This is a genomic window from Amycolatopsis sp. CB00013 (assembly GCF_001905755.1).
GTDB classification, from domain to species: domain Bacteria; phylum Actinomycetota; class Actinomycetes; order Mycobacteriales; family Pseudonocardiaceae; genus Amycolatopsis; species Amycolatopsis japonica.
The window spans coordinates 394,585-452,255 of sequence record NZ_LIWC01000007.1; the positions used below are offsets into that span (position 1 = coordinate 394,585).

Sequence of the window (57,671 nt, forward strand, 5' to 3'; positions counted from 1 at the left end):
GCACGTCGATGCCATCGAACAGGACGTCCTGACCGCGCTCGACGGGATCGAGCCGCGTGTTCCGGAGATCCCGTTCTACTCGACGGTGGCTGGCGAGCCGCTCGATCCGGTGGTGGACGCGGCGTACTGGTTCCGGAACCTGCGCGGGACCGTCCACTTCGGACAGGCCGTCCGGCGGCTGCTCGACGACGGGTTCCGGTTCTTCGTCGAGGCGAGCCCGCATCCGGTCCTGGTCACCGGGATCGCCGACACCGCCGAGGACGCGGGAGAACGCGCCGTCGCGGTCGGCAGCCTGCGCCGGGACGAGGGAGGGCCGCTCCGGTTCCTCACCTCGCTGGCCGAAGCCCATGTCCACGGCCTCAGCCCGGATTGGGCGGCGCTGGCCCCCGGATCCCGCGTCGACCTGCCGACCTACGCCTTCCAGCACGAGCACTACTGGCTGCGGACGCGGTCTTCCGCCGACCCCGGACAGGCCGGTCTGGACGACGGCGGGCATCCGCTGCTCGGGGCCGTCGTCCCGCTGGCCGGCAGCGACGGCCTGGTGGCCACCGGCCGGATCTCGGCGCGGAACCAGACCTGGCTGCCCGATCACGCCGTCGGAGGCGCGCTGCTGCTGCCCGGCGCGGCGCTCGTGGATCTGGCGCTCACGGTCGGGGAGCGCACCGGCTGCGGCCGGATCGCCGAACTGACCATCGAGGCGCCGCTCGTCCTCGGGGAGTCCGGGAGCGCGCGGCTGCAGGTGACCGTCGGAGCGTCCGCTGACGACGGCACCCGCGAGGTCGCCGTGTACTCCCGGGACGAAACCGGTGGTACGGACTGGATTCGGCACGCGACCGGCCTGCTCGCCGCGGACGGGGAGACGTCCGTGGCGGACCTGACCCAGTGGCCGCCCGCGGGAGCCGAACCGATCTCCCTCGACGGCCATTACGAAGGCCTCGCGGAACTGGGTTACGGCTACGGTCCGGCGTTCCGCGGGCTGCGTGCCGCGTGGCGCCGGGGCGACGACGTGTTCGCCGAGATCGCCCTCCCGGAGGACCGGATCGCCGAGGCCGCCGCGTTCGGCCTGCACCCCGCGCTCCTCGACGCCGCCTTGCACGCACTGGGCTTCGGGCTGCTCCCCGACGATGGGCAACTGCGGCTTCCGTTCGCGTGGAACGAGGTCTCGCTGTCGGCCGTCGGCGCGCCGAGCCTGCGCGTCCGGCTTTCCCCCGCCGGGGAGGACGCGGTGACGGTGGACCTCGCCGACACCGCCGGGGCGCCGGTCGCCTCGATCGGCTCCGTGGTGTTCCGGCCGGTGGCCGAGGCGCAGCTCGCCGGTGCCCGGCGGGATCCGGCGGATTCGCTGTTCCAGGTCCAATGGACGGATCTGTCCACAAAGGACGTCCTCGCGCCGTCGATCGTCGTGCTCGGTGAAGACTGCGCAGACCTGGCGGAGCTCGCGGCGGATCTCGACGCGGGCCGGCCGGAACCCGATGTGGTCGTCACGACCTGCGCACCCGTCACCGGCGACCTCGCCGAGGGCGCGCACGTCGCCGCGAGGGAAGCGCTGGCGCTCGTCCAAAACTGGCTGGCGGACGACCGGTTCTCCGGCGCCAGGCTGGTGTTCCGGACTTCGGGCGCGGTCTCGGTGACCGCGGACGAACCGATGTCCGACCCGGCCACCGCGACGGTCTGGGGTCTCGTGCGCACGGCGCAGGCGGAGAACCCCGGCCGGTTCGGTCTTCTCGACACCGACGGCTCCGAGACTGGGTTGGCTGAGGCGCTCGCGCTCGACGAGCCCCAGCTCGCGGTGCGGGCCGGAACGGTGCTCGGCGCCCGGCTGGTCAAAGCGTCCGCCGACACCGCGCTCGTCCCGCCCCCAGGCAGCCGCGCGTGGACCGTCGACACCCTCGGCGGCGGCACCCTGGAGAACCTGGTGTTGCGGGACCGGCCCGACCTCCTGGCTCCGCTCGCCGAGGGGCAGGTCCGTATCGCCGTGCAGTCGGCCGGGCTCAACTTCCGGGACGTCGTGGTGGCCCTCGGGCTCGTCCCGGGGCAGGAAGGCATCGGCGGGGAAGGCGCGGGCGTGGTCACCGAGACCGGCCCCGGCGTCACCGATCTGGCGCCGGGCGACCGCGTGCTGGGCATGTTCGACGCGTCGTTCGGCCCGGTCGCCGTCGCCGACCGGAAGCTGATCGCGCCCGTCCCGGACGACTGGTCGTTCACCGAGGCCGCGTCGGCGCCCGTCGCGTTCCTCACCGCGTATGTCGGCCTGGCCGACCTCGGTGAGCTGCGGCCGGGACAGACCGTGCTGATCCACGCCGCCGCCGGTGGCGTGGGGATGGCCGCGGTCCAGCTGGCCCGGCACTTCGGCGCCGAGATCTACGTGACCGCGAGCCCCGCGAAATGGGACACGCTGCGGGCGATGGGCTTCGACGACGACCACATCGCTTCCAGCCGGACCCTCGATTTCGAGGACAAGATCCGCGAAGCCACCGGCGGCCGAGGGGTCGACCTGGTGCTGGACTCGCTGGCAAGGGAGTTCGTCGACGCGTCGCTGCGCCTGGTGCGCGAAGGTGGCCGGTTCGTCGAGATGGGCAAGACCGACATCCGTGACGCGGACGAGGTCGCGGCCGCGCATCCCGGCGTCACCTACCGCGCGTTCGACCTGATCGACTCCGGGCACGACCGGATCCAGGAGATCCTCGGCGAACTCCTGGCGCTGGCGGACAAGGACGTGGTGCGGCCGCTGCCGACCACCGCGTGGGACGTCCGGCGCGCCCCCGAGGCGTTCCGGTTCCTCAGCCAGGCCAAGCACACGGGCAAGATCGTGCTGGAACCGCCCGCCGTCCTCGACCCCGAGGGCACGGTGCTGATCACCGGTGGCACCGGCGTGCTGGGCGGTCTGTTCGCCCGGCATCTGGTGGCCACGCGCGGCGTCCGGCGGCTGCTGCTCACGAGCAGGCGCGGGCTCGACGCCGAGGGCGCGCGGGAACTGGTCGCGGACCTGACCGGGCTCGGGGCCACGGTGACCGTCGTGGCCTGCGACGTCGCCGATCGCGCCGCCGTCGCCGGACTGCTCGGCTCGGTACCGCCGGAGCATCCGCTGACCGCCGTGGTGCACACCGCCGGTGTGCTCGACGACGGGCTGATCCCGGCGCTGACCCCGGACCGGCTCGGCACCGTCTTCCGTCCGAAGGTCGACGCCGCGGTCCACCTGCACGAACTGACCCGCGACCTCGGACTGGCCGCGTTCGTGCTGTTCTCCTCGTCCGCGGCGACGTTCGGTGCCGCCGGACAGGGGAACTACGCGGCGGCCAACGCCTTCCTCGACGCACTGGCCCAGCACCGCCGGGCCGACGGCCTCGCCGGGCAGGCACTGGCGTGGGGCTTCTGGGCCGAGCGAAGCGCGATGACCGGCCACCTCGACGAGGCGGACGTGGCCAGGATGAAGCGATCCGGGGTCAGCCCACTGTCCTCTGTGGACGGTCTCGCGCTGTTCGACGCGGCGGGGGAACGGGACGTCGCGGCGCTGGTGCCCGTGCATCTGGACACCGCCGCGCTCCGAGGCCAGACCGAAGTGCCCGCCCTGCTGCGGGTTCTCGCGGGCGCTCCGGCCAAACGGGTCGCGGGAGCGGCCGCCACGAGCGGGCCGTCGCTCGCCCAGCGGCTGGCTGCATTGCCCGCCGCGGACCGGGAGCCGTTCCTGCTGGATCTGGTGCGCTCGCACGCCGCGGCCGCGCTCGGCCACGCGTCGGTCGCCAAGGTCGGCCCGGAGCTGGCCTTCCGCGACCTCGGCTTCGACTCGCTGACCGCGGTCGAGCTGCGCAACCGGCTCGGCGCGGCGACCGGGCTGCGGCTGCCGTCCACGCTGGTCTTCGATCAGCCGAGCCCGGCCGCGCTGGCCCGGCATCTGCTGGTGGAACTGGGCGAACCGGCGGGCGCAGAGCCCGAGGTGGCGGTGCTGGCCGACCTCGACCGGCTGGAGACCGCGCTGGCCGCGGCGGTCACCGACGACGAGACCGCGGACCGGATCACCGACCGGCTGCGCGCGGTACTCGCCCGGTGGACCGAGACCCGAGGCCCGGCCGCGGACGAGGGTGACGGCGACCTGGCCGACGCCAGCGCCGACGAGCTGTTCGACATCTTGCACAAGGAATTCGGAAGGTCGTGACCCGTGTCGGGCGATGAGAAACTGCTGGAGAACCTGAAGTGGGCGACCGGTGAGCTGCGGCGCGCGCGGCGCAGGCTGGTCGAGCTGGAGGAGGCCGGGCACGAGCCGATCGCCGTCGTCGGGATGAGCTGCCGCTTCCCCGGCGGGGTCCGCTCGCCCGAACAGCTGTGGGACCTGGTCGCCTCGGGGACCGACGCGTTGTCGGAGTTCCCCGGCGACCGTGGCTGGGATCTGGGCGGGCTCTTCGATCCCGACCCCGACACCCCGGGCAAGACCTACGTCTCCGAAGGCGGATTCCTCTACGACGCCGGGGATTTCGACGCCGCGTTCTTCGGGATCTCACCACGTGAGGCCCAGGCGATGGATCCGCAGCAGCGGCTGCTGCTGGAAGCGGCTTGGGAGGTGCTGGAACGCGCCGGGATCGATCCGGCGACCCTGCGTGGCAGCCGCACCGGCGTCTTCGCCGGCGTCATCCACAACGACTACACCGGCGTGCTCACCGACATCCCGCCGGAGCTGGAGCCCTATCTCGGCAACGGGAACTTCAGCAGCGTCGCCTCCGGCCGGATCGCCTACACCCTCGGCCTCGAGGGACCGGCGGTCTCGGTCGACACGGCGTGCTCGTCGTCGCTGGTCGCGCTGCACCTCGCCGCGCAGTCTTTACGTCGCGAGGAATGCACGCTCGCCCTCGTCGGCGGGGTGAACGTGATGACCCATCCCGCCGCGTTCGTCGACTTCAGCCGTCAGCGCGGGCTCGCCGCCGACGGCCGCTGCAAGGCCTTCGCCGACGCGGCCGACGGCACCGGCTGGGGAGAAGGCGTCGGAATGCTGCTGGTGGAACGGCTTTCCGACGCCCAGCGCAACGGCCACCAGATCCTCGCCGTACTGCGGGGCAGCGCCATCAACCAGGACGGCGCGTCGAACGGGCTCACCGCACCGAACGGTCCCGCTCAGCAACGGGTCATCCGCCAGGCGCTCGCCGACGCCCGGCTCGCGCCGGGGCAGGTGGACGTCGTCGAGGGACACGGCACCGGCACCACCCTCGGCGACCCGATCGAGGCGCAGGCGCTGCTGGCGACCTATGGTCAGGATCGGGAACGCCCGCTGCTGCTGGGTTCCCTCAAATCGAACCTCGGGCACACGCAGGCCGCGGCCGGGGTCGGCGGGGTGATCAAGATGGTGCAGGCCATCCGGCACGGGATCGCGCCACGCACTCTGCACGTCGATGCTCCTTCGTCGCATGTGGACTGGTCGGCGGGCGAGGTTTCGCTGCTGACCGGCGAACAGCCATGGCCGGAGACCGGGGAACCCCGCCGGGCCGGGGTCTCGTCGTTCGGGATCAGCGGCACCAACGCGCACGTGATCCTGGAGCAGGCGCCTGCCGTCGAAGCAGAGTCTCTTGTGGACACTCGTGTGCTCGACTCCGCGGCTTTGCCGTTCGTGCTTTCCGGTCGCAGTGAAGAGGCTTTGGCCGCCCAGGCTTCGAAGCTGGCTGGATATCTGACAGGCGAGCCGTCGCCGAAGGCCATCGCGCGAGCCCTCGCCGACACACGGTCGGCGTTGCAGCACCGGGCGGTCGTGCTCGCCGAAGATCTCGGCGAACTGCTCGGCGGCCTGCGTTCCCTCGCCGAGGGCGAACCCGCCGCGCGGGTCCTGACCGGTACCGCCGAGGCGGGTAAGGCTGTTTTCGTGTTTCCGGGTCAGGGTTCGCAGTGGGTGGGGATGGCGGAGGAGTTGTTGTTGGCTGCTCCGGTGTTCGCGGAGTCGATGGCTGAGTGTGAGGTGGCGCTTTCGTCCTTTGTGGATTGGAAGTTGTCTGATGTGTTGTCGGATGCGGCTGCGTTGGAGCGGGTTGATGTGGTGCAGCCTGTGTTGTTCGCGGTGATGGTGTCGTTGGCGCGGTTGTGGCGGGCGTGTGGTGTTGAGCCTGCTGCGGTGGTGGGTCATTCGCAGGGTGAGATCGCGGCGGCGTGTGTGGCGGGTGCGTTGTCGTTGGATGATGCTGCGCGGGTTGTGTGTTTGCGGAGTAAGGCGATTCTGGCGTTGTCGGGGCTTGGTGGCATGGTGTCGGTTGCTGCCTCGGAGGATCGTGTTCGGGAGTTGCAGCCTGAGGGTGTGTCGGTGGCTGCGGTGAACGGTCCCGCGGCGGTGGTGGTGTCCGGCGACGTTGCGGGTCTGGATGCGTTGGTCAAGCGGTGTGAGCTGCTGGACGTGCGGGCGAAGCGGATCCCGGTGGATTACGCGTCGCATTCGGCGCATGTTGATGCGATCGAGCGGGAGGTCTTGTCGGCGTTGGCGGGTATTTCGCCGCAGGCGCCGGTGATCCCGTTTTATTCGACGGTGACCGATGAGCTTCTGGAATTGGATGCTGGGTATTGGTTCCGGAATCTGCGGGGGACGGTGCAGTTCGCGGCGACGGTGGATCGGTTGCTGGAGGATGGTTTCCGGTTCTTCGTGGAGACGAGTCCGCATCCGGTGCTGGTTCCTGGGATCAGCGAAGACGCCGTCGCTCTGGGGAGTTTGCGGCGGGGCGAGGGTGGTGCGGAGCGGTTCGTCGCGTCGCTCGCCGAAGCCCACACGCAGGGCCTGAGTCCCTCGTGGTCGGCCGTGCTGCCGCCGGCCGAACGGGTCGACCTGCCGACGTATGCCTTCCAGCGCAAGCGGTTCTGGCTCGAAGTGGGCACCACGAGCGGGGACGCGTCGGCGTTCGGGCAGACGGTGGTGGACCACCCGCTGCTCGGCGCCGCCCTGCCGCTCGCGGACGGCGACGGCCTCGTCCTCACCGGCCGGATCTCGCCGGAAACGCAGCCCTGGCTCGCCGACCACGCCGTCCTGGACACCGTGTTGCTGCCGGGTACGGCGTTCGTCGAACTCGTCCTGCGCGCGGGACGGGAGACCGGCTGCGACGGCGTCGACGAGCTGACCTTGGAAGCCCCGCTCGTCCTCGACGGGCCCGTGGCGCTGCAGGTCGTGCTCGGGGAGCCCGACGAGCGCGGCCGCCGTGCCGTGTCCGTGCACTCACGGCCGGAGGACTCCGACGAACCCTGGACCCGCAACGCCCAAGGCACGCTGTTCGCGGGCACGCCCTCGACGGTGTCGTTCGCTGAGTGGCCGCCTCCCGGCGCCTCCGAGGTGCCGGTGTCCGATCTCTACGACCGTTTCGCCGAACTCGGCCTCGCCTACGGCCCGGTGTTCCAGGGGCTGCGCGCGGCTTGGCGCCAGGGCGACGATGTGTTCGCCGAAGTCGACCTGCCCGCGGGTGAGGCGGCGGACCGCTTCGGTGTGCACCCGGCCCTCCTCGACGCGGCCCTGCACACCCTCGGCCTCGGCGCCCGGGACGAAACCGTGCGTCTGCCGTTCACCTGGTCCGGCGTGACCCTCCACGCCACGGGTGCGTCGAAACTCCGGGTCCGGCTCACCCCGACAGCCGACGGCGGCTCGCTCACCGTGGCCGACGACAGCGGTACGCCCGTGCTGACCGTCGGGGAACTGGGCCTGCGCCCGATCTCCCCGGCCCAGCTCGGACGCCACCGGGATTCGCTGTTCCGGCTCGACTGGGTCCCCGCTCCGGTGGGGTCGCCGTCGCCGGAAGAGCCGGTGGTGTGGCGCTGTCCCGAAGGCGAACTGCGGCCGGTCCTGGAGGAGGTCCTGAAGCGGATCCAGGCGGATTCGACGGCCACGACCGTCGTGCTCACGTCGGGTGCGGTGGCGAGCGCGTCGCCGGATCCGGTGACGGCCGCGGTCTGGGGTCTGGTGCGGTCGGCCCAGGCCGAGCATCCGGGCCGGTTCGTGCTGATCGACGCGCGGACGGACGACGAGGTCCGGACCGCGCTGGCGACCGGGGAAGCGCAGGTCGCCGTCCACGACGGCAAACCGCTGGTACCGCGGCTCGCGCGGGTCGCGGCCGCCGACGCGGGTGAACCGGACTGGACGCCCGACGACGTCGTGCTGATCACCGGTGGCACCGGACGGCTCGGGCAGGCGCTGGCCCGGCATCTCGCCGTCCGGCACGGTGTACGCGGACTGGTGCTGACCGGGCGGACGGGCACCGGCGCGGAAGACCTGATCGCGGACCTGGCGGAGCGGGGCACCCAGGTCACCGTCGCGGCCTGCGACGTCGCGGACCCGGCGGCGGTGCGCGCCCTGCTGGCCGCCCATCCGGTGACCGCGGTGGTGCACGCCGCGGCCGTGCTCGACGACGGGCTCGTCGACGGCCTGACCCCGGATCGGCTCGGCACCGTGCTGGCCCCGAAGGCCGATGGCGCCCGCGTGCTGCACGAACTCGCCGGGCCGGTCCGCAAGTTCGTCGTGTTCTCCTCGGCGGCCGGCGTGTTCGGCAACCCGGGGCAAGCGGGCTACGCCGCGGCGAACGCCTACGCCGACGCCCTCATGCTCCAGCGTCGCGCCGAGGGGCTGCCGGGTGTGTCCCTCGCTTGGGGTTTCTGGGCGGAACGCAGCAAGCTGACCGGTGAACTCGACGACACCGACGTCCGTCGGATGGCCCGCGCGGGTGTCACCGCGCTGTCCACGGAGGAAGGCTTGGCGCTGTTCGACGCCGCCGTGGCCGGCGCGGACGGGCTGCTCCTCCCCGCCAAAATCGACCTGACCGCCTTCCGGGGCCGCCCGGCCACCGAGATCCCGGCCCTGCTGCGCGGCCTGGTGCGCGTCCCCGCGCGACGGTCGGGGGAGGCGTCGGGCACGGCCGAGGCGCTGAAACGCGACCTCGCCGGGAAACCGGAGGCCGAACGCGTCCGGCTGCTGCTGGAGGTGGTGCGGGTCCGGGTGGCGGCCGTGCTCGGGCACGAATCGGCCGACGCGATCGCCGAAGACCGCGGGTTCCTCGAACTGGGCTTCGACTCGCTGACCGCCGTGGAACTGCGCAACCGGCTCGCCGAGGCGACCGGGCTGCGGTTGCCGCCCACGCTCGTCTTCGACCGGCCCAACGCCGGAGCGCTCGCGGCCCACCTGGCGGCCGAACTGGCCACCGAGACCGCCGGACCGGGCCTCGACGCCGAACTCGACCGGTTCGCCGCCGCGCTGACCGCGGCCGACCCCGGAGAGGCCGAACGAGCCCGGCTCACCGCCCGGCTGCGGGCCCTTCTGGGCACGCTTCAAGGCGGGGAAGACGCGGCCGAGGAAATCGACGGAAAACTCGAATCGGCGAACGACGAGGAAATGTTCGCTTTCATCGATAATGTGCTTAAGCCTTCTTGATTCGGTAAGAATGTTTTCGGCATGTCGTTCCCGGGTGTTGCGAAAGCCACTTTCGCAACCTCCAACGTTGCGAAAGTGGCTTTCGCAACCCGCCCGAGGCGGTTGGGGCTCACCAAGCCGCGTCGGCGGGGTAGCGAAGGCCTCCTTCCCTACCTTCAGGGCAGGCAAGGAGGCCCTCGCCACCATCTGGGGCGACCGGCTCGCCTCGGGCATGTCGCGAAAGCCACTTTCGGGACGTCACATGTCTCGAAAGTGGCTTTCGCGACACCCGCCCCGGCGGTGGCTCGACCGGAGGCACGTGGGCTGAAGGCTCCCTTCACCGCGTCTGATGTGGCGAAAGGAGCCTTCGTCCCGGCCGGAGACGGGTCTCGAAAGTGGCTTTCGTGAGGCCCTGTTCGTCGCCTATTCCCTAAGGGGACGTAGGGGCGGCTAGGGGTTGTCCGCCTCTTCGCAGCTCACCTAGCTTTTCCTCGAGTGGCATTTCGTTTTTCCCGGCGCGAAGAGGTTGGCTACTGATGCTGAACGAGGAGAAGCTGCGCGACTACCTCAAGCGGGTGTCGGCCGACCTGCATCGGACCCGGGCCCGGCTACGGGAGGCCGAGGCGCGGGAGCACGAGCCGATCGCGATCATCGGGATGGCCTGCCGGTACCCGGGCGGCGTCCGCGGCCCGGAGCAGCTGTGGGACCTCGTGGCCGCGGGCACCGACGCGGTGGGCGGTTTCCCCGCCGACCGGGGCTGGGACGTCGAGGCGCTCTACGACCCCGACCCCGCGCGGCACGGCAAGACCTACACGCGCGAGGGCGGTTTCCTCTACGACGCCCACGAGTTCGACGCCGCGTTCTTCGGTATCAGCCCGCGCGAGGCGCTCACCGTCGACCCGCAGCAGCGCCTCCTGCTGGAGACCGCCTGGGAGGTCTTCGAACGCGCCGGGATCGACCCGCTTTCCGTGCGCGGCAGCCGGACCGGCGTGTTCGCCGGGGTGATGTACAACGACTACGGCTCCAGGCTCGACCCCCGCGCCGAAGAACTGCGCGAGTTCGAGGGCTACCTCGGCAACGGCAGCGCCGGGAGCGTCGCCTCCGGCCGCGTCGCCTACACCTTCGGTCTCGAAGGCCCCGCCGTCACCATCGACACCGCGTGCTCGTCTTCGCTGGTCGCGCTGCACCTCGCCGCCGAGTCGCTCCGACGCGGGGAATCCACGCTCGCGCTGGCGGGTGGGGTGACCGTGATGGCCTCGCCCGAGACCTTCGTGGAGTTCAGCCGTCAGCGCGGGATGGCGCCCGACGGCCGTTGCAAACCCTTCGCTGACGCGGCCGACGGCACCGGCTGGGCCGAGGGTGCCGGGATCCTGCTGCTCGAACGGCTTTCCGACGCCCGTCGCCACGGGCATCCGGTCCTCGCCGTGGTACGCGGCACCGCGGTCAACCAGGACGGCGCGAGCAGCGGGCTCACCGCGCCGAACGGCCCGTCGCAGCAGCGGGTGATCCGGCAGGCGCTCGACAGCGCCGGCCTCGCGCCGCACCAGGTCGACGTCGTCGAGGCGCACGGCACGGGGACGACGCTCGGCGACCCGATCGAAGCACAGGCCCTGCTCGCCGCCTACGGGCAAGAACGCGTCCGTCCACTGTGGCTCGGGTCGCTGAAGTCGAACGTCGGGCACACCCAGGCGGCCGCCGGGGTCGGCGGCGTGATCAAGATGGTCCAGGCGATCCGGCACGGGATCGCCCCGATGACTCTGCACATCGACACCCCGTCGTCCAAAGTGGACTGGGAAGCGGGCGCGGTCGAACTGCTCACCGAGGCTCGCCCGTGGCCGGAGACCGGGGAGGCGCGCCGCGCCGGGATCTCCTCGTTCGGGGTCAGCGGCACCAATGCGCACGTCATCGTCGAACAGGCGCCGGAGGCCGAACCCGCCGAGCGTCAAGGCGAATCACCGCTCGGCGACGGGGCGACGCCGTTGCTCCTGTCCGCCCGGAGCGCCGAGGCTCTGCGCGCGCAGTCCGCCCGGCTGCGTGAGCACCTTCGCCAGACGGAATCCCTGACCGACGCCGCTTTCTCGCTCGCGACGTCCCGTGCCGCGCTGGAGCATCGCGCCGTCGTGGTGGCCGATGCGGAAGCGTCGCTCGACGCCTTGGCTGCCGGGGCGCCTGCGGCAGGACTGGTCGAAGGCATCGCTCTGCCGCCGGGCAAGGTCGCGTTCGTCTTTCCCGGGCAGGGCTCGCAATGGGCCGGGATGGCGCTGGAACTCAAGGATTCCTCACCGGTGTTCCGGGCCGCGCTGCTCGACTGCGAGCGTGCTCTGTCGTCCTTTGTGGACTGGAAGCTCACCGACGTACTCGGCGACGCGACGGCGCTGGAGCGCGTCGACGTCGTGCAGCCCGCCCTCTTCGCGGTCAACGTGTCGCTGGCGGCGCTGTGGCGGGCGTGCGGGGTCGAACCCGACGCCGTGACCGGGCACAGCCAGGGCGAGATCGCCGCCGCGTACGTGTCCGGCGCCCTGTCGCTGGCCGACGCCGCCAAGGTCGTCGCCTTGCGGGCCAAAGCCATCCTCGCGCTTTCGGGCGCCGGGGGCATGGTCGCGGTCGCCCTCGGCCGCGACGACGTGCTCCCTCGGCTGACGAAGTGGGGCGACCGGGTCGCCGTGGCCGCGGTCAACGGACCCGCGTCGGTCGTGGTCTCCGGCGACCCCGAAGCGCTCGACGGGCTCGTCGCCGCCTGCGCGGCGGACGGCGTTCGTGCCCGCCGGATCCCGGTGGACTACGCCTCGCATTCACCGCAGGTGGACGTGCTGCGCGAGGAACTGCTCGGCCTGCTCGCCGACGTCGAACACCGAGCGTCCACCGTGCCGTTCTACTCGGCGGTGACCGGGGAACCCCTCGACACGGCCGGCCTGACCCCCGAGTACTGGTTCCGGAACCTGCGGGCCACCGTCCGGTTCGACCGGTCCGTCCAGCGGCTGCTCGACGACGGTCACCGGTTCTTCGTCGAGGCCAGCGCGCATCCGGTGCTGACCGGCAGCGTCACCGAAACCATCGAGGAACGAGGCGTCCAGGCGGTCGCGCTCGGTTCACTGCGCCGCGACGAGGGCGGGCTTCGCCGGTTCCTGACGTCGCTGGCCGAGGCGCACGTGCGCGGCCTTCGCCCGAATTGGGCCGCGTTGTGGCCCACTGCGACCAGGGTCGACCTGCCCACCTACGCCTTCCAGCGGGTGCCGTACTGGCTCGACGCCGCCGTTGCCCGACAGGGCGGGACGGATGCCGAACTGCGCTTCTGGGCGGCCGTCGACCAGGCCGACACCGGCGCGCTCGACGCCGCCGTGCCCGCCGGGGAGGGAGCCTGGGACGCGGTGCTTCCCGCGCTCTCGGCCTGGCGTCGCTCCGGCCTCGAAAAGTCCACAGTGGACGGCTGGCGGTACCGGATCGACTGGGGCCCCGCGACCGGGACATCCGCGGCCACCCTCGACGGGACGTGGTTGCTGGTCGTCCCGCCCGGGCCGGTGCCGCCCGTCGCGGAGGCGCTCACCCGACTCGGTGCCCGTGTCCTGCTCGCGAGCCCCGATGATGAACTGCCGCACGAGCCGGTCGACGGCGTGCTGTCCTTGCTGGCACTCGACGAACGGCCGCATCCGGACCAACCCGTGGTACCCGCTGGGCTCGCCGCGACCACGGACCTTGTCCGAAAGCTCGACGGATTCGACGCTCCACTGTGGATAGTCACCACCGGCGCGGTCGCCGTCGGCCGCTCGGAGAGCCCGAACACGCAGGCCGCGGCGTGGGGCCTCGGCCGGGCGATCGGTCTCGAACACCCCGAACGCTGGGGCGGCCTCGTCGACCTTCCTGAGGAACTCGACGAACGCGCCGCGGCCCGGCTCGCCGGGGTGCTCGCCAGTGGCCCCGAGGACCAGGTCGCCGTGCGGTCGTCCGGGGTCTACCTGCGGCGGCTCGTGCGGGCGCCGCTCGGGGACGCCGTCGCGCCGGAATGGCGGCCGCGCGGAACCGTCCTGGTCACCGGCGGCACCGGTGCGGTGGCCGCCCATGTGGCGCGGTGGCTCGCCGGGAACGGCACCGAACACCTGGTGCTCACCAGCAGGCGCGGGGCGGCGGCCGAGGGTGCGGCGGAATTGCGCGAAGAACTCGCCGGACTCGGTGCGCGGGTGACGTTCGCCGCCTGCGACGTCGGCGATCGCGAGGCACTGGCCGCGGTGCTGGCCGAGTATCCGCCGAACGCCGTCGTGCACACGGCGGGGGTCGGGACCACCGCGTCGCTCGCCGAGACCGGCCCGGCGGAACTCGCCGACGCGCTCGCCGCCAAGGCGGGCGGTGCCGCTCACCTCGACGAACTCCTCGAAGGCACCGAACTGGACGCCTTCGTGCTCTTCTCCTCCAACGCGGGTGTCTGGGGTGGCGCCGGGCAGGGTGCCTACGGCGCCGCGAACGCCGCCTTGGACGCGCTCGCCGAACGCCGTCGTGCCCGTGGCCTGCCCGCCACCTCGGTGGCTTGGGGACTGTGGGGCGGCGGCAGCGGGCTGGCCGGTCAGGACGACGTCGACCGCTTGCGCCGCCTCGGGCTGGCCGCGATGGACCCGGCGCTCGCCGTCTCCGCGCTCGTCCAAGCCGTTTCGCACGACGAGACCTTCGTCGCGGTCGCCGACGTCGACTGGGCGCGGTTCGCCCCCGGATTCGCCCTCGCCCGGCCCCGGCCGCTGCTGGACGCGTTACCCGAGGTCCGCGAGGCGCTATCCGCCGACACCACCGGACAAGGTGGCTCCGAATTCGCCGCCGGACTGCTGGCCGCCCCCGAGGCAGACCGGGCCCGCATCGTGCTCGACCTGGTCCGCGCGCAGGCGGCCGCCGTCCTCGGCCACGGTGGTGCCGCCGCCGTCGAGCCGGACCGGGCCTTCCGCGACCTCGGTTTCGATTCCCTGACCGCGGTCGAGGTCCGCGACCGGCTGGCCGCCGCCACCGGGCTGCGGCTGCCCGCGACCCTGGTCTTCGACCATCCGTCGGCCTCGGCGCTCGCCGGTCATCTCGTCGCCGAACTGACCGGCGACGTCACCGGGACCCAGGCCGCCCCCGCCGTGGTGGTGACCGACGACGAGCCGATCGCGATCGTCGCGATGAGCTGCCGGTTCCCCGGCGGGATCACGGATCCGGAGAAGTTCTGGGACTTCGTCGCGGACGGCGGGGACGCGATGGCCGCGTTCCCCGGCGACCGCGGCTGGGACCTCGACGCGCTCTACGACCCGGACCCCGCGCACCTCGGCACCACCTACGCCCGTGAAGGCGGCTTCCTCGACGACGCGGGCGGTTTCGACGCGGCGTTCTTCGGGATCTCGCCGCGTGAGGCGCTGGCGATGGATCCGCAGCAGCGGTTGCTGCTGGAGACGTCGTGGGAGGCGTTCGAACGCGCCGGGATCGACCCGGCGACCCTGCGGGGGAGCGCGACCGGCGTCTTCGTCGGCGCTTCCTTCCAGAACTACGGCTTGGACGCCACCGACGCGCCCGAAGGCACCGAGGGCTACTTCCTCACCGGAACCGCCACCGCGGTCGTCTCCGGGCGCCTCTCCTACACGTTCGGGCTGGAAGGCCCGGCGGTGACGATCGACACCGCGTGCTCATCGTCGCTGGTGGCACTGCATCTCGCGGCGCAGGCCCTGCGGCGCGGCGAATGTTCGCTGGCGCTGGCGGGCGGGGTGACCGTGATGGCCAACCCTGCCGCGTTCGTGGAGTTCAGCCGTCAGCGCGGGCTCGCGCCGGACGGGCGCTGCAAGGCGTTCGCCGACGCCGCCGACGGCACCGCGTGGTCCGAGGGCGCCGGGATCCTTCTGGTGGAACGGCTTTCCGACGCGCGCCGCCTCGGCCACCCCGTTCTGGCGCTGGTGCGCGGTTCGGCGGTGAACCAGGACGGAGCGTCCAACGGGCTGAGCGCGCCGAACGGGCCGTCTCAGCAACGGGTGATCCGCCAGGCACTGGCGAACGCCGGTTTCGCACCGTCCGATGTGGACGCCGTCGAGGCACACGGCACCGGAACCAGCCTCGGCGACCCGATCGAGGCGCAGGCCTTGCTCGCCGCGTACGGCGGGGAACGCGAGCACCCGCTGTGGCTCGGTTCGGTCAAGTCGAACCTGGGGCACACGCAGTCGGCGTCGGGTGTGGCGGGCGTGATCAAGATGGTGCAGGCGATCCGGCACGGTGTCCTGCCGCGGACGTTGCACGTCGACGCGCCGACCACGGAGGTGGACTGGACCGCGGGTGACGTCCGGTTGCTCTCCGAACCGGTGGACTGGCCGGACACCGGCCGTCCGCGCCGGGCGGGCGTCTCCTCCTTCGGGGTCAGCGGGACCAACGTGCACACGCTGATCGAAGAGGTCCCCGAGAGCGCGGCACCTCCCGCCGCCGGGGACACGTGGGTGCCGTGGGTGCTTTCGGCCAAGACCGAGGAAGCGTTGCGGGCACAGGCTTCTCGGCTGCACGCGCGCCTGGAAGAGCACCCCGGGGACGACTCCGACATCGCGTACACGCTGGCGACCGTCCGTGCGGGGCTGGAAGTCCGGGCCGCCGTGACCGGGCCGGATCGTCTGCGCGAACTCGCTCTCCTCGCCGAGGGGACGCCGAGCGCGGCTGTGCTGCGCGGCGCGCTCACCGCCGGGGCGCCGGGGTTCCTGTTCACCGGGCAGGGCAGCCAGAAACCCGGGATGGGCGCCGAACTCGCGGCCCGCTTCCCGGTGTTCGCCGCCGCGTTCGACGAAGTGTGCGCCCATCTGGATCCGCGCCTCGGGCTCTCGCTGCGCGAAGTCCTCGAAACCGAGCGAGTGCACGAAACGGCGTTCGCGCAATGCGCACTGTTCGCCGTCGAGGTCGCGCTGTTCCGGCTGCTGGAGAGCTGGGGTGTCCGGCCCGCGCTGCTGCTCGGGCATTCGGTCGGCGAGATCGCGGCCGCGCATGTCGCCGGGGTCCTGTCGCTCGCGGACGCGGCCACGATGGTCGAGGCGCGCGGCAGGCTCATGGGTGCCCTGCCGTCCCGCGGCGTGATGATCGCCTTGCAGGCCAACGAAGACGAGGTGACTCCGCTGCTCACCGAGCACGTGTCGCTCGCCGCGGTCAACGGTCCGGAAGCGGTGGTGCTGTCCGGGGCCGAGGACGCCGTCACCGCCGTGCTGGACCGGTTCGCGGACCGCAAGAGCAAGCGGCTCGTGGTCAGTCACGCGTTCCACTCGCCGCTGATGGAACCGATGCTCGCGGACTTCCGCCGGGTCGTGTCGGCGCTTTCCTTCAGCGAGCCGCGGATCCCGATCGTGTCCACGGTGACCGGCCGTCCCGATCCCGAAATCGCCTCACCCGGGTACTGGGTGCGGCACGTGCGCGAGGCGGTGCGGTTCCACGACGCGATCCGGTTCGCCGAAGCCGAGGGTGTGCGCGCCTTCGTCGAACTCGGCCCGGAGGGCGTCCTTTCCGCCATGGCGAAGGACTTCCTCGAAGACACTGTGCTGATCCCGACTCTGCGCGGGGAACATCCGGAGGTCGCCGCGCTGGCCGCGACGCTCGGCCGCCTTTACGTCCACGGCGTCGGAATCGACTGGACAGGCGTGTTCGACGGTGTCCAGGCGAACCGGGTCACGCTGCCCACGTATCCCTTCGAGCACCGGCACTTCTGGCTGGCGAGCACCGGCACGACCACGGGCGACGCGGCCGCGTTCGGACTCGGCGAGGCCGGGCACGCGCTCCTCGGTGCGGCCGTCCCGGTGCCCGGCGGGAGTGGGATCTCGTTCACCGGAAGGCTTTCCCTGCGGACTCAGCCGTGGCTCGCGGAGCACGTCGTACTCGGTACGGCTCTGCTTCCCGGCACCGCGTTCGTCGACCTCGCACTGCATGCCGGTGACCGCGCCGGCTGCGGGACCGTCGCCGAGCTGACCTTGGAGGCCCCGCTGGCGCTGCCGGAGAGCGGCGACGTCCGGCTGCACGTCACCGTCGGCGAGCCCGGCGAGGACGGCGAGCGCACGATCGAGATCCATTCCCGCGCCGGAGCCGCCGCCGACGACGAACCGTGGACGCGGCACGCCATCGGCCTCCTGTCCACCGGAACCCCGGCTGCCAGCGGGAACCTGGTCAGCTGGCCGCCGGAGGGCATCGAGATCCCGGTCGGGGATTTCTACGACCGGCTCGACGGCACCGGTTTCGAGTACGGGCCGTTGTTCCAGGGCCTGCGCGCGGCGTGGAAGGCCGGGGACGACGTCTACGCGGAGGTTTCGCTGCCCGAGGACCGCTTCCGTGACGCCGAAGGCTTCGGCGTCCACCCCGCGCTGCTGGACGCCGCGCTGCACGCGTCGAAGCTCCGGCTGGAGGGCGAGAGCGAAGGACCTTTCCTGCCGTTCACGTGGAAGGGTGTCTCGCTGGCCGCGACCGGTGCGCGGACGTTGCGGGTGCGGCTGTCCTCGCCCGCTCCGGACACGATCTCGCTGCTGCTCACCGATGGCGAAGGCGCTCCGGTGGCCACGGTCGATTCCCTGATCTTCCGCCGGATTTCGCCGGAGCAGCTGGGAAACCGGCAGGGGAGCAGCTCGCTGTTCCACGTCGAGTGGACCGAGGTGCCCGCCGAGGAAGTGTCCACAGAGGACGTCAGAGTCGGCACTGGAGAGTCCTATGTGGACGTCGCCGCCTTGCTTGCCGCCAAGACGCCGGAAGTCGCGCTGCTGGTCTGCCCGTCCGGGGAGACCGCCGAGGCGGTGCACGACGCGACCGTGTGGGCGCTGCGCCAGGTGCGGGACTGGCTCGCCGACGAGCGGCTGGACACGCACCGGCTCGTCCTGGTGACCGACGGAACCGATCTGGCCCAGGCCGCGGTACGGGGACTGTTCCGCTCTGCCTCGTCCGAGCACCCCGGCCGGTTCGGCATCGCCGAGACCACCGCGGATCCGGTCCGGGTGTCGGCCGACGATCCCGAACTGCGGCTGGAGAACGGTGCCGCGTACGCGCCGAGGCTGGTCCGCAAGACCGCCGCGGCCGCTCCGGTCGCGCTCGATCCCGGCAAGACGGTGCTGGTCACCGGCGGTACGGGAGCGCTCGGCGCGCTGGTGGCCCGGCATCTGGTGACCGCACGCGGCGTGACCCGGCTGCTGCTGGTCTCCCGTCGTGGACTGGAAGCCGAGGGAGCCAAGGATCTGGTGGCCGACCTGACGGCCGCGGGTGCCGACGTCACCGTCGAGGCCTGCGACGTCGCCGACCGCGCGGCGCTGGAGGCGGCCCTCGCCGGGCACGAGCTGACCGCTGTCGTGCACACGGCCGGCGTACTCGACGACGGTCTGGTCGATGCGCTGACCCCGGAGCGGCTGGCGAAGGTGCTGCGGCCGAAGGTCGACGCGGCGCTGAACCTGCACGAACTCGCGGGCGACGTCGACGAGTTCGTGCTGTTCTCGTCGGCGTCGGCCACGTTCGGCAATCCCGGGCAGGCGAACTACGCGGCGGCCAACGCGTTCCTCGACGCGCTCGCCCGCCACCGTCACGCCCAAGGGCTCCCGGCCACGTCGCTCGCCTGGGGACTGTGGGCGACCGACGGTGGCATGACGGGCGAACTGAGCGACACCGACCTGGCCAGGATGGGCCGCACCGGTATCGCCGCGCTGACCCCGGAAGCCGGGCTCGCCCTGTTCGACGCGGCCTCCGGCGCCGGACCGGTGGTGCTGCCGATGGCGCTGACGCCGTCCTCGCTCCGCGATGTGGATCCCGCGGTGCTGCCCCCGTTGCTGCGCGGAATGGTGCGGACGTCGTCCCGGCGCGCCGCGTCCGTCCCCACCGATCCGGCGTTGCAGGACAGGCTTTCGGGCCTGACCGGCGCCGAACGCGACGACGCGGTGCTGGAGGTGGTGCGCGAGCAGGTCGCGGCCGCGCTCGGTCACGCGGGCGCCGGGGCGATCGATCCGGCCAAGGGCTTCGTCGAACTCGGGATGGATTCGCTCAGCGCGGTCGAACTGCGCAACCAGCTGTGCGCGCTGAGCGGGCTGAAACTCTCGACGACGGTGGTGTTCGACCACCCCAACCCGGCCGCGCTGGCCGGGCACCTCGCGGCCGAACTGCCCGCCGAAGGGGTGGCCACCACCGCGTCGGTGCACGCCGGGCTCGACCGGCTCGAAGCGCTGCTGGCCACCGCCGCCCCGGCGAACGGGGACCGCGCCGGGGTCACCGCGCGCCTGCGCACGCTGCTGGCGGCGTGGACCGGCGAGCCCGCCGCCGAGGCCGACGACTCGCTGGAGTCGGCCACCGCGGACGAACTGTTCGACCTGCTCGATCACGAACTCGGCGCGTCCTGAACCGCCTGACCTGGGAGACCCTTCCGTGGCGAACGAAGACAAGTACCTCGACTACCTCAAGCGCGCGACCGCCGACCTGCGGGAGACCCGGCGACGGCTGAAGGAGGCCGAGGACCGCGGCCACGAGCCGATCGCCATCATCGGGATGGCCTGCCGGTTCCCCGGGGGCGTGCGGTCGCCGGAGGATCTGTGGGAGCTGGTCGCCGAGGGCCGCGACGGGATCTCCGGGTTCCCCGCCGACCGCGGCTGGGACCTGTCCGCGCTGTACGACCCGACGGGGGAGAAGCCCGGTACGTCGTACTGCCGCGAGGGCGGTTTCCTCGACGGCGCGGGCGAATTCGACCCTGCCTTCTTCGGGATCTCGCCGAGGGAAGCGCTCGCCATGGACCCCCAGCAGCGGCTGCTGCTGGAGATCTCCTGGGAGACCTTCGAACGCGCGGGGATCGACCCGGGCTCCCTGCGGGGCAGCCGGACCGGGGTGTTCGCCGGGGTGATGTACCACGACTACGTCTCCCGCCTCGCCGCGATCCCGGAGGAACTCGAGGGCTACCTCGGCACCGGGAACTCGGGCAGCGTCGTTTCCGGGCGCGTCGCCTACACCTTCGGGCTGGAAGGCCCGGCGGTGACGATCGACACCGCGTGCTCGTCCTCGCTCGTCGCACTGCATCTGGCCGCGCAGGCGTTGCGGCAGGGCGAATGCACGATGGCGCTCGCCGGCGGCGTCGCGGTGATGTCCACACCGGACACGTTCGTCGACTTCAGCCGTCAGCGCGGGCTCGCCGCGGACGGCCGCTGCAAGTCCTATTCGGACGGAGCGGACGGCACGTCGTGGGCCGAAGGTGTCGGGATGCTGCTGGTGGAGAAGCTCTCCGACGCGCAGCGGCTCGGCCACGAGGTGCTCGCCGTCGTCAGCGGCAGCGCGGTCAACCAGGACGGGGCGAGCAGCGGTCTCAGCGTGCCGAACGGCCCGTCACAACAGCGGGTCATCCGGCAGGCCCTGGAGAACGCCCGCCTTTCGGCCGGACAGGTCGACGTCGTGGAGGGCCACGGCACCGGGACCACCCTGGGCGACCCGATCGAGGCGCAGGCGCTGCTGGCCACCTATGGCCGCGAGAAGTCCGCGGACCGGCCGTTGTGGCTGGGCTCGCTGAAATCGAACATCGGGCACTCCCAGTCCGCCGCGGGGGTCGGCGGCGTGATCAAGATGGTGCAGGCGATCCGGCATGGTGTCCTCCCGCGCACCCTGCACGCGGACGACCCGTCGTCCAAAGTGGACTGGTCGGCCGGTGCCGTCGAACTGCTCACCGAAGCACGCGAGTGGCCGGAGACCGGGCAGCCCCGCCGCGCGGGCGTGTCCTCGTTCGGCGTCAGCGGCACCAACGCGCACACCATCATCGAGCAAGCCCCTGAGAGCGAAGAAGTCGCAGGTGTGCCGCCCACCGGCGCCGTACCCGCGGTCCTGTCCGGCAAGACCGCGGACGCGTTGCGCGATCAGGTCGTGCGGCTGCGCTCGCACGTCCTCGCCAGGCCCGAGCTGAGCGTCGCCGATGTCGCCGCGTCGCTCGCCACGACCCGCGTCCTGCACGAGCACCGGGGCGCGATCGTCGCGGCCGACCGGGACCAGCTGCTCGCGGGGCTGGACATCCTCGCCGCCGGCGCCGTGACCTCCGGGGTCGCCCACGGCGTCGCCGCCGACGGCCGGACGGCGTTCCTGTTCACCGGCCAGGGCAGCCAGCGCCGAGGGATGGGCCGGGAGCTCGCCGAGCGGTTCCCGGTGTTCGCCGAGACCTTCGACGACGTCTGCGCCCGGTTCGAGCGGCCGATCAAGGAACTGTCCACAGAGGAACTGAACCAGACGGCGAACACCCAGTGCGCGTTGTTCGCCTTCGAGGTGGCGCTGTTCCGGCTGGTGGAGAGCTGGGGCGTCACACCCGATTTCCTGGCGGGCCACTCGATCGGCGAGATCGCGGCCGCTCATGTCGCGGGCGTGTTCAGCCTCGATGACGCCGTGAAACTGGTGTCGGCGCGAGGCCGGTTGATGCAGGCGTTGCCCACCGGCGGTGCCATGGTGGCCTTGCAGGCGACCGAGGCCGAGGTCGTCCCGCTGCTGACGGACCGGGTGTCGCTGGCCGCGATCAACGGTCCAGAGTCGGTGGTCCTTTCCGGTGACGAAGACGCCGTGGCCGCTGTGGTGTCCCGCTTCGACGGCCGCAAACACAAACGGCTCGCCGTGAGCCACGCGTTCCACTCGCCGCTGATGGAGCCGATGCTCGGCGACTTCCGCGCGGTCGCGGAGAGCCTGTCGTATGAGGCGCCGCGGATTCCGATCGTCTCCGGCGGTCTGGCCGAAGTGTCCACTGCGGACTATTGGGTCCGGCATGTCCGTGACGCGGTGCGGTTCCACGATTCGGTGCGCTTCCTGGAAGCCGAGGGTGTCACGCGGTTCCTGGAGATCGGCCCGGACGCGGTCCTCACCGCCATGGCCCAGGAAAGCACCGAGGACGCGGTCGTCGTCGCGGCCACGCGCCGCAATCGCGCGGAGGACGTCACCCTGCTCGCCGCGGTCTCCACCCTGCACGTCCACGGGGCGGCCGTCGACTGGACGCCGCTGCTCGCCGGCGCCCGCCGCGTCGACCTGCCCACCTATGCTTTCCAGCACCGCCGTTTCTGGCTGGACGGCCCGCTGAACGCCGAGGGCGACGCGGCGAGCCTGGGCCTGGGCGCCACCGACCATCCGCTGCTCGGCGCCGTCGTCACGATGGCCGACGCGCATGGCGTCCTGCTCACCGGGCGGCTTTCCCTCGCGGCGCAGCCGTGGCTGGCCGGGCACGTGGTCGCGGGGCATGTCCTGCTGCCGGGTACCGCCTTCGTCGATCTCGTGCTGCACGCCGGGGACAAGGTCGACTGCGGGATCGTGGAGGAACTGACCCTGCGGGAACCCCTCGCCCTGCCCGAACACGACGCGCTCAGCCTTCAGCTGGTCGTCGGCGCGCCGGACGAGACCGGCAGGCGCACCGTCGGTGTCCATTCCCGCCCCGAGGCCGCCGACGCCGAATGGTCGTGCCACGCGACCGGTGTCCTCGCCCCCGGCTTCCCCGACACCGACTTCAGCCTCGCCGTTTGGCCCCCCGAAGGCGCCGAGCCGGTCGCGATCGACGGCTTGTACGGCGCGCTCGCCGAGGTCGGCCTCGACTACGGGCCCGCCTTCCAGTGCGTCCGTGCCGCCTGGACCCACGAATCGGCCGTCTACGCCGAAATCGAGCTCGCCGACGCCGAGAAGGCCGACGCGGCCCGGTTCGGGATCCATCCGGCCCTGCTCGACTCGGCCCTGCACGCCGCCGGCCTCGGCGCGCTGGACGCCACCGAGGCGCGGCTCCCGTTCTCGTGGTCCGGCGTGAGCCTGAGGGCTTTCGGGGCGACCACGATCCGCGTGCGCCTGACCCCGGCGGGGCCGGACACGATCGCGTTGGCCGTCGCGGATCCGGAGGGACGGCCGGTGTTCACCGCCGACGGCCTCCTCGTCCGCGCGGTCCCGTCCGGCGCCCTCACCTCGCGAAACCCGGTGCGCGACGCGTTGTTCCGGGTGGACTGGCAGCCGCTCACAATCCCCGCCGAGGCCGCCGCGGAGCACGTCGTCGCCTCGTTCACCGGGTACACCGGCGACCTGCTCGGCGACGCCCACGCGGCCGCGGTCCGCGCACTCGAACTGGTGCGCGCCGACGACGGCGGGCCGAAACTCGTCTTCCTGACCAGCGGTGCCGTCGGGGACGCCGTGCCGCATCCGGCGCAGGCCACCGTCTGGGGTCTCGTCCGCACCGCTCAGGCGGAGTTCCCGGACCGGTTCGTCCTCCTCGACACCGACACGGAGCCCGCGCCCGAACTCGTCGCGGCCGCCGTCGCCACCGGCGAACCCGAACTCATGCTCCGCGAGGGCGTCCTGTCCGGTGCCCGGCTCGTCCGCGCCTCGCGTGCCTCCACCGAGCCCGGTGACCTCTCCGGGACGGTGCTCGTCACCGGTGGCACCGGCGCGCTCGGCGCGGATCTCGCCCGGCACCTCGTCCGGTCGCGCGGTGTCCGGCGGCTGCTGCTCACCAGCCGTCGCGGCGCGGCGGCCCCCGGCGCGGACACCCTCACCCGCGAGCTGACCGCGCTCGGCGCCGACGTCCGGATCGAAGCCTGCGACGCCGCCGACCGCGACGCGCTCGCCGCTCTGCTGGCCGATCAGCCGATCACCCTCGCCGTGCACGCGGCGGGTGTGCTGGACGACGGACTCCTCGGTGACCTGTCCCCGGAGCGCCTCACCGCCGTGCTGAGGTCCAAAGTGGATGCCGCCGTGCATCTGCACGAACTGCTCGTTGACACCGAACTCGTCCTGTTCTCCTCGGCCGCCGGGGTGTTCGGCAACGAAGGGCAGGCGAACTACGCCGCCGCGAACGCCTTCCTCGACGCCCTCGCCCGGCATCGCCAGGCGAACGGGCAGCCCGGCACGGCGCTGGCCTGGGGGATGTGGGCCGCCGGAATGGGCGACGCGCTCACCGCCCGCCCCGGCTTCCCCGCACTGTCCACAGAGGACGGCATAGCGCTCTTCGACGCCGCGACGGCGCTCGACGACGCCGCACTCGTCCCGATCCGGCTCGACCTGCCCGCGTTGCGCGCGCGGCTCGGCGGCGACGTGCCGCCGTTGTTCCGCGGCCTGATCCGGCCTGCCCGCCGCGCCGCCGTCACCGGTTCGGCGGGTGCGCTCGCCGACCGGCTGGCCGCGCTCACCCCGGCCGAACGGAGCCGGGAACTCCTGGAGATCGTGCGGACGCACGTCGCCATCGTGCTGGGCCACCTCGGTTCGGAGGCGATCGACGCCGGGAAACCGTTCCAGGAACTCGGTTTCGACTCGCTGGCGGCGGTCGAACTGCGCAACCGGCTGACCGAGGTCACCGGCCTGCGGCTGGCCGCGACCCTCGTCTTCGACTACCCGACCCCGCTCGTGCTCGCCGAACACCTGCTGGAGGGGCTCGCCGGGGGCGGGCTCGCGGAGGCGCCGGACGTGCCGGTGCGCACCGGTCCGGTCGACGAGCCGATCGCGATCATCGGTATGGCCTGCCGCTACCCGGGCGGCGTCACCTCCCCGGAAGAACTGTGGGACCTGGTCGCATCCGGCCGAGACGGGGTCTCGGAGTTCCCGGTCAACCGGGGCTGGGAAGACGTCTACGACGCGGACCCCGGCAAGGCGGGCAAGAGCTACGCCCGCGAGGGCGGATTCCTGCACGACGCGGGCGAATTCGACGCGGCGTTCTTCGGGATCTCGCCGCGTGAGGCGCTGGCGATGGATCCGCAACAGCGGTTGCTGCTGGAGACTTCGTGGGAGGTCTTCGAACGCGCCGGGATCGATCCGCACGCGGTGCGGGGCAGCAAGACCGGCGTCTTCGCCGGCGTGATGTACCACGACTACGCGGCGCGGCTGAACTCCGTGCCGGAGGACGTCGAGGGCTACCTCGGCACGGGGAACTCGGGCAGTGTGATCTCGGGACGCCTGGCCTACACCTTCGGGCTGGAAGGCCCCGCGGTCAGCATCGACACGGCCTGCTCGTCGTCGCTGGTCGCGATGCACCTCGCCGGACAGGCGTTGCGGCAGGGCGAATGTTCGCTCGCGCTCGCGGGCGGTGTGACCGTGATGGCGACGCCCAACACCTTCGTCGAGTTCAGCCGCCAGCGTGGGATGGCCGCCGACGGCCGGTGCAAATCCTTCGCCGAGGCCGCGGACGGCACCGGCTGGGGCGAGGGCGTCGGCATGCTCCTGCTGGAGCGCCTTTCGGACGCCCGCCGCAATGGTCACCGGGTACTGGCCGTGGTTCGCGGCTCGGCGGTGAACCAGGACGGCGCGTCGAACGGGCTCACAGCGCCGAACGGGCCGTCGCAGCAGCGGGTGATCCGTCAGGCTTTGGCGCAGGCCGGTCTTCGTCCGTCCGATGTGGACGCTGTCGAAGCGCACGGAACCGGGACGACACTCGGTGACCCGATCGAGGCGCAAGCTCTGCTCGCCACATATGGGCAGGATCGGGAAGAGCCGTTGTGGCTGGGTTCGGTGAAGTCGAACCTCGGTCACACCCAGGCCGCCGCCGGTGTCGCGGGCGTGATCAAGATGGTCGAGGCGATGCGGCACGGCGTGCTGCCCAAGACGCTGCACGTCGACGGGCCGTCGTCCCATGTGGACTGGTCCGATGGCGCGGTGTCCCTGGTGACGGAATCGCGGGAGTGGCCGGACACCGGTCGTCTGCGGCGCGCCGGGGTGTCGTCGTTCGGGATCAGCGGGACCAACGCGCACACCATCATCGAGGCCGTCGAGCCGGAGGCCGCCGAGCCGCCCGGAAGCCCGGATGTTCCGCCGTGGCCGCTGTCCGGCAAGACCGAGGAAGCGTTGCGCGCGCAGGCGGCTCGCCTTCACGACCACCTGCTTGCCACTCCCGACGTGACCGCGGCGGACGTCGCGCTCGCTCTCACGGCGCGGGCGGACCTGGAGCATCGTGCCGTGCTCGTGGCCGGTGACCGTGATGGTCTCCTCGCCACGCTGGATGCGCTCGCGCACGGCGAGACCACCGAGGGGATCGTCCGGGGAATCGCCCGGCACACCGGCCGGACGGCGTTCCTGTTCACCGGTCAGGGCAGTCAGCGGCTCGGGATGGGGCGTGAGCTGGCCGAGCGTTTCCCGGTGTTCGCCGAGGCTTATGACGAGGTGTGTTCCCGGTTCGAGCAGCCGCTCAGGGACTTGTCGGCCGAGGAGCTGAATCAGACGGCGAATACGCAGTGTGCGTTGTTCGCTCTTGAGGTGGCGCTGTTCCGGTTGGTGGAGAGCTGGGGTGTTCGGCCGGACTTCTTGGCCGGGCATTCGGTCGGTGAGATCGCGGCCGCCCACGTCGCGGGTGTGCTTTCCCTCGACGATGCGGTGACGCTGGTGTCGGCGCGCGGCCGGTTGATGCAGGCGCTGCCCACGGGTGGCGCGATGGTGGCACTGCGGGCGACCGAAGCGGAGGTGACCCCGCTGCTGACGGAGCGGGTGTCGATCGCCGCCATCAACGGCCCGGAGTCGGTGGTCGTCTCGGGTGACGAAGACGCCGTCGCCGCTGTGGTCGAGGGCCGCAAACACAAGCGACTTACCGTGAGTCACGCGTTCCACTCGCCGTTGATGGAGCCGATGCTGGACGGCTTCCGCACCGTGGTGGAGGGCCTGACGTTCGCGGCGCCGCGGATCCCGATCGTGTCGGGTGGTCTAGCTGAAGTGTCCACTTCGGACTACTGGGTCCGGCATGTCCGTGACGCGGTGCGGTTCCACGATTCGGTCAAGTTCCTGGAGGCCGAGGGCGTCACGCGGTTCCTGGAGATCGGGCCGGACGGCGTGCTGACCGCGATGGCCCAGGACAGCCTCGAGGACGCGGTCGTCGTCCCCGCCCTGCGGCGCGACAAGCCCGAGGTCACGACCCTGCTGACAGCGGTCGCCGGACTGCACGTCCACGGCGCCGACGTCGACTGGAGCCCGTTGTCCGCCGGGGCCCGGCGGGTGGATCTGCCGACGTATGCCTTCCAGCGCACGGAGTTCTGGCTCGACGCGGGCGCCGCGGCCGGCGATCTGACCGCGGCGGGACTGGCCGACGCCGGGCACCCGCTGCTCGGTGGCGCGGTGACCCTGCCGGACTCCGGTGGGACCGTGTTCACCGGCAGGCTGTCGCTTTCGGCCCAGCCCTGGCTCACCGACCACGCCGTCGGGGAGACCGTGCTCCTGCCCGGCACCGCGTTCGTCGATCTGGCGCTCGCCGCCGGACGACGGCACGGCGCCGTCGTCCTCGACGAACTCACCCTGGAGAGCCCGCTGGTCCTGCCGGAGCACGGCGGTGTCGATCTGCGCGTGTGGGTCCGCGAACCGGACGACATCGGTGTGTGCGCGGTCAGCGTGCATTCCCGCGCCGACGACGAGCCCTGGATCCGCCATGCGGTCGGGACGCTGACCGAGGACACCGGTGTCACGCCCGCCGACCTCACGTCGTGGCCGCCCGCCGCCGAGGAGACCGACGTCGACGGGCTGTACGACGCGCTCGCCGACGCGGGCCTGAACTACGGCCCGGTCTTCCAAGGCGTCCGCGCCGCGTGGCTCGACGGCACCACGGTGTACGCCGAGATCGACCTCGACGAACGTCACCACGGCGACGCCGCGCGCTTCGGCCTGCACCCGGCCCTGCTGGACGCGGCCCTGCACACCGCCGGACTCGGCGCGCTGAACACCGAAGGCGGGGCCCGGCTGCCCTTCCTATGGTCGGGTGTCTCGCTCACCGGCCTCGGCGCCACGAGCCTGCGCGTCCGGCTCACCGGGATCGGCGACACGCTCTCCCTGACGATCGCGGATGGATCAGGCGGGCCGGTGGCGACCGTCGCCGGGTTGACCGTCCGCCAGGTCGACCCCGCCGCGTTCGGGGGTGGCGGCGACTCGCTGTTCCGGGTGGAGTGGGTCCCGGTCCGCCTCCGTGCCGCGGAGGCCGCACCCGTCATGGTTATCCGGTCCGAAGTGGACAGTGTGGCGAATGTGCACGACGCGACCGCGCAAACGCTTGCGGCGCTCCAATCCTGGCTCGCCGACGAAGACAACGCCGACACCATCCTGGTCGTGCAGACCAGCGGCGCCGTGTCGGTGGCGGGGGAGGACACGCGTGATCTCGCCCGCGCCGCCGTCTGGGGGCTGGTGCGGTCGGCGCAGTCCGAGCACCCGGGCCGGTTCGTGCTCATCGACACCGACGGCGAAACAGTGGACCTGGCCGGAGCCGTCGCCACTGGCGAAGCGCAACTCGCCATCCGCGACGGGAAGCTTTGGGCGCCACGTCTGGTGAAGAGCGTGCCCTCCGGCACGGCACCGCGGTTCGATCCGGAAGGGACCGTCCTGCTCACCGGGGCCACCGGCGCGCTGGGCCGATCACTGGCCCGTCACCTGGTCTCCGGACACGGCGTGCGGCACCTGCTGCTGGTCAGCCGCAGCGGTGCCGCCGCCCCCGGTGCCACGGACCTGTTGGCGGAACTGACCGGGCTCGGTGCCTCCGCGGTCCTGGAGTCCTGCGACGTCGCCGACCGGGAAGCCCTCGCGGAACTGCTGGCCGGGATCGACCCCGAGCATCCGCTCACCGCGGTGGTGCACGCGGCCGGCGTCCTCGACGACGGTCTGATCGACAGCTTGACCCCCGAACGGTTCGACGCCGTCCTGCGGCCCAAGGCCGACGCGGCGCTGAACCTGCACGAACTGGCGGGCGACGTCGACGAGTTCGTGCTGTTCTCCTCGGCGGCGGGCACGTTCGGCAACGCCGGACAGGCGAACTACGCCGCGGCGAACGCCTTCTTGGACGCCCTGGCACAGCACCGGCTGGCCAACGGGCTCCCGGCCCGGTCACTGGCCTGGGGTCTCTGGGACACCGACGACGGGATGGACGCCTCCGCCGCCGTCGCCAGGCTCACCGGGTCCGGGCTCACCACCGAGGAGGGGCTGCGCCTGTTCGACACCGCGGGTGACGGCGTCGTCCTGCCGATGAAGCTCGACCTCGCCGCGCTCCGCGCCGAACTCGGCTCCGACGTGCCGTCCCTGCTGCGCGGTCTGATCAAGGCTCCCGCGCGGCGCTCCGCCGGCGCGTCGGCGTGGAAACGTCAGCTCGCGGGACTGTCCGAAGAGGACCGTGACGCACGTCTGCTCGAACTCGTGCGGACACAGGTCGCCGCGGTGCTGGGTTACTCCGGCCCGGAGGACGTGCCGTCGGACCGAGCGTTCACCGAACTCGGCTTCGATTCGCTCACGTCGGTGGACCTGCGGAACCGGCTGAACTCCGCGACCGGTCTGCGCCTGCCCGCCACCCTCGTGTTCGACCACCCGAACTCCGACGCGGTCGTCTCCCGGCTGCGGGAGGAACTGTCCGGCACCACGGTCGCGGCCGCCGTCGTCACCACGGCACCGGTGGACGAACCGATCGCCATCGTCGGCATGGCCTGCCGGTTCCCCGGCGGTGTCCGCTCACCGGAAGACCTCTGGCGGCTGGTCAGCGAAGGCCGCGACGGCATCACCCCGTTCCCGGCGGACCGGGGCTGGGACGTCGAAGGTCTGTACGACCCCGAGGCGTCCAGGCCCGGCACCTCTTGCACCCGCTACGGCGGATTCCTGCACGACGCCGGGGACTTCGACCCAGGGTTCTTCGGGATTTCGCCGCGTGAGGCGCTGGCGATGGACCCGCAGCAGCGGTTGCTCCTGGAGACGTCCTGGGAAGCCTTCGAACGGGCCGGGATCGACCCGGCCACCTTGCGCGGTTCCGCGACCGGCGTCTTCGCCGGGGCGATGTACCACGACTACGTTTCGCGGCTCACCGAGATCCCGGCGGATCTGGAGGGGTACCTCGGCACGGGGAACTCGGGCAGCGTGATCTCGGGGCGCCTCGCCTACGCCTTCGGGCTGGAAGGCCCGGCGGTCAGCATCGACACGGCGTGTTCGTCTTCGCTGGTCGCGATGCACCTCGCGGCGCAGGCGCTGCGGCAAGGCGAATGCGGCCTGGCGCTGGCCGGTGGTGTCGCGGTGATGTCCACTCCGGACACTTTCATCGAGTTCAGCCGCCAGCGCGGGATGGCGCCCGACGGCCGGATCAAGGCGTTCTCCGAGACCGCGGACGGCACGGCGTGGGGCGAGGGCGTCGGCATGCTGCTGCTGGAGCGCCTTTCGGATGCCCGTCGCAACGGCCACCAGGTGCTGGCTGTCCTGCGTGGTACGGCGGTGAACCAGGACGGCGCGTCGAACGGGCTGACGGCGCCGAACGGTCCGTCGCAGCAACGAGTGATCCGTCAGGCTTTGGCACAGGCCGGATTGCAACCGTCCGATGTGGACGCCGTCGAGGCGCACGGCACGGGAACGACTCTTGGCGACCCGATCGAGGCACAAGCCCTGCTCGCCACATACGGGCAGGATCGGGAAGAGCCGTTGTGGCTTGGCTCGGTGAAGTCCAACCTCGGCCACACCCAGGCCGCCGCGGGGGTGGCGAGCGTGATCAAGATGGTCGAGGCGATGCGGCACGGCGTGCTGCCCAAGACCCTGCACGTCGATGAGCCTTCGTCCCATGTGGACTGGACGGAAGGCGCCGTCGCCCTGCTCACCGAATCGCGGGAGTGGCCGGACACCGGTCGTCCGCGGCGGGCCGGGGTGTCGTCGTTCGGGATCAGCGGGACCAACTCGCATGTCGTCCTGGAAGCGGACGGCGCCGGGGACGTGGCACCGGTCGACCAGCCGGATGTACTCGCCTTCCCGTTGTCCGCCAAGACTCAGGACGCTCTGCGTGGGCAGGCCGCCAGGTTGCGTGCCCGGTTGCTGACCGGATCCGCGCCCGAGTTCGCCGACGTCGCGCAAACGCTTGCCACGCGGGGACTTTTCGAGCACCGGGCGGTCGTCACCGCGGGCGACCGCGATGGACTGCTCGACGCGCTCGCCGCACTGGCCGGGGGAGAACCGGGCGACTTCGTCACCGGTCTCGCGAAACCGGGCGGGAAGCTCGCGTTCCTCTTCACCGGTCAGGGCAGCCAGCGTGCCGGGATGGCCGACGAACTGTCGGCCGCGTTCCCCGTCTTCGCTCAAGCCTTCGACGAGATCTGCGCTCGTTTCGACGCTCTGCTGGACCGTCCGCTGCGCGAGGCGCTCACCAGTGACCTGATCGACCGCACCGAGTACACCCAGTGCGCGATGTTCGCCGTCGAGGTCGCGCTGTTCCGGCTCGTCGAGAGCCGCGGCGTCCGGCCGGACTTCCTGGCCGGGCATTCGATCGGGGAACTGGCGGCGGCCCACGTCGCCGGGGTCTGGTCGCTGGAGGACGCCTGCACCGTGGTCGCCGCGCGCGGCAGGCTCATGCAGGCGCTGCCCCCGGGCGGCGCGATGATCGCCGTCCAGGCCACCGAAGAGGAGGTCCGGCCGCTGATCGACGGCGAGACCGTGTCGATCGCCGCGATCAACGGCCCGGTGTCGGTCGTCGTCTCCGGCGAAGAGGCCGCCGTGACCGCGCTGGCCGCCGGGTTCGCCGAACGCGGCCGCAAGACCAAACGGCTCACCGTCAGCCACGCGTTCCACTCGCCGCTCATGGACGGGATGCTCGGCGAATTCCGTGCCGTACTCGACGGCGTCCAAGCCGCCGAACCGCGGATCCCGCTGGTGTCCACGTTGACCGGTGAGCCGCTGACCGGCGACCAGGCACGATCGAGCGAGTACTGGGTCCGGCACGTACGGGACGCGGTCCGGTTCTGCGACGCCGTCCGGACCCTGGAAGCGCACGGCGTCCGCCGCTATCTGGAACTCGGCCCGGACGCGCCGCTGACCGCCATCGGCGAGCACTGCGTCACGAACGAATCCACAGTGGACGCTCCGCTGTTCGTGCCGTCGCTGCGCGCCGGCCGGTCCGACGTCGAGTCGTTCGTCACCGCGCTCGCGCGGTTGCACGTCGACGGCGTCCGGGTCGACTGGGCGAAGGCGCTCCCCGGCCGGAAGATCGATCTGCCCACCTACGCCTTCCAGCACGAACGGTTCTGGCTGCGGCCCGTAGCCCCCGCGGTGGGTGACGTCACCGGGCTGGGGCAGTCGCCCGCCGGGCATCCGCTGCTCGGCGCGGCGATCGAGGCGCCGGACAGCGGTGCGGTGCTGTTCACCGGCAGGCTGTCGGTGCAGGAGCAGCCGTGGCTGGCCGACCACGTCGTCGCCGGGACGACCCTCCTGCCGGGTACGGCGTTCGTCGAGCTCGCGTTGCGGGCCGGGGAGCTGACCGGCTGCGCGGCCGTCGACGAACTGACCTTGGAAGCGCCGCTGGTGCTGCCGGACCACGGTGGCACGGCGCTGCGGATCGTCGCGGCCGCGCCGGACGAGACCGGCAGGCGCGCGCTGGACGTCTACTCCCGCCCCGACGACGGCGACTGGATTCGCCACGCCACCGGAACCGTGTCGCCTCTGGCGGCGGGCGCGCCGTTCGATCTTTCGGCCTGGGCGGCCGCCGATGCCGAGACCGTCGAAACCGACGGCCTCTACGACGGATTGGCCGCCGCCGGGCTCGAGTACGGCCCGGTCTTCCAGGGACTTCGCTCCGCCCGGCGGCGAGGGGACGACATCTGGGCCCAGGTCGACCTCCCCGAGGACACCCCGACCGAAGGTTTCGGCCTGCACCCGGCGTTGCTCGACGCCGCCTTGCACGCTCTGGGCTTCGCCAAAGGGGGTGAGCAGGAGGCCGACGTGGCTGCCGGGCGCGTGCGCCTGCCGTTCGCCTGGTCCGGCGTCCGGCTCCACGCCTCCGGTGCGCGTGCCCTGCGGGTCCGGCTGTCACCGGCGGGGGAGAACGCGGTCTCCCTGGCCGCGGCGGACGAGACCGGCAGGCTGGTGGCCACAGTGGACGCTTTGACGCTGCGTCCGGTCTCGCTGGAGCAGCTCGGCGGGCGACAGGGCAGCCACGAGTCGCTGTTCGGCCTGGAGTGGGCGCCGGTTCCGCTCGATCCCACCGCCGCCGTGGCCGCGAGCTGGGCCGTCGTCGGTGTCGACGACTACAAACTCGACGCCGCGCTCACCGCCGCCGGCTATCGCGGCCAGGCTTACGCCGATCTCGCCGCGCTGGCCGAGGTGATCGACCGGGTGCCCGAGCTGGTCTTCGTTTCGTGCGCGCCGGACCACCGTCAAGGGCTGGCAGCCGCCGCGCACACCGCCGCCCACCGCGCGCTGGAGCTGGTCCGTACGTGGCTGGCCGAGGACCGGTTCGCCGGTTCCCGGCTGGTGCTGGTCACCGGTGGCGCCGTCGACGAACCGGCGCAGGCGGTGATCTGGGGCCTGGTCCGCTCGGCGCAGTCCGAGCACCCCGGCCGGTTCGTGCTGGTCGACCTCGACGAACAGGACGCGTCGTATCGCGTGCTGTTGCCCGCCCTCGCTTCCGGCGAACCTCAGCTGGAGTTGCGCGAGGGAACGGTGAAGGCGCCACGGCTGGTCAAACCGGCCGTGACGCCGGTCGAAGGCAAGGCGCGGGCCGACGGGGCCGTGCTGATCACCGGCGGCACCGGCGCGCTCGGCGCGGCACTGGCCCGGCATCTGGTCACCGCGCACGGGAAGACCCGGCTGGTGCTCGCCGGTCGCCGCGGCCCGGACGCGCCGGGCGCGGGCGAACTGGCCGACGAACTGCGAGGGTTGGGCGCCGAGGTCGCTGTGGTCGCTTGCGACGCGGCAGATCGTGAAGCGCTGCAACGTCTTCTGGCCGAGCATCCGGTGACCGGGGTCGTCCACGCCGCCGGTGTCCTCGACGACGTCATCCTCGACGGTCTCACTCCGGAACGGTTCGACGCCGTCCTGCGGCCGAAGGTCGACGCCGCGGTGAACCTGCACGAACTGGTGGGCGACGTCGACGAGTTCGTGCTGTTCTCCTCCGCGGCGGGCACTTTCGGCAATCCAGGGCAGGCGAACTACGCGGCGGCCAACGCTTTCCTCGACGCGCTCGCCCGGCATCGCCGTGCGCACGGGCTGCCGGCGACCTCGCTCGCCTGGGGGCTCTGGGCCGGTGACGGGATGGCGGGCGGTATGTCCGGCCGCGACCTGGAACGGATGACGGCCTCCGGCGCGGGCGCATTGTCCACAGAGGAGGGACTGGCGCTGTTCGACATCGCGGTGACGGCGGCCGAACCGGTGCTGTTGCCGATGCGGCTGGACCTCGCCGCGGTGCGGGCGGGCCTCGGCACCGACGTCCCGCCCCTGCTGCGCGGCCTGATCCGCGGTACCGGCAAACGCGCCGAGACCGCCGGTTCGCCGACCGGGGACGCGCTCAAGGCGGAACTGGCCGGGATGACCGGGGAGGAACGCGCCGCGGCGCTGCTGAACCTCGTCGCCACACACGTCGCCGGTGTCCTCGGGCACGCCGGTCCCGAGCAGGTCGACCCGGACAAGGCGTTCACCGAACTCGGGTTCGACTCGCTCGCCGCGGTCGAACTGCGCAACCGGGTCAACGAGGCCACCGGTCTCCGGCTGCCGGCCACGCTGGTCTTCGACCATCCGACCACCGCCGCGGTGGCGGAACTGGTCGGCGCGGAGATCGTCGTGGACGACGCGCCACCGCCGCTGGGGGTGCTGGCGGAACTCGACCGGCTGGAGGCCGCGTTCGCCGGGGGAAGCCCGGACGACGCGATCCGCGGCAAGGTCAAGGACCGGCTGCGCGCCCTGCTCGCGGCCTGCGATCCGGGCGAGGGCACCGAATCCGTGGCGGATCGGCTCGAAGACGCCTCGGACGACGAAATGTTCGAATTCATCGGCAAGGAACTCGGGATCTCCTGACTTGGGGGCGGAAATGAAAGACACCGAGGACAAACTCCGGTACTTCCTCAAGCAGGTCACCGCGGATCTTCACGAAACCCGGAAACGCTTGAAGGAGACCGAAACCGCGGGCACCGAACCGATCGCCATCGTCGGGATGGCCTGCCGTTATCCCGGCGGGGTCGCCTCGCCCGAGGATCTGTGGCGGATGGTCGAAACCGGCGGCGAAGGGATCAGCGGATTCCCGGTCGACCGCGGCTGGGACCTCGAAGCGTTGTACGACCCGGACCCGGACAAGCAGGGGACGAGTTACGTTTCGCAGGGCGGTTTCCTCCACGACGTCGCCGAGTTCGACCCGGCGTTCTTCGGTATCTCGCCGCGTGAGGCACTGGCGATGGACCCGCAGCAGCGGCTCCTGCTGGAGACGTCGTGGGAGGCCATCGAGCGGGCGGGAATCGATCCGGGTTCGCTGAAGGGCAGCCGGACCGGGGTGTTCGCCGGGCTGATGTACCACGACTACGTCTCCGGGCTGACCGAGATCCCCGACGAGGTCGGCGGCTACCTCGGCACCGGGAACTCGGGCAGCATCGCCTCAGGGCGGGTGTCGTACACCTTCGGGTTCGAGGGGCCGGCGCTCACCGTGGACACCGCGTGCTCGTCGTCGCTGGTGACCCTGCACCTCGCCGCACAGGCGTTGCGGCGGGGCGAGTGCGACCTCGCGCTGTCCGGCGGCGTGACGGTGATGTTCACCCCCGGGACGTTCGTGGAGTTCAGCCGTCAGCGCGGAATGGCGCCGGACGGCCGCTGCAAACCGTTCGCCGAAGAGGCGGACGGCACCGGCTGGTCCGAGGGTGTCGGGATGCTGCTGGTGGAACGGCTTTCCGACGCGCGGCGCAACGGCCATCCGGTACTGGCGGTCCTGCGCGGGTCGGCGGTGAACCAGGACGGCGCGTCGAACGGCCTGACCGCCCCGAACGGCCCGTCCCAGCAGCGGGTGATCCGCGAGGCGCTCGCCGACGCCCGGCTGACGACGGCGGACGTCGATGTCGTCGAGGCGCACGGGACCGGCACCACGCTGGGCGACCCGATCGAGGCGCAGGCGCTGCTCGCGACCTACGGCAAGGGCAGGCCGTCGGAACGGCCGCTGTGGCTCGGGTCGATCAAGTCGAACCTCGGGCACACGCAGGCCGCCGCCGGGGTCGCCGGGATCATCAAGATGGTGCAGGCACTGCGAAGCGGGACCCTGCCGCGAAGCCTGCACGCGGAGACCCCGTCGTCGCATGTGGACTGGAGCGCGGGCGCGGTCTCGTTGCTGGACGAAGCGCGGCCGTGGCCGGAACTCGACCGTCCTCGGCGAGCCGCGGTGTCGTCGTTCGGCATCAGCGGCACCAACGCGCACGTCGTCCTCGAAGCCGCCCCGGCCGCTGAGAAAAGTGAGGCTCGGCAGCCGGTGGTGACCGGTGCGACGCCGTGGCTTCTGTCGGCGCGGACGCCGGAAGCCTTGCGGGCGCGAGCCGCTCGGCTTCGGTCCTTTGTGGATCTTCCGGGCGCCGCCGCCACCCTGGCCGCGCGGCCGCTGTTCGGGCATCGGGCGGCCATCGTCGGTGATCCGCGTGCCGCGCTCGACGCGCTCGACGCGCTCGCCGCCGGAGAGCCGTCGAGCCTGCTGATCGAGGGCATCGCGCAGTCGGGTAAGGCTGTTTTCGTGTTCCCGGGTCAGGGTTCGCAGTGGGTGGGGATGGCGGAGGAGTTGTTGTTGGCTGCTCCGGTGTTCGCGGAGTCGATGGCTGAGTGTGAGGTGGCGCTTTCGTCCTTTGTGGATTGGAAGTTGTCTGATGTGTTGTCGGATGCGGCTGCGTTGGAGCGGGTTGATGTGGTGCAGCCTGTGTTGTTCGCGGTGATGGTGTCGTTGGCGCGGTTGTGGCGGGCGTGTGGTGTTGAGCCTGCTGCGGTGGTGGGTCATTCGCAGGGTGAGATCGCGGCGGCGTGTGTGGCGGGTGCGTTGTCGTTGGATGACGCTGCGCGCGTGGTGTGTTTGCGGAGTAAGGCGATTCTGGCGTTGTCGGGACTCGGTGGCATGGTGTCGGTGGCCGCTTCGGAGGATCGTGTTCGGGAGTTGCTGCCTGAGGGTGTGTCGGTGGCTGCGGTGAACGGTCCGTCTGCGGTCGTGGTGTCCGGTGATGTCGCCGGGCTGGAGGCGCTGGTCAAGCGGTGTGAGCTCCTGGACGTGCGGGCGAAGCGGATCCCGGTGGATTACGCGTCGCATTCGGCGCATGTTGATGCGATCGAACGGGATGTGGTGTCGGCGTTGGCGGGTATCTCGCCGCAGGCGCCGGTGATTCCGTTCTATTCGACGGTGACCGATGAGCTTCTGGAATTGGATGCTGGGTATTGGTTCCGGAATCTGCGGGGGACGGTGCAGTTCGCGGCGACGGTGGATCGGTTGCTGGAGGATGGGTTCCGGTTCTTCGTGGAAACGAGTCCGCATCCGGTGTTGGTTCCCGGGATCAGTGAAGATGCGGTGGCGTTGGGGAGTTTGCGTCGGGGCGAGGGTGGTGCGGAGCGGTTCGTCGCGTCGCTCGCCGAAGCCCATGTGCACGGCCTGAGCCCGGCGTGGTCTTCGATCCTGCCGACGGCGGACTGGGTCGACCTGCCGACGTATCCATTCCAGCGCAAGCGGTTCTGGCTGGAAGCCGGGACCGTCGCCGGGGACGCGTCGGCGTTCGGGCAGACAGTCGTGGACCATCCGCTGCTCGGCGCCGTCGTCGCGGTCCCCGGGACCGGCGGGCTGCTGTACACCGGCCGGATCTCACTGGAAACGCATCCCTGGCTCGCCGATCACGCCGTGTCCGGGACCGTCCTCGTGCCCGGCACCGCGTTCGTGGAGCTCACGCTGGCCGCCGGCATCCAGGTGGACTGCACGAAGCTCGACGAATTGACCCTCGAAGCCCCGCTCGTACTCGAAGAAGGCACCGACGTCCGGCTCTCGGTCGAACTCGGCGACGCGGACGTCGACGGCCGTCGCGAGGTCGGCGTGTACTCCCGCCGCAGCGACGAACCCTGGACCCGGCACGCCAACGGTGTCCTGCTGCCCGAGACGGACGGGGTGCCCACCCCGCTCGCGGAATGGCCGCCCGCCGGGGCGGAACGCGTCGGCGTCGAGGCGCTGTACGACGAACTCGCGGACGCGGGCCTCGAATACGGTCCCGCGTTCCAAGGACTTCGCGCCGCTTGGCGGCGCGAGAACGAGGTCTTCGCCGAAATCGACCTGCCCGAAGCCCAGACCGGCGACGCTCCGGCCTTCGGCCTGCATCCCGCGTTGCTGGACGGCGCACTCCACGGGATCGCGCTGGGGGTGCTTCCCGACGACGCCGAGGGGCTTCGGCTCCCGTTCGCGTTCTCCGGGGTCCGGCTGTGGTCGCGGGGCGCGACGGCACTACGGGTGCGGCTGCGGCCTGCTGCGGACGGGGTCGCGCTGACCGTCGCCGACGCTGAAGGCCTGCCGGTCGCCGACGTGGACGGTCTGCTGCTGCGGCCGGTGTCGGTGTCCGGCCTCGGTGGATATCGAGAGTCCTTGTTCGGCCTGGATTGGGTGCCTGCGGGCGCGAGCGAGCCGCACGAGGCGACGGTGTGGCACTGCGGATCCGGGGATCTCCGCACCGTGCTGGGTGCGGCACTCGAACGCGTCCGGACGTGGCTCGACGAACCGGGGGACGGCCCGCTCGTGGTGGCCACGCGAGGCGGGATCGCGACCGAACGCCCGGATCCGGTGGCGGCCGCGGTGTGGGGGCTCGTGCGCTCGGCGCAGTCGGAGCACCCCGGGCGGTTCGTGCTCGTGGACGGCGACGTCCCGGCCGCGCTGCCCGCCGGGGAATCTCAGGTCGTGGTTCGCGACGGGGTCAGCTTCGTCCCAAGGCTTGTCCGGGTTCCGGAACCCGGACCGGCGCGGGCGTGGAGCGACGGCGACGTCGTGCTGATCACCGGCGGCACCGGCCTCCTCGGCGCGGCCGTCGCGAAACATCTGGTGGTGACGCACGGCGTCCGTTCGCTGGTGCTGCTGAGCCGTTCCGGCGCGTCCGCGCCCGGTGCGGCGGCGCTGGCGGACGAACTCACCGGGCTGGGTGCCGAGGTCCGGATCCTGGCGTGCGACGCGGCCGACCGGGAGGCGTTGCGCCAGGTGCTGGCCGCGCATCCGGTGACCGGTGTCGTGCACGCCGCCGGTGTCCTCGACGACGGGCTGATCACCGCGCAGACCCCCGAACGGCTCGACCGGGTGCTCGCGCCGAAGGTGGACGCCGCGGTGAACCTGCACGAACTCCTGCCCGACGCCGCACCGTTCGTGATGTTCTCCTCGGCGGCCGGTGTCTTCGGAAATCCGGGGCAGTCCGGTTACGCCGCGGCCAACGCGTTCGTGGACGCGCTGGTGGAACGCCGCCGGGCAGAAGGCGCCGCAGCGACGTCACTGGCGTGGGGTCTGTGGGCGACCACCAGTGCCATGACCGATTCCGCCGACGTCGAGCGGATGGCGAGGGCCGGGCTCGCCGGACTGTCCACAGAGGAGGGTCTGGAGCTGTTCGACGCCGCGCTCGCCACGGGGCGGACGCTGACCGTGCCGATGCGGCTCGACCTCACCGCTCTCCGCGCCGAGGAGATCCCGCCGTTGCTGAGCGGACTCGTCCGCGCTCGTGCCCGGCGCGCGCCCGACGGCGGCGGCGCGTTCCGCGCGCGGCTCGCCGGACTCGACGCGGACGGCCGCGACGCGGCGATCCTGGAACTGGTGCGCGGCCAGGTCGCGGCCGTCCTCGGGCACGACGGGGCCGGCGCCATCGACGCCGACGTCGCCTTCCTCGAACTCGGCTTCGACTCGCTCACCGCCGTCGACCTGCGCAACCGGCTGGCGGCCTCGACCGGCCTGCGGCTCCCGCCGTCGCTGGTCTTCGACCACCCGACGCCGCTCGCCGTGGCGGAACGGATCTCCGGTGACTTCTCGGCCTCCGACCGGCAGCCCGAGACACCGCCCGCGGCCGCGAGCTTCTTCGGCGCGATGTTCGCCCGCGCTGTCGAACTCGGCGAGGTCGCGCAGTTCGTCGCGCTGGCCGCGCAGGCGTCGCGCTACCGGCCGTCGTTCACCGTCGAAACCGCGCGGGAACAGAACCTGCAACCGGTCCGGCTCGCGAAAGGCCCGTCCGGCCCCGAACTCGTCTGCGTCCCCTCCCTCCTGGTCGGCTCGGGCGCGCACGAATACGCGCGGTTCGCGGCGTCGTTCCGAGACGTGCAGGACGTTTCCGTCGTTCCGGTGCCCGGTTTCGGGCACGGGCAGCCGCTGCCGGACTCGGTCGAGGCGGTCCTCCACGCACAGGCGGACGCCATCCTCCGCGAAGGCGGCGACCCGGTGGTCCTGGTGGCCCACTCGTCGGGCGGCCCGCTCGCCCACGCGCTGGCGAGGCACCTGGAGGAAGCGGGCGCCGCGCCCCGCGCGCTCGTGCTGATCGACGTCTACCCGCAGGACGAACACGCGCTGGACGGCATCCGCGACCGGCTCGCCGACGGCCTCGGGGACGACACGCGGCTCACCGCGATGGGTGCTTACCTGCGCCTGTTCGCCGACCACGTTCCCGCGGCGACCGGTGTGCCGACCTTGCTGGTGCGGGCGTCGGAGCCGCTGGAAGCGTGGCGCGACCGGGCCGGATGGCAGTCCGGCTGGGCCTTGCCGCATGACACGGTGGACGTCGAGGGGGATCACTTCACGATGCTGGAGCGGCATGCGGGGACGACCGCCGAGGCCGTCCGGGAGTGGCTGGGGCGGCTGCCTTAAGCGGTCTCGCCGTGGTCCGTGAAGGCCTCCTTGAGGGACTCTGGGTCCCTCAAGGAGGCCTTCACGGACCGGCGGGTCGCCACATACGCACCAGTGGTCACAGCGACTGCGCGTGAAGGCCCCCTTCCCTCGGCTCAGCCGAGGAAAGGGGGCCTTCACGCGCAGGGGAGCAGAAACCTTAAGCGCGGCTCCGCGGCTTCAAAGCCATCGCCGGCGTCACCGTCCGCACCTCGAAGTTCGCCACCGTGCTGTCCACCCGGTGGAAGAGATTGTCCGGACCGGAGAAGCACAACGACGTCACGCCCTGCTCCCGAAGGGTCGCGACCATCGACGGCCAGTCGATCGGCCGGTCGAAGGTGTCGAGCAGCATCCGGCGCATCCCCGCCGCCGAGTCCAGGAGCGCACCGTCCTGGTCCGCGACGACCGGCAGTTCGGGGTCGCGGAGAGTGAAGCCGGACAGCACTTCCTCCTCGGCCCGACGGCGCAAACCGCCGAAGTAGGTGGAGTGCACGGGCGGGCGCATGGTGTGCATCGAGTAGCCGCCGATCGCCCGGACGCGCGCCTTCACCCGTTCCAAGTCCTTCTCCCGCACCGAAAGCAGGTAGAAGCCCTTGTCGATGACGCCCGAAACGTCGTGGAACTCGTCCTTCAGTTCGGCCAGGACCTCGGCGAAACCTTCTTCCGGAGTCCGGACGAAACAGTGGGTCACGACGTCCGAGTAGTCGCTTTCGAAGTAGGACACCTCGCACCGCGAAAGCTCCGCGGTGAGCCGGACGGTCTCCTCGAACGACAGCACACCCGTGTACGAGGTCAGTGCCTTCTGGCCGAAACTGGGACCGGCGCAGATCTCGGGTTTCACGCCGAGGGCGTCTTCGGCCCACTCCGCGAGGGAAAGACACGTCAGCATGAAGACGACCTGCGCGGCCTCGTCGTACACATCGCCGTCTTCGCGGGCCGGGCCGAGCAGGCGACGGCCGAGGACGTCCTCGGCCGTGGCGAGCCGTTCCCGCGCCTTCCGGTTGATCATCAGGAACCGGCTCACGTCCCCGGTTTTCGTCGGGGCCATTCCCGGGAAGATCAGGGCGGTGCGTTCGTCGGTCACGTCGCTCAGCCGGCCTTCGGTGAACTGGCCGATTCGGCGAGCGCCAGCTCCGTCATCCGCTTCTTGTCGGGTTTTCCGTTGCGGTTCAGCGGAAACCGGTCGACGACCCGGATGCGGTCCGGTCGCTCGAACTCCGGCAGCACCTCGGCGATACGCGTACGCCAGTGCCTGCCGTCGTGGCCGAGCGGGTCCTCGACGAAGAACGCCAGCTGACAGCCGCGCCGTTCGTCCGGCAGCGCGATGATCTTGACCGGGCACAGCGCTTCGGTGACCTTGTGCTCGATGATCTCCGGATAGAGTGTGTGTCCCTTGCGGTGCACGGCGAACTTGCGGCCCACCACGAACAGATTGTCGTTCTCGTCCAGGTAACCGAAGTCGCTGGTGTGCCGCCAACCCTGCTCCGCCGGCTCCAGCGAGCCGTCCGCGGCGAGGTAGCCCGCCATCATGTCGGGGCAGTGCATCACGATCTCGCCGGTCTGCCCGGCGGGCAGCGAGTTGCCTTCGTCGTCGAGGATCCGCAATTCGTGCCCGGGGAGCGCGCGGCCGCAGCCGACCGGGTTCTCCGGCGTCGCGAACGCGAGGTTGCCCAGTTCCGTGCTGCCGTAGCTGTCCAGCAACGGCAGGCCGAACCAGGCGACGTAGTCTTCGCTGAGCGTCGAGCCCAGGGGAGCGGCACCGCTGCAGAACATCCGCACACCCGCGAGATCGAGGCCGTAGCGGGGATTGCGCTTCACGATGTTGAGGATGCTCTGGTACGTCGACGGCGTGCCGTCGGTCACGGTCACCCCGCACTGGCCCGCCATCCGCAGCGCGCGGTCGATCCGCCGGTACGGCGCCACCACGAGCGAGCAGCGCACCAGCCACGCGATCAGCACCATCGACAGGCCGTACTGGTGGGAAAAGGGCAGCATCGGCATCAGCACGTCACCCGAGTGGTGGCCGACCTGGTCGGCGTTGCGCTGGAGGTTCTTCAGGAACCGTCCGCCGTTCTTGACCACGCCCTTGGGCACTCCGGTCGATCCGGAGGAGTACATGATCAGCCCGTCCGGCAGCTCGCACCACGGCTCCACCCGCAGCTCCGGATCGCGGGTCGCCTGGGACGCCCCGGCGACGAGTAATTCGTAGAGCAGGGTGTGCGGGCCGTCGGTGACCAACGGCGCGTCCTCGTCGACCAGGCTGATCTTGACCCCGGCCTGGTTGCAGACCCGCTGGGTTTCGGCGGCGTTCTCCTGCTGGTCGACGAGCACGATGCTCGCGCCGACATGCATCAGGGCCAGGAGGGTCGTCACGTAGGCGGCCGAGTTCCCGGCCTTCAGCATCACCCTGGTCGCGGGTGTCACGCCACGCTCCCGGAGGGACTCCGCCACCCCCAGCGCGCTGTGTTCGAGTTCGTCGAACGTCTGCAAGGAATCGAGGGCGAAGAGTCTCGCGGACATGGGATTCCCCTTTCTCTCACTCGGCGATCTTGGTGCGGCCAGACCACCGGAAGACGGCGACGACCTCTTGACCGTCCTTTTGGAATTCCCCGGCGTGGGAAAAGTGCTCGTAGCCACCGTCGACGCAGATCTTCAAGTCCTGGTCCAGGTCCTCGACCTTCTGGTAGGACTCCAGATCCGCCGACCGCGCGCGGGATCCGGTGGGATCGATTCTGATGTGCACCACGGAAGGGCTCCTTTCACTGGGTGACGCGGAGGTCGGAAGGCCGCAAGGCGTCCGAGATGGCCCCGATCACGGCCGGGGCGTGGGTGTTCAGATAGAAATGCCCGCCGGGATACGTGGTCAGGGTGAACCGCCCGGACGTGTGCGTTGCCCAGTCGCGGACTTCGTCGACGGTCGCCTTCGGGTCGTTTTCGCCGACGTGGGCGTGAATCGGGGTCCGCAGTAGGGGCCCCGGCGTGTATCGGTAGGTCTCCGCGGCGGTGTAGTCCGTACGGATCGAGGGCAGCACCATTTCGAGGATCGCTTCGTCCTCGAAGATCTGGGCGTCGGTACCGCCGAGTTCCTTCACGGCCGCGATGAGTCCCGCGTCGTCGCGCCGGTGAACCGTCTCGTCGCGAGCGCGGCTGGGCGCCACACGGCCGGAGACGAACAACGCGTGGGGCCGCACGTCACCGGCTTCGAGCAGGCGGGCGACCTCGAAGCCGAGTGACGCGCCCATGCTGTGACCGAAAAGGACGGTCGGCCGGTCCAGCCACGGCAGGAGCGCCTCGGTGACACCGTCGGCCAGTTCGGCGATGGTGGCGAGCCCCGGTTCGCGACGCCGGTCCTGGCGTCCGGGGTACTGGATCGCGAGTACGTCGGCGGCGGGGCTCAATGCCCTGGAGACCGGGAAGAAATAGCTCGCGGAACCTCCCGCGTGCGGGAAACAGACCAGACGGAAGGGCGCGTCGTCCGCGGGATGGAACCTGCGTACCCAGAGTCCTTCGTCGTTGCCTGCCACCCGGCCACCTCCTGCGTCGGCGACGGGCGGATCGCCCGTCCCACCGAGCGTGCGGGCGGCCGGACCGGCCGGACAACCCCTACCGACCCGGCGTGGCCCCTATCGCGCCTCCTGAACGAACAGGCCGATCAACGGGCGATGGAGACGGCGAAGGGGGTGAAACCGTTGCGGCGCAGGACATGGGGGACGACGAGGACCATGGCTTCGGTCGCGCGGGCGGTGGTGATGTCGCCGAGGTCTTCGATCCAGCCTGGATCCCAGCCCAGGTCGCCGAGGAGTCCGGCGACGGTTTTCTTGGCCTGTTCGTCGTTTCCGGACAGATAGGCGGTGGGCGGGGTCCTCAGCGCGCCGGGGTCGGTCATGACCGTGAACAGCATGGTGTTGAGGGTCTTGACGACCTGGGTGCCGGGCAGGGCGTCCTGGAGCTGCTCGGCGAGACTGCCGCCGGGGTAGCACAGATCGCCGGGCAGGCCGTCGGCCGCGTCGTGGGTGGCGTTGGAGACGTCGACGAGGATCTTGCCCGCGAGTTCGGCTCGCAGCGCGGTGAGCCGCTCCAGTGTGGTGTCGCCGGGGGTCGCGTTGATGACGATGTCCGCGCCACCGGCGACGGTGGCGTGATCGCCGTTCCCGCGGCGGCCGAGAGTGACCTGGTGGCCCGACGCGGCCAGCGCGCGGGCGAGGTTGGTGCCGACACGGCCGGCGCCCAGGATGCCGATGGTGGTCATGGCGTGGTGCTCCCTTGTGGACCGGTCAGAGCGGGGAAAGGACGTCGAGCGCGGCGGCGTGGACGCGGGGAGCGGCGGCGAGGAAGTCACGGCCGGCCGCGTTCCACGGCTTGCCGTCCAGGTCGGTGACGGTGCCGCCGGCCTCGGCGACCAGGAGGGCGCCGGCGACGAGACCGGAACGGACGTCGGAGAACTGCCAGAAGGCGTCCATGCGCCCGGCGGCGACGTGGATGAGTTGCAGGGTGGCCGGAACGGACACGCGTACGACGAGGCCGGCGGTGAGCATGGCGGTGACCGATTCGCCGATCCGGCGGAAGGTGTCGGCGCTCTCGCCGGGCCGGGCCTGCCCGGTGCCGATCAGCGCGGCATCCAGGTCGGCCTTGGCGGAGACGGTCAGGGGGCGGCCGTCGAGATGGGCGCCGCCACCGGCGGTGGCCGTGTACGTGTCGCCGCTCAGCGGAAGATGCACGACGGTGAGGATGGGCTGGTTGTCACGCACCAGGGTGGCGGTGACGGCCCAGTCCGGCATGCCGTGGACGTGATTGATGTTGCCCTCGGCCGGATCGACGACCCACCACTCACCGGGCGGGAGCGCCCCGCCCGCGAGTTCGTCCTCCACCCACTGGGAACCCGGCCTCGCCGCCAGCAGCGGCTCACGCATGACGGCGAGGACCGCTTCGTCATTCGAGTAGATCTCGCCGACGACCTCCGCCAGGGTCACGCCCCGGGCGTGGGTCGTGTAGCGCTCCCGCAAGGTCTTCCCCGCGTCCTTCACGATGGCGGTCACCGCGGGCAGCAAGGTCGTGCGGAGGTCGGTAGGCATGGCTGTACTCATGGCGTACTCCTTGGGATTCGGGCTTTTTTCCAGCCCCGTGATTCCCAAGGTAGAGAGCGCGGCCATTAACGACAAGTGCATGTTCCGCACTTATATAGTTACCGCCATGCAACTGGATCTGAACCTGCTCACCGCGCTCGACGCCCTGCTGGAAGAGGGGAGCGTGGCCGGGGCCGCGGCTCGGCTTCACGTCACCGCACCGGCGATGAGCCGCTCGCTGGGCCGCATCCGCAAAGCGACCGGTGACGAGATCCTGGTCCGCACCGGACGCCACATGACCCCCACCACCCGCGCGGTGGCCATGCGGACCGAGGTCCACGCCCTGGTGCGGCAGGCGCATCAGTTGCTGTCGGCTCAGGCGGAACTCGACCTGGCGACGCTGGAGCGGGTGTTCACCGTCCGCTGGCACGACGCCCTCACCGCCGCCTGCGGAACCGCGCTGATCGCCGCGGTGCACCGCCAGGCCCCCGGTGTCCGGCTGCGTCTCACCGCCGAACCCGGCGACGACTCCCCGGAGTTGCGTCGCGGCGAGGTCGACCTCGCCTCCGGCACCGGCCCGCCGTCCCTGCCCGACATCCGCCACCACCTCATCGGCCACGACCGGCTCGCCGTCGCCGTCCGGCCGGGTCACCCGCTCGCCGGACGATCCGTGACCGCCGAGGCCTACGCGGCGGCCGAACACCTCACCGTCTCCCGGCGCGGTCGCCTGCGCGACCGGATCGACGACACCCTCGCCACCCTCGGCCACGAGCGCCGTGTGATCGCCTCCGCCCCCACCACGGCCACCGCGCTGCAGCTCGCCCGCGACACCGACCTCGTGGTCACCCTGCCCGACGCGGTCACCCGGGCCGCCCGCGAGCAACTCGGCTTGATCACCCTGCCGCTACCGCTGCAAATGCCCGACGTGCCTCTGCACCTGCTCTGGCATCAGCGGCACCACAACGATCCCGCCCACGTCTGGCTGCGCGAAACAGCCACCGGAACCCTTCAAGACCTGCTCGCTCCGGGCTGATTCCGTCAGCGGCGCACCCGGTAGCGCAGGTGAAGTACTCGGTTGCCCTGAAGCACCACCTCGGGATCCTCCAGCAGGTGTTGCGCGTGGACCGACCCGAAGAAGCGCCTCCCGGACCCGAACACGACGGGTACGACGTCCATGCGCACCTCGTCGACCAGACCCGCGGCGAGTGCCTGGCCGCCGACGTCGCCTGCCGCGATCTCGACGACGCGGTCACCCGCGAGTTCCTGCGCCTTGGCAACGGCTGCCTCGATGCCGTCGACGAAATGGAACGGCGCGCCGGGATCCCAGCCCTCGGGCGCGGGCCGATGCGTCACGACGACCACGTGGTCGATCCCGCTCGGCGGCTTCCCGTCCCAGCCGTCGGTCAGGTCGAAGACGCGGCGGCCGGCGATCGTCACCCCGATCTCGTCCCAGTACTGCCGGGTGTAGTCGTAGGACGCTCGCGACACCTTGAGCACGCCGCTCTCGTCCAACGGGACGTCACCGCCGGTCAACCAGTCGAACAGCGGTCCGGGCTGGTCGTTCTCGTCCGCGACGAAGCCGTCCACCGACACCGAGCTGTACATGACCACCTTGCCCACGGGCCCTCCTTTGCTTCGAGGGCCCCGAAACTAGCGTGCCGTGAGCCGCCGCGCTTGTAAGAAATCAATCGGCGGGCAGAGGCCAGCTGTCCAGCACATGGCCGGGATGTTCGCGGTGGAACCGTCGCCGGACCTCGAGGTAGCGGGTCGGCGTGAGCCCGGTGAACGCCCGGAACTCGTGGCCGAAGTGGGCCTGGTCGAAATAGCCGGCGCCATGGGCGAGTTCGCCCCAGTCGATCGGTTCGGCGGGGTCGATCCCGAACACGGTGGCGGTGAAACGGTAGGTGCGGGCGAGCCGCTTCGGCGTGACCCCGATGAGTTCCTTGAACCGCTGTGCCAGATGGGTGCCGCTGACCCCGGCCGCCGCGCTCAAGTCGCCGATCGCCACCGCTCCGCCGGTCGCCGCGATGGCGCCGCTCATCCGGCGGACCAGCTCCAGGCCGGAGGGCTCGCGCAGCCGTCGCGTCAGCTCCTCTTCAAGCAGCGTCAGCATCTCGTGCGGTCCGGGCGCCGAGGCCAGGCGGTCCCGCAGCTCGGCGACGGCGGACCGTCCCCAAACCTGCTCCAGCGTCACCGGCCGGTCGCACAGCTCGGCCGCGGGCATCGGGAGGAACGACGCCGGTCCCCACGGCTTGAAGTGCACGCCGACGGACCGGCTGCGGCGTGGGTAGCCGAACTCGTACGCGCGGGTGGGCATGGTGATCACGCAGCCGTCGGCGTACCCGGCCGTCTCGATGTCGGCGCCGGCGCGGATGCGGAACGGCGCCCCGAGGTTGACGATGAGCAGCGCAGAGGGCGACGGCGGCAACGTCAGCCGGGCGTAGGGCGGCGCGCCCTCCAGGTAGTAGAGGTCGTCGATCAGCCCGTCCAGGGGCGGACGCGGCACTCTGGACACGTACTCCACGCGTCAAGCATCGCCGACGTTCGCCGGTATCGCGAGCCCGATCGACTGTTCACCTGGTGAGCCTGGCGTCGCACCAGCACGGGTATTCGGCGTTGGTCCCGCCGCTCACGGTGAGCCGAACACGGCTCACCCCCGTCACGTCGACGTCAAAGGGCACTTGTGCCGGGTATTCGACCTTCTGTGGCTGCAGGAGCGGGTCTCCGGTGGAGGAGTATATGGAGAAGTAGGTGACCCCGTCGATGACGTTGTCATGCCGGGTCTCGTCCGTCATTCCGAAGACCCCGGTAAGTCGCTTGTATGAACCCGGAAGGTTCACCTCGACGTTGTAGGTGCAATTTCCGCAGTTCGTGAAGCGATACGAGTAGCTCGATGGGTACTCGTGATTGTCGATCTTCGCGGGCCCCCGCTTCGGTGAGGCGGGTTGGCGTATGAAGCTGCTCTCAGGGAGATCGCTGAGAAAGATCTGGCTCGAGTTATCCGCCCCTCGGGCTCCGGTCTGGTCGCTGGAAGGAATCGTACCGGTCGTCGGCGTGTTCGGCATCGGCTCATTCGGGGTGCTCGAGGAGGCCTGCGGTGCCGAGGAAACGGCCCCGCCCTCCGCTTCCACGGGAGCGTTCGGATACTGCCATGCGGCGTAGGCGATGGTGAGACCCAAGACTGCGACGATCACACCGGCGGCCGTCCACCATGACCTCGAGTGCCATTTCGTCTTTTCGTTCGGCCTGTTCGTCAAGCTGTTCTCCGGAAGATCATCGACCGTGGAATCTCTATGGTTCCCTCTGGTCGCCAGAGTGGCCGTCGTCGTTACAAATTCGATCAGCCGAAGCCGCATCGCCGGAATGATGTCGGAGCCGCCGACGACGTCGTCGTCGTCGCGGTACGCCTTCGCCCGTACCGGTCGTAACTTTCCGATACAGGCTCAGGTCACGCATCTACCCTGACTTCGCAACCAGTGCAGGATCGGTGAAAGTTCACAGGCTGCCGCGCCCGCTGGAAATATGTTGTCATGGGCGAATAATTCTCAACGCTTGTCGCCGTCGGTGTGTGTCATTCCGAGCTCTTGGAGACGTCAATATCGCCACCGTACGACGACGAGTCGGCTGCTGACCTGCTTCCCACCGTCGACCTGACTGAGTCGGAATCCAGCCGGGCTTCTTGAACAGAGTCGCCGTCCCGGCCGTCTTCGGCCCTGCGGCGAGCGGCATGTCGGGCGGCGATCCGGTTCCGTCATGTTCGCCGACGCACGCTGTCGCGGAGATACCGAGTGTCGCGACAGCTACGAAAGCGCCGATGCCCGTTCGGTATCGGACAGTTCGTCTCTTCGCGTGCACGCGGCTAGGTTCGCCTGCACATCATGCGGTGTTACGGAGACATCGGAATCGTGACGCAGGCCGACTACGGTGATACGCGAGTAAGTGCGGGCATGGAGGGCAATCGATCGCCCGAGCGACGACGTCGAGGAGGCGAGTATGCGGGTAACGGCATGGAGCAACGGATCTCCGCGGCCGTCGGGGGCAGGCTACGGAGTCCGAATCTCGCCGCAGGATCGTACGCGCTTCTTCCCGCCGGAATGGGACCACATCGATCTCGACCTTGGCGGCGGTTCCCCGATCGAGATCGTTTTACGAGCTACGTTCTGGACGACCTGCCCGGAATTGCGCAGCGCCGAGATCGGGCGCTGGCTGCTGCGGCACCGGCTTGCTCCGTGGCTGCCGAGAGAACCCCCGGTGCTCGTTCTCGACCGCCAAGGTGGAAACCGGTTCGTCCTGCACCAAAGCGCGAGAGATTAGTCTGGTCTCCTCCTTTCTGTGACTCGGTCGCGATTTCGTCATGCGCTCTTAACCAGGAAAAGAGGAATTTTGTTTCAGCCGAGATGGTCGTTCGCGCCACTGACCCACGCGACGTAACGCTCGGCCGAGCGCCGCACGGCGCCCTTCGCGTCAGCCTGCAGAGTGGCGCCCGTCAGCGCGTAGAGCCGGTCGAACTCGTAGGGCTCCAGCCGGTCCAGGAGCCGCTCGACCAGACCGGCAGAGAGCGGGATCTGGTTGGGATAGCTGCGCATGAAGGTCACCCAGCCCGCCGCGGCCACCGGCACGATGGTGTCGCCCACCAGCAGCGAGCCGCCGTTCGCGGCGACGTGGGCGACCGCGGCGCCGGGGAAGTGGCCGCCCGCTTCGACGAGCGTGACGCCGGGCAGGATCTCTTCCGTACCACGCCATTCGCGGATCACCGGATCTTCCCGCCGCACCCACCGCCGGTCGGCGGCGTGCACGAGGACCGGCACGTTCCCGAGGTGATGGCTCAGGCTCACCTGCGAGCCGTACATATGCGGATGGCTCGCCACGATCGCGGCCGCCCCGCCGAGTTCGGCGATCTTGTCGAGCAGGGGCTCGTCGAGTGCGTTCGGCGGATCCCACAGCAGGTTGCCCTGATCGGTCTGGACGACGTACGTCCATTGACCGATCGAGAATTCCGGCTCGCGGTGCAGGCGGTGGATGCCCGGCTCCGGCTGTTCGTGGACCAGCTTGTGCGGATCCGCGGCGAGCTCGTCCGCGGTGGTCCAGGATTGGCCGGAAGCGCGGACGTACTGGCGTTCGTCCGCGCAGATCCGGCAGATCCCGGCCGGAGGCGCGGCGGTGTCGGGGTGCTCGACGCCGCAGGTCGCACAGATCCAGATCGTCATGAGTCCAGCATGGAATCTCCAGTTCGCTGGAGGTCAAGACGTCCGGTCTACTCCTTGCGGCCGCTGACGGCCAAGCCGACGCCGAGCCCGACCATCGTGAGCCCGGCCGCGCCGCCGACCAGGTCCAGGCGCCGCGCCGAGCGGGCGAACCAGGACCGGACCGCTCCCGCCGCCACGCCCCAGACGGAATCCATCGCCAGGGCGATCGTGGCGAACACCGCGCCGAGGACCACCATCTGAAGGCCGGCCTGTCCGGCGGAGGGGTCGACGAACTGAGGGAGGATCGCCGCGAAGAACACCACGGTCTTGGGATTGGTGACGCCGACGATGAATCCCTGCAGCAGCGTGCGCCCGCCGCTGATCGGGGCCGCTTGCGCCTCGAAGGCCTCCCGCAGCGCCCGGCGGTGCCGGATCGCCTGGACGCCGAGGTAGATCAGATACGCGGCACCGGCGAATTTGATCACGGTGTAGATCACGGCGGAGGCCTGGATGATGGCGCCCACCCCGATGGCGACGGCCGTGGCGGCGACGAAGCTGCCGAGCGCCCCGCCGACCACGGTCATCAGCGCGGTCCGACGGCCGTACGCCAGGGCGCGGCTGATCGCGAACAGCACGGCGGGGCCGGGGATGAGGATCAGGACGAACGACGCGAGCGCGAAAGCGGCGAGGCGATCAGGCGACGGCATAGGACCACGCTAGCCGATTCGGTCACGATCTCTGGCAAGCTCGGATTCACGGGTGGAAGGGGGAGTCCTGTGCGTACCGGCATCGTGGTCGCGGCCCATCCCGGTGTGGCGGAGTCGGCCGTGCTGGCCGAGGAGCTCGGGTTCAGCAGCTTTTGGGTTTACGACACGCCCATGGTCCACGGTGATCCGTTCGTGGCACTGAGTTCGTGTGCGCGGGTGACCAGCCGCATCAAGCTCGGCATCGGGGTGACTTCCCCGGCGTTGCGGTCGGCGCCTGCCGCCGCGAGCGGGTTCGCCAGCCTCAACGCGCTGGCGCCGGGCCGGATCGTCTGCGGTGTCGGCACGGGGAACACCGCCCGGCGCACGCTGGGCATGCCGCCGACCACGACGGTCGAACTGGAGGCGTTCACCGTCGCGCTCCAAAGGCTGTGCGCCGGATATCCGGTCGACTATCGCGAGGGCGACAGGGTGTGCGACGTCCGGTTCCTGCATTCCGGGCAGGCGGTGAACACCGCCGATCCGATCGAGTTCGTGGTGGCCGCGCTGGGGCCGAAGGTCGCCGCGGTCGCCGGACGCCGCGATGCCGGCCTCGTCTCTTTCGGTCTTCTCGATCCCGCGTCCTGGCGGGCGTTGCACGCGGCTCGCGGGGGCACGCCCCGGGCCGGGTCGTACTTGATGACCGCGCTCCACGTCCTCGACGACGGCGCCGACCCCTACGGTGACTCGGCCCGGGACGCAGTGGGCCACGTCGTTTTGTCGTTGCTGGCCTTCGCCGCCGACACCCCGTCGGTCGCCAGTGGACTCGGCGCCGAGGAACGCGACGCCGTGCGCCGGCTGCTCGACCGGCGTGGCACCACGGCCACCGCGCCGGACCGGTACACCAAGCTCTACCCCGGCTACCTGGACCGCATCGTGCCGTCGGACCGGGACCTGATCATCCCGTCGCTGATGGACACCCTGACCCTGGTCGGGACGCCGGACGACCTCCGCTCCCGCATCGCCGCCTTGGGCGAAGCCGGTGTCGGCGAGATCGTGATCCAGCCGGTGGTCGACCCGCTGGAGGAGATGGCCGTGATCGCCGGATTGATCAACGGCGCCCCTGTTACTTGGCCAGGATCTGGCCGACCGCTTTGAGGACGTCGTCGAATTCTGACGAGACCGATCTCGCGTTTTGCGCGAAGGTCGACGGTTTCAGCGCCGGCAATGACCGTCGACCTTCGCGCCAGGCCTTGAGCTGCCGCTCGTCCTCCGCGAGCTTGAGGTCTGAGGCGCAAGTGGCCCCGCCGGTGAGCAAGCCAAGGGAATCGATCCACTTCTCCGTGTCGTACCGTGCCGCCGCGGCGTAGTCGACGATTCGTGTGCTGGCTTCGAGACAACTCTCCACGGCGTTCTTGTACTTGTCGTTCTTGACCAACTCGGGAAGGTTTTCGCCGGCCGCCGAGAACGTTTTTCCCAGCATGTCGAACGTCGCCCACTGGTGTTGAAGTACGACGTCGATCTGGAGCGTCACCTGTGCCGGAGGCAAGGGAACAGTCAACGCGGTGCCGGGTTCGAGCGGCGTTCCGTATAACGGCTTCTTCGCTCTCCACATGCGAAAGAGCTGCACGTCCGTGGGTACGCCGCCGTGGCGATCGGCCATGACTTCCGGGGGCGTCCGCACCAGCCAGACGACTTTGGTGTCGTTTCCGACGAAGACCGCCGTTCCGCGTGCGTTGGTGCACATGACCAGCTGGGACAAGTCCCGCGGCGGCCCTTCGATTATCGACAACGGAACTCGGCTACCGGTCGTGGCATCGGGGCAGCCAGGGTCGACGCGTTGCCCGGGTTCGTCGTCGCAACCCGCGGTGGTCCAAGTGATCGCCAGGGCGACCACATAAGAGGCAATTCGTGAGCATCGTCGCCGCATCACTGCCCCCTTCGTGGGAGAACCTTGCATGCAGGTCGTCGCGCTTGCGCGAGCTGTTACATGAAGCCGGATCGGGTCGGCGTCCGGGTGATCGCGATCAAATGACTGCTCAGCCCGAGCAATGAGGGTTCGTTCTCGACGGCTCTGGTGAAGCGGAGAACGACGTCGAGGTCCGCAGGGTGGTCCCACCGGTCGGTGAGCTGCGGCAGCCAGCCCGCGAGTCCTTCGACACCCACCACGTCGAGCAGGCTGAGCCCCGCATCGAGACATTCCTGACGCAATTCGCCGGGATGGTGGAAGTAACCGGTGGTGAACCAATGGGGATGGTCGCCGTCGTTGCGGTGCTGACCGGAAGCCAAATCGGCGCTCACTATCCGCTGGAATTCCGGGTCGAAAAGGAAACCACGGGTCAGGCCGTCGAACAGCGACGCGAAGCGCGAGATCGCCGCGACGAATATCCATCCGCCCGGGCGGACGGCGCGACCGGCTTCACGCAATGCCGCGAGACGATCGTCGCGGTCGGTCAGGTGATAGAGAGGACCGAGCAGGAGCGCGGCGTCGAAGCTGCCGTCCGGCACCGGCAACCTCCGGGCGTCAGCCAACGCCACGGTCATTCCCGGTGTCCTGTCGGCGAGTTGCCGCGCAGCGGCGACATGCTCCGGGACGATGTCGAACAACGTCACCTGATGGCCGTCCGCGGCGAGCCAGGCGGCGTGTGTTCCGGTGGCTCCGCCGACATCGAGCACGCGCAGGGCGCTGGCCGGCAGATGCCGTCGCACGATCTCCTGGGTCCGTACGAACTCGAGACGGCCGGACGGCTCGGTGAGTCGTGCTCCCTCGTCGGTCGATCGATAATGCTGGATGATCTCGCGCGGTAGTTCCGTCACCGCGCGAATGCTACGGCCGGTTTTTCGGTGGCGCACCGGGATATCCGGCCGCGACAATGGCCGCATGGCGGATCTTCGGTGGGACGAGGTCAGGAGCTTCTTCGACCCTGATCTGATGGGTGCGTTTCCCGACGTGTTCGTTCCGGATACCTCCGCGGAGGACTGGCAGAGGGTGTTCGATCTGGTCGAGGCGCGCGGTTGGCAGCGGGAATTCCGGCAGGGTGGCGTGACGCTGCCCTTGTCGTCAGCGGCCGAAGGGCTCCTTCGCGAGCCCGATGCTGGTGGAGCTGCGGGTCTGTCCGGTTCCACGGGCGCTCGCGATCTTTCCGTCTCATGGCGGCCGAGGGATCGAGCGGAAGAACTCGGGGGTTCTTGAGCAGGCTTGCTTGCCCGGTCTGTTGTCGGGCAGTGGTGACGTGGCTCGGGTTCCGCGAGGTGATTTCCGGCCGGTTGCCGGAAAGCGGCGACGGGATCAGGCAGCCGTTTGTGTGTGGTCGGTTCTGTGTTTCGGTCTGGCCGGTCCGTTGTCGGAAAATGGCGACGTCGCTCGGTGTCGCGACGTGATTTCCGGCCGGTTGCCGAAAAACGGCGACGCGATCAGGCAGCCGGTTGTGCTCCCGAGGCGGTTCGCAACGCGGCTGGCTCCGCGTTGCCGGAAAACGGCGACTTCGACCTGCAGGAGCTACAAGGACGAGCCCGGAGTCGACATCCCTCGTGCGTTCCCCACCGAAATCGGCCGAGAGCTGGGAAAGCCGGTTCTCATGGCGCCGGAAGGCGGTAGCCCGGACCATGCGGTCCTCGGGTTCGATCCGGAGCACGACCGGGTCGTGTTGCTGGCCGCACCGCTGTAAGCGGGTACCTTGCGGGCGTGGATATTCAGGTGCACGAGGGTGCGTTGGTCGAGGTACCGACGGACACCGCGACGGGGATGGACCGGCGTGCGTTCGGTGAGTTCGTCGGGCCGCGGGGCGAGTTGGCCTCGTACGCGTTCGGCTGGACCACCGGCGCGGATCCGCACGCCGCTCGCCTGTCGATCGGGATCGGCGCGGGCAACCCCGGCGGTGGGACCTTCCACGCCGTCATCTTCCAGCACGAGGACGGACACGCGTTCTCGTTGACCAGTGACCCGTTCGAACGGGTACCGCAGGGCGGGCCGGACCTGACCGCGGACGAGGCACGTGCCCATGAGGACCTGCCGTTCGTCTGGGCGGTCGCCGACGAGGTCATGCGGCGCGATCGGCGGGCTTGGTGGATGCGGCACTGGCTTCTGGGCACCCTGTGCCTCCAGACTCTCGAGGTGTTCGAGCGCCGCGAGCCGATTTTGCTTGTACGGCACGACGCCGATGACGGCATGTGGCAGCTCATCGGTGCTTCCGACGCGGACGGCGGCACCGGCAAGGTCGGGCACCTGCACCACGCCATCGACGAAGACCCGACCCTGATCGACGTCCTCGACCTGCCGCCCGGCGGCAGCGCGACACGAACGGGCGCCGGAAGTCCTTGGACCGGACGCTCCTAGTGTTCGTCGAGATCGTCTTCGTGGGGCTGCCGATCGACCGTGACGAGGTCGAGGAGGCGTTGGAATCGGAATTCGAGGTCACCGGCGCGGGCAGTGGCATGGGTCGTTGTCATCTCGACGTTGAAGTCGTGGAGGGTTCGGACACGACCGCGGCGCTGGAACGGCTGCGGGCGGTGTTGTCCGACCTGGGGGTCGCGGACTGTGCGACCTTGAACGTGACTCCTTCTGCATGGACCGCGCCGGCCGACCACTCTGACGGCTAGCCGAAGATCCGGGCCCGCAGTTCTTTCACCGTCTGGACCGAAGCGATCAGGTCCAGGGTGTCGAAATGCAGCGACCAGGCCGTCCCGGTCGCGGTCTTCACCGTCCGTTCGACCAGGCTGAAGGAGATCGGGCGCGGGTCGGAACCGCCCAGCGCCACCGCGGTGCCGACCCACTCCCGGTATTCGGTGCCGTCCGCGGACACGGTGGCGCGCGGCTCGAGCGCGACGTCACGGACCGCGCCGAACAACCGGTCCAGGTATGCGGTCATGGCCCGGCGGCCGGAGATCGGCTCGGTCAGGCCGGGGCCCAGCAGGGTCGCCGTGCCGTCCACCCCGGCGACCAGGATCCCCGCCGCTTCCCGGTTCCACGCCAGTTGCCGGATCCGCGGCGGCAAGGGGATCGCCGGGGCCGGATCGGTCGCCGACGCGGTGATTCCCTCGAAGAGGTTCCGCAGCGGGTTCGCCGGATCCTCCACCGGACGGAACATGGTGACCTGGTCCCAGAACCGCCTGCCGTCCTGCACCCGGGCCGGGTCCTTGCCCGCGGCGGGATCGCCGAGGACGAGCCGGTGCATCGTCTTGAACGAGACCGGTTTCCCCTTGACGGTGCCGGTGTTCAGCGCCTCGATGAACACGACCCTGCCGTCGGGGTCGGAAGTGACGGTCTCCGGAACGAAGACGTAGTCCGGGGCCAGCTTCAGCACGCCCTCGATCTGGCTTCTGATGCCTGCCCAGTCCCGGGGTGTCTCGAGCCCGCTGTCCCACAAGCGCGCCGTCCCGTCTTGGACGAACAGGTTCATGTACGCGTCGACATTCCGAGCGTTTCTGCCCCAGACACGGTAGGCGTCCATGAACCGCTCCACGTTCGCCGGTTGCCCGGCAAGGGATTCGGCGTTCGCCGGGGGCGCGAGAACGACAACGGACAGAACGGCCGCCGCGAGGGCGGGCAAGAGTCGTGAAACCTTCATGGCCGAAGGATCATCGAGCCGGGAGCCCCTGTCGATTACGTCCGAGGTAAGCGGGCCGCGGGTAGATTCTCCGTGTGGGGGTTGAAAAGGAAACGGTGCGCAGGGTGGTGATCGTCGCGTTCGACGACGCCCAGATCCTCGATGTCGCCTGTCCCAGCGGGGCGCTGGAGATCGCGAACTCGCACGGCGCGGCGCCACCGTACGTCGTCGAGCTGGCGACGGTTCAGGGGCGGACGACACGGAGTTCGTCGGGGATCATGCTCGCGGGTGCCCGGCGGCTCGCCGAGGTGTCCGGGCGGGTGGACACGGTGATCGTGGTCGGTGGCGCGGGAACGGGCGCGGCCGCGGCGGACGATCG

25 protein-coding genes (2 of these 25 only partly in view) are annotated in these 57,671 nt (G+C 70.8%); 11 read left to right on the forward strand and 14 right to left on the reverse strand.

Annotated elements, in window-relative coordinates; all coding sequences use genetic code 11:
• From AMK34_RS38565 to AMK34_RS38585, 5 genes are all read left to right on the forward strand, one after another.
• Nucleotides 1-4,153, forward strand: partial view of a type I polyketide synthase gene (locus tag AMK34_RS38565; protein WP_073848701.1) — the 3' end only. Its footprint begins 13,004 nt before the window's first position; only the last 4,153 of its 17,157 coding nucleotides appear in the window; its start codon lies off the left edge, out of view; it ends in the stop codon at nucleotides 4,151-4,153.
• Nucleotides 4,154-4,156: 3 nt separating this feature from the next.
• On the forward strand, nucleotides 4,157-9,367 hold the full coding sequence (locus AMK34_RS38570; RefSeq protein WP_073848703.1) for a type I polyketide synthase: 5,211 nt from the start codon (nucleotides 4,157-4,159) through the stop codon (nucleotides 9,365-9,367).
• A 512-nt stretch (nucleotides 9,368-9,879) separates the two neighbouring features.
• The gene (locus AMK34_RS38575; protein WP_443111221.1) at nucleotides 9,880-19,671 is read left to right on the forward strand and encodes a type I polyketide synthase; all 9,792 of its coding nucleotides are present in this window, start codon (nucleotides 9,880-9,882) and stop codon (nucleotides 19,669-19,671) included.
• 25 nt (nucleotides 19,672-19,696) lie between these two features.
• On the forward strand, nucleotides 19,697-35,002 hold the full coding sequence (locus AMK34_RS38580) for a type I polyketide synthase (protein WP_073848705.1): 15,306 nt from the start codon (nucleotides 19,697-19,699) through the stop codon (nucleotides 35,000-35,002).
• A 13-nt stretch (nucleotides 35,003-35,015) separates the two neighbouring features.
• A complete protein-coding gene (locus tag AMK34_RS38585) occupies nucleotides 35,016-40,796 on the forward strand; it encodes a type I polyketide synthase (RefSeq protein ID WP_073848707.1) in 5,781 nt (1,926 codons plus the stop codon).
• A 178-nt stretch (nucleotides 40,797-40,974) separates the two neighbouring features.
• Here the strand turns inward: AMK34_RS38585 and AMK34_RS38590 are convergent, their stop codons facing one another.
• From AMK34_RS38590 to AMK34_RS38615, 6 genes are all read right to left on the reverse strand, one after another.
• Nucleotides 40,975-41,898: an ACP S-malonyltransferase gene (locus AMK34_RS38590; protein ID WP_083650117.1), complete on the reverse strand. Its 924-nt coding sequence runs from the start codon at nucleotides 41,896-41,898 to the stop codon at nucleotides 40,975-40,977.
• Nucleotides 41,899-41,903: 5 nt separating this feature from the next.
• Nucleotides 41,904-43,334 (reverse strand): class I adenylate-forming enzyme family protein, encoded by a 1,431-nt coding sequence (locus tag AMK34_RS38595; RefSeq protein ID WP_073848708.1) that lies wholly within the window; start codon nucleotides 43,332-43,334, stop codon nucleotides 41,904-41,906.
• A gap of 16 nt (nucleotides 43,335-43,350) precedes the next feature.
• Nucleotides 43,351-43,560 carry a DUF5988 family protein gene (locus AMK34_RS38600; protein WP_073848710.1) on the reverse strand — a complete coding sequence of 70 codons (210 nt, stop codon included), beginning with the start codon at nucleotides 43,558-43,560 and terminating at the stop codon, nucleotides 43,351-43,353.
• Nucleotides 43,561-43,573: 13 nt separating this feature from the next.
• Nucleotides 43,574-44,338: a thioesterase II family protein gene (locus AMK34_RS38605; protein WP_073848712.1), complete on the reverse strand. Its 765-nt coding sequence runs from the start codon at nucleotides 44,336-44,338 to the stop codon at nucleotides 43,574-43,576.
• A gap of 128 nt (nucleotides 44,339-44,466) precedes the next feature.
• Nucleotides 44,467-45,063 carry an NADPH-dependent F420 reductase gene (locus AMK34_RS38610; RefSeq protein WP_038510813.1) on the reverse strand — a complete coding sequence of 199 codons (597 nt, stop codon included), beginning with the start codon at nucleotides 45,061-45,063 and terminating at the stop codon, nucleotides 44,467-44,469.
• A 25-nt stretch (nucleotides 45,064-45,088) separates the two neighbouring features.
• Complete coding sequence (locus AMK34_RS38615; protein WP_073848714.1) at nucleotides 45,089-45,898, reverse strand: inositol monophosphatase family protein; 810 nt, start codon at nucleotides 45,896-45,898, stop codon at nucleotides 45,089-45,091.
• A 106-nt stretch (nucleotides 45,899-46,004) separates the two neighbouring features.
• Here AMK34_RS38615 and AMK34_RS38620 point away from each other — a divergent pair, with 106 nt between their 5' ends.
• Complete coding sequence (locus tag AMK34_RS38620; RefSeq protein WP_073848716.1) at nucleotides 46,005-46,910, forward strand: LysR family transcriptional regulator; 906 nt, start codon at nucleotides 46,005-46,007, stop codon at nucleotides 46,908-46,910.
• 5 nt (nucleotides 46,911-46,915) lie between these two features.
• Here the strand turns inward: AMK34_RS38620 and AMK34_RS38625 are convergent, their stop codons facing one another.
• From AMK34_RS38625 to AMK34_RS38645, 5 genes are all read right to left on the reverse strand, one after another.
• The gene (locus tag AMK34_RS38625; RefSeq protein WP_038510819.1) at nucleotides 46,916-47,497 is read right to left on the reverse strand and encodes a dihydrofolate reductase family protein; all 582 of its coding nucleotides are present in this window, start codon (nucleotides 47,495-47,497) and stop codon (nucleotides 46,916-46,918) included.
• A gap of 64 nt (nucleotides 47,498-47,561) precedes the next feature.
• On the reverse strand, nucleotides 47,562-48,383 hold the full coding sequence (locus AMK34_RS38630) for a helix-turn-helix domain-containing protein (RefSeq protein ID WP_198941841.1): 822 nt from the start codon (nucleotides 48,381-48,383) through the stop codon (nucleotides 47,562-47,564).
• Nucleotides 48,384-48,450: 67 nt separating this feature from the next.
• Nucleotides 48,451-49,233 carry an NPCBM/NEW2 domain-containing protein gene (locus tag AMK34_RS38635; protein ID WP_083650118.1) on the reverse strand — a complete coding sequence of 261 codons (783 nt, stop codon included), beginning with the start codon at nucleotides 49,231-49,233 and terminating at the stop codon, nucleotides 48,451-48,453.
• A gap of 1,032 nt (nucleotides 49,234-50,265) precedes the next feature.
• A complete protein-coding gene (locus AMK34_RS38640; RefSeq protein ID WP_073848722.1) occupies nucleotides 50,266-51,084 on the reverse strand; it encodes a hydrolase in 819 nt (272 codons plus the stop codon).
• A 47-nt stretch (nucleotides 51,085-51,131) separates the two neighbouring features.
• Nucleotides 51,132-51,770, reverse strand: a complete 639-nt coding sequence (locus AMK34_RS38645) for a LysE family translocator (RefSeq protein ID WP_038510824.1) — start codon at nucleotides 51,768-51,770, stop codon at nucleotides 51,132-51,134.
• Between the two features lie 69 nt (nucleotides 51,771-51,839).
• On the opposite strand from AMK34_RS38645, the gene AMK34_RS38650 reads away from it, so the two are divergent.
• Nucleotides 51,840-52,904 carry an LLM class flavin-dependent oxidoreductase gene (locus tag AMK34_RS38650; RefSeq protein WP_073848723.1) on the forward strand — a complete coding sequence of 355 codons (1,065 nt, stop codon included), beginning with the start codon at nucleotides 51,840-51,842 and terminating at the stop codon, nucleotides 52,902-52,904.
• Here AMK34_RS38650 and AMK34_RS38655 read toward each other — a convergent pair.
• Nucleotides 52,873-53,508: a hypothetical protein gene (locus AMK34_RS38655; protein WP_143202750.1), complete on the reverse strand. Its 636-nt coding sequence runs from the start codon at nucleotides 53,506-53,508 to the stop codon at nucleotides 52,873-52,875. The genes AMK34_RS38650 and AMK34_RS38655 overlap by 32 nt on opposite strands.
• Before the next feature lie 224 nt (nucleotides 53,509-53,732).
• The gene (locus tag AMK34_RS38660) at nucleotides 53,733-54,563 is read right to left on the reverse strand and encodes a class I SAM-dependent methyltransferase (protein ID WP_073848726.1); all 831 of its coding nucleotides are present in this window, start codon (nucleotides 54,561-54,563) and stop codon (nucleotides 53,733-53,735) included.
• A gap of 64 nt (nucleotides 54,564-54,627) precedes the next feature.
• Here AMK34_RS38660 and AMK34_RS38665 point away from each other — a divergent pair, with 64 nt between their 5' ends.
• The 3 genes from AMK34_RS38665 to AMK34_RS38680 all read left to right on the forward strand — a co-directional run bounded on the left by AMK34_RS38665 (nucleotide 54,628) and on the right by AMK34_RS38680 (nucleotide 56,345).
• Nucleotides 54,628-54,939, forward strand: a complete 312-nt coding sequence (locus AMK34_RS38665) for a hypothetical protein (RefSeq protein ID WP_073848728.1) — start codon at nucleotides 54,628-54,630, stop codon at nucleotides 54,937-54,939.
• 492 nt (nucleotides 54,940-55,431) lie between these two features.
• Nucleotides 55,432-56,082, forward strand: coding sequence for a hypothetical protein (locus tag AMK34_RS38675; RefSeq protein ID WP_073848732.1), 651 nt, complete (start codon nucleotides 55,432-55,434; stop codon nucleotides 56,080-56,082).
• Nucleotides 56,082-56,345 carry a hypothetical protein gene (locus AMK34_RS38680; RefSeq protein ID WP_051972425.1) on the forward strand — a complete coding sequence of 88 codons (264 nt, stop codon included), beginning with the start codon at nucleotides 56,082-56,084 and terminating at the stop codon, nucleotides 56,343-56,345. The genes AMK34_RS38675 and AMK34_RS38680 overlap by 1 nt, the downstream gene beginning before the upstream one ends.
• Here AMK34_RS38680 and AMK34_RS38685 read toward each other — a convergent pair.
• On the reverse strand, nucleotides 56,342-57,313 hold the full coding sequence (locus AMK34_RS38685) for a nuclear transport factor 2 family protein (protein WP_073848734.1): 972 nt from the start codon (nucleotides 57,311-57,313) through the stop codon (nucleotides 56,342-56,344). The genes AMK34_RS38680 and AMK34_RS38685 overlap by 4 nt on opposite strands.
• A gap of 104 nt (nucleotides 57,314-57,417) precedes the next feature.
• On the opposite strand from AMK34_RS38685, the gene AMK34_RS38690 reads away from it, so the two are divergent.
• A protein-coding gene (locus AMK34_RS38690) for a GlxA family transcriptional regulator (RefSeq protein ID WP_073848736.1) crosses the window boundary here: on the forward strand, nucleotides 57,418-57,671 show its beginning. The gene runs 709 nt beyond the window's last position; the window shows 254 of its 963 coding nt (coding positions 1-254); the start codon lies at nucleotides 57,418-57,420; its stop codon lies off the right edge, out of view.

Excerpts from the sequence above, each read along its gene's own strand:
- AMK34_RS38585 (WP_073848707.1), top strand. The coding sequence starts at position 35,016 with ATGAAAGACACCGAGGACAAACTCCGGTACTTCCTCAAGCAGGTCACC.
- AMK34_RS38595 (WP_073848708.1), bottom strand. The coding sequence starts at position 43,334 with ATGTCCGCGAGACTCTTCGCCCTCGATTCCTTGCAGACGTTCGACGAA.
- AMK34_RS38610 (WP_038510813.1), bottom strand. The coding sequence starts at position 45,063 with ATGACCACCATCGGCATCCTGGGCGCCGGCCGTGTCGGCACCAACCTC.
- AMK34_RS38615 (WP_073848714.1), bottom strand. The coding sequence starts at position 45,898 with ATGAGTACAGCCATGCCTACCGACCTCCGCACGACCTTGCTGCCCGCG.
- AMK34_RS38620 (WP_073848716.1), top strand. The coding sequence starts at position 46,005 with ATGCAACTGGATCTGAACCTGCTCACCGCGCTCGACGCCCTGCTGGAA.
- AMK34_RS38635 (WP_083650118.1), bottom strand. The coding sequence starts at position 49,233 with ATGCGGCTTCGGCTGATCGAATTTGTAACGACGACGGCCACTCTGGCG.
- AMK34_RS38640 (WP_073848722.1), bottom strand. The coding sequence starts at position 51,084 with ATGACGATCTGGATCTGTGCGACCTGCGGCGTCGAGCACCCCGACACC.
- AMK34_RS38645 (WP_038510824.1), bottom strand. The coding sequence starts at position 51,770 with ATGCCGTCGCCTGATCGCCTCGCCGCTTTCGCGCTCGCGTCGTTCGTC.
- AMK34_RS38665 (WP_073848728.1), top strand. The coding sequence starts at position 54,628 with ATGGCGGATCTTCGGTGGGACGAGGTCAGGAGCTTCTTCGACCCTGAT.
- AMK34_RS38685 (WP_073848734.1), bottom strand. The coding sequence starts at position 57,313 with ATGAAGGTTTCACGACTCTTGCCCGCCCTCGCGGCGGCCGTTCTGTCC.